Origin of the sequence: Ulvibacterium sp., assembly GCF_028285715.1 — a bacterium.
In the GTDB taxonomy this organism is placed as follows: Bacteria; Bacteroidota; Bacteroidia; order Flavobacteriales; family Flavobacteriaceae; genus Ulvibacterium.
In genome coordinates this window covers 749729-807399 of record NZ_JANQOO010000035.1, presented here as the reverse complement: position 1 = coordinate 807399, position 57671 = coordinate 749729, and the positions used below count along the sequence as shown (strand labels likewise).

The 57671-nt window shown below is 41.6% G+C and carries 51 protein-coding genes (2 of these 51 running past the window's edge); 36 read left to right on the top strand and 15 right to left on the bottom strand.

Features of this window, described 5'->3' with window-relative positions:
• Window positions 1-140, bottom strand: the beginning of a protein-coding gene (locus Q0993_RS21470; RefSeq protein ID WP_299537366.1) for a GntR family transcriptional regulator. The gene continues 490 nt to the left of window position 1, outside the view; the window shows 140 of its 630 coding nt (coding positions 1-140); it begins with the start codon at window positions 138-140; its stop codon lies off the left edge, out of view.
• Between the two features lie 323 nt (window positions 141-463).
• Between Q0993_RS21470 and Q0993_RS21465 the strand changes: the two genes are divergently transcribed.
• From Q0993_RS21465 to Q0993_RS21450, 4 genes are all read left to right on the top strand, one after another.
• Window positions 464-1702, top strand: a complete 1239-nt coding sequence (locus Q0993_RS21465) for a T9SS type B sorting domain-containing protein (RefSeq protein ID WP_299537364.1) — start codon at window positions 464-466, stop codon at window positions 1700-1702.
• Window positions 1703-1806: 104 nt separating this feature from the next.
• Window positions 1807-2598, top strand: a complete 792-nt coding sequence (locus Q0993_RS21460) for a hypothetical protein (protein WP_299537361.1) — start codon at window positions 1807-1809, stop codon at window positions 2596-2598.
• A gap of 146 nt (window positions 2599-2744) precedes the next feature.
• Window positions 2745-3242: a DUF4251 domain-containing protein gene (locus tag Q0993_RS21455; RefSeq protein ID WP_299537359.1), complete on the top strand. Its 498-nt coding sequence runs from the start codon at window positions 2745-2747 to the stop codon at window positions 3240-3242.
• Between the two features lie 88 nt (window positions 3243-3330).
• Window positions 3331-4029 carry a protein-L-isoaspartate(D-aspartate) O-methyltransferase gene (locus tag Q0993_RS21450; protein WP_299537357.1) on the top strand — a complete coding sequence of 233 codons (699 nt, stop codon included), beginning with the start codon at window positions 3331-3333 and terminating at the stop codon, window positions 4027-4029.
• Between the two features lie 719 nt (window positions 4030-4748).
• Here the strand turns inward: Q0993_RS21450 and Q0993_RS21445 are convergent.
• From Q0993_RS21445 to Q0993_RS21435, 3 genes are all read right to left on the bottom strand, one after another.
• Entirely contained in the window at window positions 4749-5357 is a 609-nt protein-coding gene (locus tag Q0993_RS21445; RefSeq protein ID WP_299537355.1) for a hypothetical protein, read from the bottom strand.
• Window positions 5358-5364: 7 nt separating this feature from the next.
• Window positions 5365-6831 (bottom strand): c-type cytochrome, encoded by a 1467-nt coding sequence (locus Q0993_RS21440; protein WP_299537352.1) that lies wholly within the window; start codon window positions 6829-6831, stop codon window positions 5365-5367.
• 373 nt (window positions 6832-7204) lie between these two features.
• Complete coding sequence (locus Q0993_RS21435; RefSeq protein ID WP_299537350.1) at window positions 7205-7459, bottom strand: hypothetical protein; 255 nt, start codon at window positions 7457-7459, stop codon at window positions 7205-7207.
• 47 nt (window positions 7460-7506) lie between these two features.
• On the opposite strand from Q0993_RS21435, the gene Q0993_RS21430 reads away from it, so the two are divergent.
• Window positions 7507-9609 carry a translation factor GTPase family protein gene (locus Q0993_RS21430; protein WP_299537348.1) on the top strand — a complete coding sequence of 701 codons (2103 nt, stop codon included), beginning with the start codon at window positions 7507-7509 and terminating at the stop codon, window positions 9607-9609.
• Between the two features lie 16 nt (window positions 9610-9625).
• On the opposite strand, the gene Q0993_RS21425 is transcribed toward Q0993_RS21430, so the two are convergent.
• Window positions 9626-11818: an amino acid permease gene (locus Q0993_RS21425; protein ID WP_299537346.1), complete on the bottom strand. Its 2193-nt coding sequence runs from the start codon at window positions 11816-11818 to the stop codon at window positions 9626-9628.
• A 160-nt stretch (window positions 11819-11978) separates the two neighbouring features.
• Between Q0993_RS21425 and Q0993_RS21420 the strand changes: the two genes are divergently transcribed.
• From Q0993_RS21420 to Q0993_RS21395, 6 genes are all read left to right on the top strand, one after another.
• Window positions 11979-12665 (top strand): DUF1080 domain-containing protein, encoded by a 687-nt coding sequence (locus Q0993_RS21420; RefSeq protein ID WP_299537344.1) that lies wholly within the window; start codon window positions 11979-11981, stop codon window positions 12663-12665.
• The gene (locus Q0993_RS21415) at window positions 12665-13996 is read left to right on the top strand and encodes a Gfo/Idh/MocA family oxidoreductase (RefSeq protein WP_299537341.1); all 1332 of its coding nucleotides are present in this window, start codon (window positions 12665-12667) and stop codon (window positions 13994-13996) included. Before Q0993_RS21420 ends, Q0993_RS21415 begins: the two co-directional genes overlap by 1 nt.
• Before the next feature lie 19 nt (window positions 13997-14015).
• Window positions 14016-14765, top strand: coding sequence for a DUF1080 domain-containing protein (locus tag Q0993_RS21410; protein ID WP_299537338.1), 750 nt, complete (start codon window positions 14016-14018; stop codon window positions 14763-14765).
• A 215-nt stretch (window positions 14766-14980) separates the two neighbouring features.
• Window positions 14981-16534, top strand: coding sequence for a vitamin K epoxide reductase family protein (locus Q0993_RS21405; protein ID WP_299537336.1), 1554 nt, complete (start codon window positions 14981-14983; stop codon window positions 16532-16534).
• Window positions 16531-17421, top strand: a complete 891-nt coding sequence (locus Q0993_RS21400) for a DUF6734 family protein (protein ID WP_299537334.1) — start codon at window positions 16531-16533, stop codon at window positions 17419-17421. The genes Q0993_RS21405 and Q0993_RS21400 overlap by 4 nt, the downstream gene beginning before the upstream one ends.
• Window positions 17418-18044, top strand: a complete 627-nt coding sequence (locus Q0993_RS21395) for a hypothetical protein (RefSeq protein ID WP_299537332.1) — start codon at window positions 17418-17420, stop codon at window positions 18042-18044. Before Q0993_RS21400 ends, Q0993_RS21395 begins: the two co-directional genes overlap by 4 nt.
• A 60-nt stretch (window positions 18045-18104) precedes the next feature.
• Here the strand turns inward: Q0993_RS21395 and Q0993_RS21390 are convergent, their stop codons facing one another.
• Window positions 18105-18260, bottom strand: a complete 156-nt coding sequence (locus tag Q0993_RS21390) for a hypothetical protein (RefSeq protein WP_299537329.1) — start codon at window positions 18258-18260, stop codon at window positions 18105-18107.
• 242 nt (window positions 18261-18502) lie between these two features.
• Here Q0993_RS21390 and Q0993_RS21385 point away from each other — a divergent pair, with 242 nt between their 5' ends.
• The 5 genes from Q0993_RS21385 (at window position 18503) to Q0993_RS21365 (ending at window position 23449) form a co-directional block, all read left to right on the top strand.
• Window positions 18503-19426 (top strand): EamA family transporter, encoded by a 924-nt coding sequence (locus tag Q0993_RS21385; RefSeq protein ID WP_299537327.1) that lies wholly within the window; start codon window positions 18503-18505, stop codon window positions 19424-19426.
• Between the two features lie 109 nt (window positions 19427-19535).
• Window positions 19536-20084 carry a DUF4251 domain-containing protein gene (locus tag Q0993_RS21380; protein WP_299537325.1) on the top strand — a complete coding sequence of 183 codons (549 nt, stop codon included), beginning with the start codon at window positions 19536-19538 and terminating at the stop codon, window positions 20082-20084.
• Window positions 20085-20472: 388 nt separating this feature from the next.
• The gene (locus tag Q0993_RS21375; protein ID WP_299537323.1) at window positions 20473-21291 is read left to right on the top strand and encodes an oxidoreductase; all 819 of its coding nucleotides are present in this window, start codon (window positions 20473-20475) and stop codon (window positions 21289-21291) included.
• A 51-nt stretch (window positions 21292-21342) separates the two neighbouring features.
• A complete protein-coding gene (locus tag Q0993_RS21370) occupies window positions 21343-22251 on the top strand; it encodes an AraC family transcriptional regulator (RefSeq protein WP_299537320.1) in 909 nt (302 codons plus the stop codon).
• Between the two features lie 88 nt (window positions 22252-22339).
• On the top strand, window positions 22340-23449 hold the full coding sequence (locus Q0993_RS21365; RefSeq protein WP_299537318.1) for an MBL fold metallo-hydrolase: 1110 nt from the start codon (window positions 22340-22342) through the stop codon (window positions 23447-23449).
• 24 nt (window positions 23450-23473) lie between these two features.
• Here Q0993_RS21365 and Q0993_RS21360 read toward each other — a convergent pair whose 3' ends face one another.
• Window positions 23474-24727, bottom strand: a complete 1254-nt coding sequence (locus Q0993_RS21360; RefSeq protein ID WP_299537316.1) for a hypothetical protein — start codon at window positions 24725-24727, stop codon at window positions 23474-23476.
• A 128-nt stretch (window positions 24728-24855) separates the two neighbouring features.
• On the opposite strand from Q0993_RS21360, the gene Q0993_RS21355 reads away from it, so the two are divergent.
• The 13 genes from Q0993_RS21355 (at window position 24856) to Q0993_RS21295 (ending at window position 41158) form a co-directional block, all read left to right on the top strand.
• Window positions 24856-25959, top strand: a complete 1104-nt coding sequence (locus Q0993_RS21355; protein ID WP_299537314.1) for a hypothetical protein — start codon at window positions 24856-24858, stop codon at window positions 25957-25959.
• Window positions 25960-26466: 507 nt separating this feature from the next.
• Complete coding sequence (locus tag Q0993_RS21350) at window positions 26467-27924, top strand: hypothetical protein (RefSeq protein ID WP_299537312.1); 1458 nt, start codon at window positions 26467-26469, stop codon at window positions 27922-27924.
• 68 nt (window positions 27925-27992) lie between these two features.
• Window positions 27993-29030 (top strand): sensor histidine kinase, encoded by a 1038-nt coding sequence (locus Q0993_RS21345; RefSeq protein ID WP_299537310.1) that lies wholly within the window; start codon window positions 27993-27995, stop codon window positions 29028-29030.
• A complete protein-coding gene (locus Q0993_RS21340) occupies window positions 29027-30061 on the top strand; it encodes a histidine kinase (RefSeq protein ID WP_299537308.1) in 1035 nt (344 codons plus the stop codon). The genes Q0993_RS21345 and Q0993_RS21340 overlap by 4 nt, the downstream gene beginning before the upstream one ends.
• Window positions 30042-30800 (top strand): LytTR family DNA-binding domain-containing protein, encoded by a 759-nt coding sequence (locus Q0993_RS21335; RefSeq protein WP_299537305.1) that lies wholly within the window; start codon window positions 30042-30044, stop codon window positions 30798-30800. Before Q0993_RS21340 ends, Q0993_RS21335 begins: the two co-directional genes overlap by 20 nt.
• 194 nt (window positions 30801-30994) lie before the next feature.
• Window positions 30995-31750, top strand: a complete 756-nt coding sequence (locus tag Q0993_RS21330) for a LytTR family DNA-binding domain-containing protein (RefSeq protein WP_299537304.1) — start codon at window positions 30995-30997, stop codon at window positions 31748-31750.
• A gap of 157 nt (window positions 31751-31907) precedes the next feature.
• Window positions 31908-32372 carry a (2Fe-2S)-binding protein gene (locus Q0993_RS21325; RefSeq protein ID WP_299537301.1) on the top strand — a complete coding sequence of 155 codons (465 nt, stop codon included), beginning with the start codon at window positions 31908-31910 and terminating at the stop codon, window positions 32370-32372.
• On the top strand, window positions 32372-33868 hold the full coding sequence (locus Q0993_RS21320; RefSeq protein WP_299537300.1) for a CRTAC1 family protein: 1497 nt from the start codon (window positions 32372-32374) through the stop codon (window positions 33866-33868). The genes Q0993_RS21325 and Q0993_RS21320 overlap by 1 nt, the downstream gene beginning before the upstream one ends.
• Window positions 33865-36045 carry a molybdopterin cofactor-binding domain-containing protein gene (locus Q0993_RS21315; RefSeq protein ID WP_299537299.1) on the top strand — a complete coding sequence of 727 codons (2181 nt, stop codon included), beginning with the start codon at window positions 33865-33867 and terminating at the stop codon, window positions 36043-36045. Before Q0993_RS21320 ends, Q0993_RS21315 begins: the two co-directional genes overlap by 4 nt.
• 312 nt (window positions 36046-36357) lie before the next feature.
• Entirely contained in the window at window positions 36358-38274 is a 1917-nt protein-coding gene (locus tag Q0993_RS21310) for a hypothetical protein (RefSeq protein ID WP_299537298.1), read from the top strand.
• A 3-nt stretch (window positions 38275-38277) separates the two neighbouring features.
• A complete protein-coding gene (locus Q0993_RS21305; RefSeq protein ID WP_299537295.1) occupies window positions 38278-39111 on the top strand; it encodes a DUF2490 domain-containing protein in 834 nt (277 codons plus the stop codon).
• 37 nt (window positions 39112-39148) lie between these two features.
• Window positions 39149-40027: a hypothetical protein gene (locus Q0993_RS21300; RefSeq protein WP_299537292.1), complete on the top strand. Its 879-nt coding sequence runs from the start codon at window positions 39149-39151 to the stop codon at window positions 40025-40027.
• Between the two features lie 297 nt (window positions 40028-40324).
• Entirely contained in the window at window positions 40325-41158 is an 834-nt protein-coding gene (locus Q0993_RS21295; RefSeq protein WP_299537289.1) for a DUF1080 domain-containing protein, read from the top strand.
• A 33-nt stretch (window positions 41159-41191) separates the two neighbouring features.
• Here the strand turns inward: Q0993_RS21295 and Q0993_RS21290 are convergent, their stop codons facing one another.
• The 4 genes from Q0993_RS21290 to Q0993_RS21275 form a co-directional block, all read right to left on the bottom strand.
• Entirely contained in the window at window positions 41192-42298 is a 1107-nt protein-coding gene (locus Q0993_RS21290) for a Gfo/Idh/MocA family oxidoreductase (RefSeq protein WP_299537287.1), read from the bottom strand.
• Window positions 42299-42429: 131 nt separating this feature from the next.
• Window positions 42430-43179 carry a hypothetical protein gene (locus Q0993_RS21285; RefSeq protein WP_299537285.1) on the bottom strand — a complete coding sequence of 250 codons (750 nt, stop codon included), beginning with the start codon at window positions 43177-43179 and terminating at the stop codon, window positions 42430-42432.
• 112 nt (window positions 43180-43291) lie between these two features.
• Window positions 43292-44425, bottom strand: coding sequence for a helix-turn-helix transcriptional regulator (locus Q0993_RS21280; RefSeq protein WP_299537283.1), 1134 nt, complete (start codon window positions 44423-44425; stop codon window positions 43292-43294).
• 129 nt (window positions 44426-44554) lie between these two features.
• Window positions 44555-45796 (bottom strand): mechanosensitive ion channel domain-containing protein, encoded by a 1242-nt coding sequence (locus Q0993_RS21275; RefSeq protein ID WP_299537280.1) that lies wholly within the window; start codon window positions 45794-45796, stop codon window positions 44555-44557.
• A gap of 272 nt (window positions 45797-46068) precedes the next feature.
• Between Q0993_RS21275 and Q0993_RS21270 the strand changes: the two genes are divergently transcribed.
• From Q0993_RS21270 to Q0993_RS21260, 3 genes are all read left to right on the top strand, one after another.
• Entirely contained in the window at window positions 46069-47157 is a 1089-nt protein-coding gene (locus tag Q0993_RS21270; RefSeq protein WP_299537277.1) for a sensor histidine kinase, read from the top strand.
• Complete coding sequence (locus Q0993_RS21265; protein ID WP_299537275.1) at window positions 47147-47887, top strand: LytTR family DNA-binding domain-containing protein; 741 nt, start codon at window positions 47147-47149, stop codon at window positions 47885-47887. Before Q0993_RS21270 ends, Q0993_RS21265 begins: the two co-directional genes overlap by 11 nt.
• Window positions 47888-48348: 461 nt before the next feature.
• A complete protein-coding gene (locus Q0993_RS21260; RefSeq protein WP_299537273.1) occupies window positions 48349-49206 on the top strand; it encodes a phosphatidylserine decarboxylase in 858 nt (285 codons plus the stop codon).
• Window positions 49207-49327: 121 nt separating this feature from the next.
• Here Q0993_RS21260 and Q0993_RS21255 read toward each other — a convergent pair whose 3' ends face one another.
• The gene (locus tag Q0993_RS21255) at window positions 49328-50398 is read right to left on the bottom strand and encodes an adenylate/guanylate cyclase domain-containing protein (protein WP_299537271.1); all 1071 of its coding nucleotides are present in this window, start codon (window positions 50396-50398) and stop codon (window positions 49328-49330) included.
• Window positions 50399-50808: 410 nt separating this feature from the next.
• Between Q0993_RS21255 and fabD the strand changes: the two genes are divergently transcribed.
• From fabD to Q0993_RS21240, 3 genes are all read left to right on the top strand, one after another.
• On the top strand, window positions 50809-51684 hold the full coding sequence (gene fabD / locus Q0993_RS21250; protein WP_299537269.1) for an ACP S-malonyltransferase: 876 nt from the start codon (window positions 50809-50811) through the stop codon (window positions 51682-51684).
• A 149-nt stretch (window positions 51685-51833) separates the two neighbouring features.
• The gene (locus Q0993_RS21245; protein WP_299537267.1) at window positions 51834-53411 is read left to right on the top strand and encodes a metallophosphoesterase; all 1578 of its coding nucleotides are present in this window, start codon (window positions 51834-51836) and stop codon (window positions 53409-53411) included.
• 234 nt (window positions 53412-53645) lie between these two features.
• Complete coding sequence (locus Q0993_RS21240; RefSeq protein ID WP_299537264.1) at window positions 53646-54215, top strand: 2'-5' RNA ligase family protein; 570 nt, start codon at window positions 53646-53648, stop codon at window positions 54213-54215.
• Window positions 54216-54269: 54 nt separating this feature from the next.
• Here the strand turns inward: Q0993_RS21240 and Q0993_RS21235 are convergent, their stop codons facing one another.
• Together Q0993_RS21235 and Q0993_RS21230 are read right to left on the bottom strand one after the other, a co-directional pair.
• Complete coding sequence (locus Q0993_RS21235) at window positions 54270-54665, bottom strand: DUF779 domain-containing protein (RefSeq protein ID WP_299537261.1); 396 nt, start codon at window positions 54663-54665, stop codon at window positions 54270-54272.
• On the bottom strand, window positions 54637-56160 hold the full coding sequence (locus Q0993_RS21230; RefSeq protein ID WP_299537258.1) for an aldehyde dehydrogenase family protein: 1524 nt from the start codon (window positions 56158-56160) through the stop codon (window positions 54637-54639). Before Q0993_RS21230 ends, Q0993_RS21235 begins: the two co-directional genes overlap by 29 nt.
• A 194-nt stretch (window positions 56161-56354) precedes the next feature.
• On the opposite strand from Q0993_RS21230, the gene Q0993_RS21225 reads away from it, so the two are divergent.
• On the top strand, window positions 56355-57257 hold the full coding sequence (locus Q0993_RS21225) for an AraC family transcriptional regulator (protein ID WP_299537255.1): 903 nt from the start codon (window positions 56355-56357) through the stop codon (window positions 57255-57257).
• Window positions 57258-57270: 13 nt separating this feature from the next.
• Here Q0993_RS21225 and Q0993_RS21220 read toward each other — a convergent pair whose 3' ends face one another.
• A protein-coding gene (locus Q0993_RS21220; RefSeq protein ID WP_299537252.1) for an FAD-dependent oxidoreductase crosses the window boundary here: on the bottom strand, window positions 57271-57671 show its final stretch. It continues 763 nt past the right edge of the window; the window shows 401 of its 1164 coding nt (coding positions 764-1164); the start codon falls outside the window, past its right edge — the gene reads right to left on this strand; it ends in the stop codon at window positions 57271-57273.

Sequence of the window (57671 nt, the reverse complement as noted above, 5' to 3'; positions counted from 1 at the left end):
TCGCGAATTGGGGTTACGCTTACCTGAAGTTCCCGTGCTACTGCCGCTAGGTTGATGGTTTTACCTATTTGCAACCGCCCTTCCCGCATTTTTTTAAGAAGATATTCCTTTACCGAATCCCTAACAATTTGCCTTTCCATGTCACTTCAAATATAATAAATCGTATACGATTTAACGCCTTTTTCCAGGTTTTGGTATCAATTATCCCGCCCTGATGCGTCAAAATGAAAGAGACTACCCGTATCAAAGTCGATTAAAAATCGGACATGAGTTAAAGAAAATAGAGATTAACAGCCTATAAAAAGACCGTAGGTCGTCTCATTTTAAGGAAACTCCTTTTTTTTCGCTATATTTAAGGTTAGGGTCGAAAAGACTATTTGATGGTTAATTGATAAGTTTCTATGGCCAAAGGGTTATACGTACTTACTTGGACGTTGGCTTTACGACCTTTACGAAAAGCGCTATGAAAATATCCGGAAAGGGTTACCACCCATTGCTTTGGGCATCTACGGTCTGCCTATTTTTTTGTCATATAGCAATTGGCCAAGTACCTACTTGCACCCAGTTGACTTTTCCGGCACCAGGCGAGATGGATGTTTCCGTGTTTACGGACTTGGAGTGGGATGCATCCCCAACAGCTACTGGTTATGTAATTTTGGCGGGAACTTCCCTCGGTGGCAGGGATATTATAGACAACCTTAATGTTGGTAACGTTACGGCTTACGGTTTGGATAACAATCTACCCCCTTTTCAGGATATTTATGTAGCCATAATACCCTATAACGACCAAGGGCTCAATGGAAGTTGTGCCACGGTAAGTTTCACTACCAGGCAGGTGGATCCACCTTTGTGTACGGAAATCATTAATCCAACAGATGGTGATGTGTTGGTATCCGTTACTGCCAATATTACGTGGATAAGGGAGTTTACTGCTTCCGGTTATCGTATGACAGTCTATGAGCGCGATCCGAATGGAATCTTGATATGGGATGAAGTGGACGTAGGAAATGGGACCAATGCCAAACCCCCTGATTTTAAACCGAGGACCCAATATTTTGTAACCATAATCCCCTACAACGAAGGAGGGGCCGCCATGGGATGTCAGCCTATTTCATTTACTACGGGCGATGGCCCGCCATTGCCGGATTGTACCCAATTAACCGTTCCTACCAACGGATCCAATACGGTTGCTACGGATACGGGCTTGGAGTGGGGAGCGGTAAATGGGGTAGACGGTTATACATTGTCCGTAGGTACGACTCCGCGCGGAACGGATATTGTTAATGCCTTAGATGTGGGGAACACCACCTCTTTTACATTTTCAGAAGAATTGCCGTTAGGGACTACTGTATATGTTCTCATAGTCCCCTACGTGGGAAATCTGGAAGCGGAAACTTGTAGTATAGATTCCTTTACAACTACCGGACCAGATCCCGAAACGGTCAATGAATTGATTCCCCGGTTCTTCACACCAAATAATGATGGGTTTAATGACACTTGGTCGGTAAGTTCTTCACAAGATATTTCCATTCAAAATATTTCAGTTTTCAATCGTTTTGGTAAACTAATAAAACAACTTGCCCCGGACCAGGGATGGGATGGAACCTTCAATGGCCGGAATCTACCTTCCGACTCCTATTGGTATTCCGTGAAGCTTACCAATGGACCCTCTCTTAAGGGGTATTTCGCCTTGAAAAGGTGATTTTCTTTGCTTGATCAGGTCCTCGCGTTTCATGGGCAAAGCTTAAATACATACTAAATAGCTTTCAATTACGTTTTAGGTGTTGTAACCCTAAATCTTTTTAAATGAACAAGTTGATGAATCTGAGCAACCGTTTCGCCTTATTATGTGCCGTAGCTTTATTTGCACTAAGCTGTAGTAACGATTCGGACGACAATAATCAAGATTTTGAATTTACGGAGGCAGAAGTAAAGACAATTTTGGAAACCGATGGTGTGTCCGGTGTCGCGGATAGCGTAATTTCCGAACTCTACATGGGCAATACCGCCAAATCCGCCAAGAATGAAGAGTGCTATTCCGCTTCATATAATGAAACAGGTTTCAATGTAACTTTTAACAATTGTGTGCTTAATGGCACAGAAAACGTTAATGGGACATTGAACGTAGTTTACGCCACCGAAAATGAATCGGCTTCATTTACTGCCACGTACACCGATTTTTACGTAGGAGACATAAAATTGAACGGGACGAGGAGTTTTACCGTGGGAGGAAATTCGGAAGGCAACAGTATTACTTTTTCAGTTACCAGTGACATGACCGTTACTTTGGCGGATGATTCGGTCATAGCTGAAAATGGAACCAAAACATTGGGATTCGTTTTTGACCAGAGTTTGGCCGAAAGTATATTCACCATCTCCGGGAACTGGACGCTTTTGTTGGATGGAAATACATACAAAGTGGCCGTAGGGACTACATTGGAAGGAAACCTTGGATGTGGGTATTTGAACAAGGGTACTATGACCGTGGATAAAAATGGTTTGGCCGTATCCGTAGATTTCGGTGACGGAACCTGTGATGACAAAGCAATAGTTACCTATCCTGATGGAACGAAAGAGGATATTTCCTTGAAGGATTAAATAGAGATTCTAAAGAACGCATCAATGCCCTGGTTCTATTAGGCCAGGGCATTTTGTTTTAATTGAAAAGATAATACCTTTAAAAAGCACAGGACGACCAAAGTTTGGAACGATTCGTGTGGATTTTAAAATCCAATAGAAGAGGAATGAAAATGAAAGTTTTGCTCATACTGGTCTTCCATATAGGATGCGACGTTATTTTTGCCCAAAAACAACCGCAAAATAGTCTTGACCTGGTTAAAAGTTTATTAGATTCAAAACATTTTGTTTTCGAGGCCACTCGGGCATCACCTTTGGGTCGACCTAGCATCAGTATTGTTGCCATAGATAATTATGTAAGAATCCAAAAGGATAGTGCCTTGGGGTTCCTTCCCTACTTTGGGGAAATGCGATTGGGAATTGGTTATGGTGAAGGAGGGGCCATTGAATTTGATTCTGCAATCAGGGATTACAGGGTAAAAAGAAAAAGAAGTGGCAAGAGTATTATTGTTACCTTTAACACCGGGAATTCTGATGAGCGGTTCAATTTTACATTGTTCATAACTAAGTCAAGATCGGCTACCGTAGTGGTAAAGAGCATACATCGGAACAGTATTACGTATTATGGCCAAATACGGGAATTGGACGAAGATTCGCTGGAATAGTCTTTTTACCCTTGTTTTAGTTTCGGGTTTCTTTTTTTTCTCGCCGTTTTAAAATAACTTCAAGGAGATAAATAGCATCTGTGCTAAAATGTATCGTGTAATTTTTGTGTACGCATTTTTGTTCTCTATGGGAACGGGTATGGGGCAAATTGATTTTGAGGCCCGAAGGGAAAACATGGTCAATACACAATTGAGGAATAGGGACATTTCTGATGCGGCAACATTGGAGGCCATGTTGAGCGTGCCAAGACACCAATTTGTTCCTAAAAACCTCTGGGAATTGGCCTATACGGATGGACCATTACCCATAGGTGAGGGACAGACCATTTCCCAACCCTACATTGTTGCGTATATGACCCAGATACTTCAGCTTCAGCCATATCATAAGGTGCTGGAAATCGGCACCGGTTCGGGCTATCAGGCCGCAGTGCTGGCAGAAATTGTAGACTCCGTGTACACCATTGAAATTGTTCAAAAGCTAGGTCGTCTCGCTGAGGAAAGATTAAAAAACCTACATTACACTACCATTCGGGTAAAAATAGGGGATGGCTATCACGGTTGGCCCAAGGAGGCTCCTTTTGATGCCATCATGGTCACCGCCGGCGCGGAACAAGTTCCGCCCAAATTAATTGAGCAATTGAAGGAAGGAGGTAGAATGGTTATTCCGTTGGGCCCTCACCGAGGGATACGTCAATTAGTTCTACTAACTAAAAAGAAAGGAAAAATAAAACGTAAGGATTTAATGGCTGTGCGCTTTGTTCCTTTTACGCGAAAAAAAGAGGAATAAAGTGAAAAGGCGCATCTTAAGTGCGCCTTTGTGCCATTACGTTGGTGTTCCCTTAATGGGTGTGATGCCGGTAAGCCACCCAACGTACGCGTTTGCTATCCTTGAAAGTCGAAAAGAATGAATTTTTTCTGGATTCCGTTGGCTTTTCTATGATAAATGAAGCTCTCATGATTTCTCGTTTTTAGATGATGAATGTAATGTTGTTTAATCGCTTTATCGCGTAAAGTTTCTGTTCTCCGCCCATTTTACTCTTTTACTGTTCCTGAAGGAAGAAAAATAATTATAGGTTTTGGATTCGGTTACCGTTCTACTTATTGATGCTTTCATAATGTTTAGTTTTTTGATTTTGTTGTTTCCTTTCTATTTTTTTGATGATATAACCGGTCGGTATTCCAACCGAATCCTACTGTGAAATATATCTTGGGCCGTACTAAATGTTGATGTAACCTTTTCATTGGATGATTGCTTTTAGATTGACTTACAACTAATAGACGATCTAAAATATATTTTGTTACAGTACTATGTTATAAAAGGTACCATTTTATGTAAAATTAACATTTCCTTAGGATTATTTCAATAACAAAAACTATTTAAAGTAATGAAGATCAATGACTTGGTAAATAGTTTTATACAGCAAGAAAAAATAAAGGTTCCTAAAAGAAGAACGGGATAAAATAAAAATATATAGAATTAAATGATGAGGAAATCCAAGTAGAGATCTATTCTTCTTCCAGTGCTTCAATAAGCTCGTCGTAAGTCTCGATTTTGGTATAGAGTCTACCTCCCAAGTTAACGATTGGGGTTTCCAAGGAATCCAGGACAATGCTATTGGCAAGAGACCGATTCAACTGTTCGGCAATTTCCGGTTGTTCTCCTAACTCATAAAAAGTAAACTTGTAAGGTCCCTCGTTTAACGGATTGATCAAGCTATCACAATTGAGACAGCTTTTGGGAACGTATACCACAATCTGTTTTTTGGGCTTAATTTTTATTTTTTCTGCAGATTTCCGTAAGGCCCTTTTGGAAAGGCTATCGTTTACTTCCAAATCGTACGTATAGTTAGGTTTTTTGCCACGCATTAGGATAATGGTCTTCATATGCACTTTGGATATGGCAGGTACCCTGGTAAATCTAGGAGTGGCCCGACTTTGTCTGAAATTGGTTCCCGAAATCGTCAGTTTAACATCAAAAGCTTGATCGTTTTCGTTAACCGCATAAAAAGCAAGACGATTAGGTATTTCCTCAACTACAATTTTTATTTGTTGTTCTTGTGCGTAAGCCTTAAAAAGGACAAACAAACAAATTAAGAAGTACGGTGATCTTTTCATCTTGGCCTTACAATGTTTTTAAATATTCCAGGAGCGCCGCTCTATCGATATCGGTAAGTTCGTCTCCAAAAATATGTCCTTGATTACCATATCCAGTTAATGTAGTATCATAGGTATTTTTATCCACTTTGGAACTTTCAGTTGTGTAGTTCCATCCGACTTTTAATTGATTATAATCGGTATTATCATATGACCTGCTCCAATATTTTGGTCTGTTCGAACTATTCAGCACGTCTTCTAAAGTGGGTACCGACCCATTATGAAAATACGGCGCCGTGGCCCAGATTCCATCCAGTGGTGGAGCAATATACCCGCCTGCGGAAATAATTTCCAGAGGATTCGGGCTTGTTCCGAACCATCCCGTATTGAACCAGTCCATAAAATAATCATTTGTTGGGGAAGATAAGCTATAATGATTAGAAAGTTCCGGATCGGTCCCTACGGAATTTAACGAAACCATATAATTGGGATAGGTAGGGTTGCTCCCATAATTTCCATGACAACTGGAGCACTTATTCTCAAAAATAACCTTTCCCTCTTCGGCAAAAGTGGCATCTATGGCAAAAGGATATTCCGGCGGTTCCAAACTATAGATATAGGCCAAGACATCAACCACCCTCCCGTCAACTTCTTCGGCTTTAGCCTTATCCGTCAAGGTCAACAAGCTTGAACCGATAAAGGACTTACAAAAATCTCCACGTCCAATACCATGGTAAAACATGGCATTCTTCTTTTTGAGCAACCACCAAGCGGGTACATCCGTCGGAATAACCGCATTGTCAATTTCCACATAAGGTTCATCGGACCATTCCAAAGTGTTTTTATCCCTATGGGCAATCAATACCTGGGTAATCTTATCAGCCGGATTAACACCTCGTGTTTCGGTCTTAGTCTTCGGTCCAATGGCAACGATACTTTTTCTAAATTGATCATATGCGGCCCACTCATCACTCGTCTGTCCTCCGTACAAGAACGAAATGGCAGAATTCAAAAGGGTGATGTCGTCACTTCTATCAATTGTAAAATCGGTATCATGACTGCCCAGACCAATGATGAACTCATTGTTAATCCTTGCCGCATGGCATTGCATACAATTGGGACCAACAATACGCACGCCATTTGGAGCGGTGACCGCAGTATAATCAGGGGGAATAACCGCATTATCACCGGCTCTTCCCAAAAGGTTTGCATTGTTTTCCCCAAAACCCGTAAGAAAGGCATCATATGGAATTCCAGAACTCATATAATCACCGGAGATAAGATATTGATAACCTATGCTGGCATCGCCATTCCTTTGGGTTTGGACAGGAATCGCATTAACCTCTAGCACCGGTTCAGGTGTAGGATTGGGAGTCGGCGTCGGATTTTCTGTAGTATCAGGTTCCGGATTTGGATCAAAGGGCTCAATATTGTCATTGGAACATGAGTATAGTACACATAAAAAAACTAACAATATCGTTATGTGGTTTCTCATCAAAACAATCAATTTTTTCAATTTTGCAACACTAAGTGCAACGAATAAAACTACAAAAATAACCTGCCAAGGACAGTTCCATACTCCTATATTGCCTATTTAATCGACAAACGGCGTCGAATAAAGTAAATTTTAGATGACTTTTTGCACTGTATTTGGTATATTAGAGGTATATCATAATCCTGTTTCCTGTGGTTTGTAGTGTTGCTCACTTAATGTTTAGGCGGATTATTTATGCCATGCCGCAGGAAAGACAGGTGGAATCTATGCGACAGATATGCCAAACCATGGGTTAGGGAATCCAATAAGCACCCTAAAATGGGAAAAGCTTTACACGCTAAGTGCCGTCCAAGGAGAAGAAACGATACTAAGATTACCCCAAAAAAATAGATTCGATGGTGGCCATACTATGGATTGGTACCGTAAAATGGAAAACTATGCCCAAGTGCTTTTCCATGTAAGCAAAGAACTTCCATACCGAGGAAAATCTATGTTTTAGGGATTGGAAGGAAGATAAGGATTGACCCATGTGGATACTGGTGGCATTTCCAGGGCTTTGGGCGAGGCCATATGTTTTTAAGCTCAAAAGGGCTACAAGTTGAAAGCTAACAAAAGTCATGTTTTCCATATCCATACATTTTTAGTTTTATCAATTAAACCCATAAACCATCCGATATGAAGGTATACGACGACAAGCACATTAAGAACATAGTACTGGTTGGGGCCCACCAAAGTGGAAAGACTACCTTGGCGGAGACCATGCTTTTTGAGGCCGGACTAATTAACCGGCGAGGTACCGTTGAAAATCGAAATACAGTATCCGATCATCATGAAATAGAACACGAAAGAGGAACTTCGGTCTTTGCAACACCTTTACATACAGAATGGCGCAACTACAAGATAAACATCATAGATACCCCCGGGCTGGATGATTTTATTGGTGAAATTATTTCTTCCATTCGTGTGGCTGATACCATTGTCACGGTATTGAATGGACAACATGGTGTAGAAATTGGAACTGAGATTATATGGAACTACATCTCGGATTATCATAAGCCCACGGTCTTTGTCATAAACCAAATAGATCATGCGGGTATTGATTTTGAAGATAGTTTTAGGAGTGTGGTCGAATTGGTGGGTAAAAATGCCATAAAGATTCAATATCCTCTCAGGATAGATGGGGCCCAGTGCATAATCGATGTGTTAAAAATGAAGCTGTACAAGTTTCCTGAAGGTGGCGGCAAGCCGGAAAAACATCCTATTCCGGAAGATCAAAAAGAGTTGGCCGATCAACTGCACAATGAATTGGTGGAGAAGGCAGCTGAAAATGATGAAGAATTGATGGAACTGTTTTTTGAAAAAGGCACCTTGAACGAAGATGAAATGAGACAGGGCATTAAAGCCGGTATGCTAAATCACGAGTTGTTTCCCGTTTTCTGTGTTTCGGCACTGGAGGATATGGGAAGTGGTCGCCTTATGGGCTTCATCGACAATGTGGCGCCGGCGGCGGCGGACCTAAAACCGGAACAGACCTTGGAAGGCCGTGCCGTGGAACGAACCAATGAAGCCCCTACTTCTTTGTTTGTATTCAAGACGGTCTATCAACCAAATTTGGGACAGATTACCTTTTTTAAGGTTAAATCTGGTAATATTAGCGTCAACGAAAAGTTGATGAATGCAAGAAATGGGGAAACGGAGGTTCTTCACCAACTTTTTATCATGGATGGCAAAAAACGGGAGCCCGTCTCCCGTCTGGTTGTAGGGGATATAGGGGCCACTTTGCGGTTAAAGTATACCGAGACAAACGACACATTACATGAAGTCGGAAACCCTATCACCATTCGGCCAATCGCCTATCCCGAATCCCGAACACGCAAGGCGGTTTCTGCAGTAAAGCGAAACGAGGAGGAGAAACTTACGGATGCCTTGCGGAAAATCAATAGCCAAGACCCAACAGCGATAATCTCCTATTCCCGAGAGCTAAAACAACAGATACTGGGATGTCAGGGCGAATTGCATTTGGCTACGATTGATTGGACCTTAAAAAACATTTATGATGTGGAGGCCATGTTTGAAAAGCCAAGAATAGCCTACAGGGAAACCATTCAACGGGCTGCCACAGCCAATTACAGGCATAAAAAGCAATCTGGTGGAGCCGGGCAATTTGCCCAAGTGCATTTAAAGATAGAACCTTATATCGAGGGAATGCCTGAGCCTCAAGGTTTCAATATTCGGGGCAAGGAAGAGGAAGAGCTCCCATGGGGAGGCAAGCTGATCTTCTACAATTGTATTGTGGGAGGAGTTATCGATTTGAGGTACCTACCTTCAATAAAAAAAGGGATACAGGAGACCATGGAATCCGGCCCATTGACCGGAAGCTATGTAACGGATATCCGAGTTATGGTGTACGATGGTAAGATGCACTCGGTAGATTCCAATGATATCTCTTTCAAAATTGCCGGGGCCCATGCCTTTAAAGAGGCTTTTTTGAATGCCAAACCCAAGTTGTTGGAACCTATTCGTGAATTGACCATTAAGGTCCCCGAAGATATGGTGGGCAATGTCATGACCGATTTACAATCACGAAGGGCCGTCATATTGGGAATTGACAGTGAAGATCGTTATCAAATCCTAAAATGTAATGCGCCGGAAGCCGAGCTCTATGGGTATTCAACAAGTTTACGTTCCCTAACCCAGGGCAAGGCAACTTTTACCTCTGTATTTTCGTCGTTTCAATCTGTTCCGACCAATGTGCAGAAACAATTGGTGAGTTCATAAGGCAAGTGAAAAAGTTTTAGGCCAAGATACTCTCATGCCCGGAATCCTTTACAAATAAACAGGAGCTCTCGGTTTTTTGGGTCATTTCCTTTACAAACTCAAAAGGAAGATCGGCATGCATACCGAAAATATTCAGGTCGGCGTTTGGTGCTTTTCCCACGACGTCCTTGAACTTTCCAACATGGATTTCGGTCAGTGTCTCAGGTAGCCGGGCCAAATTGATAAGGGAATTCAGAAACTCCTTGGCATTTTTATACTCATTTTGGTCTTTGACCACGGTTATTAAACGGATTTGAGCCTGCCAATTTCTTTTTAATTTATACGCTATGAGCGTGGAAAGATCCAAATTTCCGATATCCCAACCCAAGCTCCAATTTCCTTCGCGGTCACTGACCCATACATTGATCGTATTACGTTGGCCCAGCAGTGCCGTGGGATGCGCCTGGAATAGTAGCACACCTACTTCCAAGCGAATACATTCCTTGATTATCGGTCGCAACTCGGTTTCATAGTTGTCATGTTGCTGCAAATTCAAAAAAACGATATTAGGCCTAAAAAAAGCACCGCGTAGTGCTTGGTTCCCATAGTTTACGCCTTGGGCAAAATCATTGGCATGGATTACGGTCCAGGAGGAGAACACTCCTTTTTTATAAAATGCTTCGGACAATTGGGATATCTCATCCGTGAAATGATTATTGTCCGTAAAAGGTGCGACGCCCAAAAGTTTAATAGATCCCTTGGGTCGGGCAATATTTCGTAAGAACTGAAAATTGCCTTTGGCACCCTTAACATCGCGTATGGGAACCATTAAATTAGGCTTCCAAGCCCGTTGCTGCATACTTTTCATGCCCCAGGTATGTTTGGCCGCCCATTCCGCAAAGGAGACGAACAGTCCGGAACGCATGTCCTCAAATGGTGTTTCCAAATTCTGACGCGATAAGAACCAATAGACAACAAAGACAATACTAATGGATATAAGGCTTATGGTAGGGTTAATAATAAACATGGCCAATACCGAGGATGACAGTCCCAACCATGGAACCCATTTATGGATTTTGAAAATGGGACGATAACTGATCAATCCTAAGTTCTGTTCTATGATGACCACAATATTGATCATGGCGTAAGTAATCAAGAAAAACAGGGTAACCAAAGGCGCTACCGCATTTAAATCGCGCAACAACATGGTGGCGAAAATCATAATACCCGTTACGATCATGGCATTTCTAGGCTGCCCATTGGCACTTTGGCCCGCTAAAAATTTGGCATATGGCAATACACGGTGCTCACCCATGGCAAACAAAATACGCGACGAACCAACAATGGAGGCCAGAGCCGAAGAAAAAGTGGCCCCTAATATTCCCGCAATGACCAAAGGCCCTACATAAGCCTTCTCGATAATAATATTATAATTGGAAATGAGTTCCTCCTCCGATGCCGATCGTGCCAACCAAAATGCGAGGCCCATATAGATGACAAAACTTACCCCTATGGCCCATAAGGTACCCAGAGGAATACTTCTCTTTGGGTTTTTAAGCTCTCCGGACATGTTGGCCCCGGCCATAATTCCAGTAGAAGCCGGAAAGAAAACTGCGAATACGATCCAGAAATCACTGCCAGAAAATCCATTTTCCGGCGAACCTCTAAAAGTTCCCCAACGGATAGCCTCTTCCGTTGAAAGATACATGGAACCATAATAGGCCGCTATTACGATGGAAATCAATGACAGAACAATCACCAACATTATAAAAAATTGGGTTTTTATGGCAAGATCGGCACTGATGTAGGCGATGGCAATCAAGACCATAAAAACAATGATATCCACCAGGAAAGCACTGTGTCCAGGGAAAATACCCAACCAACCTTCCCGGAATCCAAAAATATACATGGTGACCGCCAACCCTTGGGAAATATACCTTGGAATACCCAGGCTACCACCGACTTCCAAACCCAGGGCCTGTGAGATAATCGCATAGGCGCCTCCTGCACCTATCCGTATATTCGTTGTAATGGCTGACATGGACAAGGCGGTGGTCAATGTAATGGTAAAGGATACCAAGATTATCAGCCATGCCCCCAATAGTCCAGCGTTCCCGACTACCCATCCCATTCTGAGGTACATAATTACTCCTAAAATGGTGAGCAGGGTAGGGGTGAAAACCCCTCCAAAAGTCCCAAATTTTTTAAGCTGTTGGTCTTGGTTTTTCATGTGGCCAACTAAAAATAGTTCTTATTTTGGAGAATACAAGCCGTTTTTTAAGCTTCATTTCTTTAGGATAACCCGGTTCGTAAAGAAAATTACATATAAAATGAAATAAATTTTCCAGAAAGTAATATCTTCAACAGAAAATCATTTTGAATCCAATGATATGAAAAACCTTCTTATCATTTGCTGGATTTTATGGAGTGTGCAACATATTGCCGCACAAAATTCAATATCCCTTTTTAACGGGAAGGATTTAGAGGGTTGGCACATTGATATTCCGGTTATGGATAGCGTCTCAGATGCAAAAAACCCATTTGTAATACGGGATGGACTGCTGGTAAGTCTTGGCAGCCCGGGAGGTCATCTAATAAGCGATGCGGAATATGAAAACTTTCGACTGGAGGTGGCGTACAGATTTGCCGCAGAACCTGGGAATTGTGGAGTATTGGTTTTTGCATCGACGCCACGAGCTCTGTACAAAATGTTCCCAAAATCCATAGAAGTTCAAATGATGCATGAGAATGCCGGGGATTTCTGGTGTATCGTGGAGGATATAAAGGTAGACAACATGCTTGCGCGGCGAGGACCCAAGGAGGAATGGGGCATAACGGAAGGAAAAAAGCGACGGATACTTAATCTTACCAATGGTTCCGAAAACCCTGTTGGAGAGTGGAACTCCATGCGGATAGAATGTTTGGAAAACAAGATAAAAGTTTGGGTCAATGGGGATTTGGTCAATTATGGCTATGGTGCCACTGCACGCAAAGGTCGGATTGCACTTCAGGCCGAAGGCTCTGAAGTTGAATTTAGAAAAGTTGAACTGACACCAATCAATAAATTGAGTGAATAATGGATGAGTACAAGAATACGAAGGGTACATTAAAAAAAACGGACCCAACTTCCGGGCGCAGAACTTTTTTGAAAACATCGGGATTGGCCGTTGTAGGAAGTTCGTTGACCTATCCCTCTAATGTTTTGGGGGCCATCGGGTCATTTGAGGAAAAAACCTTAAAAGTGGGGCTTATTGGTTGTGGGGGACGTGGTACAGGAGCCGCTGCACAGGCGTTGCAGGCCGATGAAAACGTAGTTCTTCATGCCATGGGCGATGTTTTTGAAGATCGTCTGGAAACTTCCCATACTGAACTGCTGAAGGTAGTAGGGGATAAGGTAAAAGTGGAAAAAGCGAATAGGTTTATCGGTTTTGATGCCTATCAAAAAGTAATCGACTCCAGTGTAGATGTGGTACTGCTGACTACACCTCCGGCATTTAGGCCGGGTCATTTAGCGGCCGCCATTGCTGCGGGCAAGCATGCTTTTTGTGAAAAACCGGTAGCCGTGGATGCACCGGGCGTACGGGAAGTGATTGCCGCTGCCGAAAAGGCCAAGGAAAAAAACCTATCCATCGTTTCGGGATTTACCTATCGCTTCGGTTTTGGTAATAGGGCTGCCTTTGACCAAATTCTAAACGGGGCCATAGGTGATATCAGAACGGTCACCACCTTCCGATTCGGGGGTGAACTGTGGTATAAGGAACGGCAACCAGATTGGACCGAAATGATGTATAATATGCGTAACTGGTACTATTACAATTGGTTATCCGGTGATTTTATTGTGGAGCAAGCTGTTCATAGCCTAGATTTAATGTCATGGGCCATGGGCGATGAAATGCCCTTAAAGGCCATTGGAACAGGAGGTAGGCAAGTAAGGACGGACAAACGTTATGGCAATATCTACGACCATTTTGCCGTAGAGTTTGAATATGCCAATGGAGCTAAGGGATACCATTTTACGAGGCAGCAATCGGACACGGCTACACGGAATACCATAGAGGTATTCGGTACCCAGGGCACCGCTATGATCCAACCCGGTAGAAAGTACCAAATTAATGCACCCGGAACTTGGCGTTTTGAGGGGGAGGAGAATAATATGTACCAGACACAACACAATGAGCTTTTTGAGGCCATACGCAAGGATAAACCCATAAACGATGGTAAACGTATGGCAAACAGTAGTCTTTTGGCCATTTGGGCACGAAACGCCGGGTATACCGGAAAGGAAATCTCATGGGAACAAACCTATAATTCTAATGAATCCCTAGGTCCCAAATTAGAGGAATACCATTGGGATTTGGTATGGCCCAGTCCATCAATTGCTGTTCCAGGAAAAACAAAGATTCTTTAAATCGACTAAATACACGTTAATGAAGCCTTCTTTTTTATTGGGCCTATTGCTCACGTTTATCTGCGTACCTCATACCCAAGGCCAGGAAAGTACTATACAATTTGGTTCCGAAATAGAATTTGATGTCCTCCTTACCGATACGAAAGCAAAGGAAAGTTCCCTAAACTGGATTAATGTAAATACGGATAAGGATACTTGGAGAACGGAGGATAACTTACTTATTTGCACTGGTAAACCCATAGGAGTTATGCGATCTGAAAAACAATACGAGAATTTTGTTCTTCAGATAGAATGGCGCCATATGGAACCCGGTGGGAACTCAGGCGTCTTCGTTTGGAGCGATGCCCTGCCTGATCCAAAATCCCGATTACCAGGCGGGGTAGAGGTACAGATGTTGGAACTGGATTGGGTAAATCTGAATACGCGTAACGGCAAAAAACCGCCTATTGCCTACGTACATGGGGAACTCTTTGGTGTGGGAGGCGTAAAGACCATACCGGACAATCCCAGAGGGGAACGCAGCAAATCCATAGAGAATAGGGCAAAAGGTAAGGAGGAGTGGAATTCCTATACCGTAGTTTGTGTAGATGGAACCATTAAACTATCGGTCAACGGAAAATTTGTAAACGGCATTAGCAAATCCACTATTAAAAAAGGATATCTATGTTTGGAGTCCGAAGGTGCCGAAATTCATTTTAAAAACCTAAGAATTGTTGAATTGCCAATTGGAGTGACTTCCCAGAATCAAATGGCAAAAATAGTAGAATAAGCTAGATCTAAATACCCTTCCTTTTTCCTGAACCTTCGTTAGTCTCTCTTCAAAAAAAGCGAAACCTGTTATTCACTTATATTCTTCGTTTTTTGTGAGTAAAATCTTATAATATTTATTATTTTTATCCTACTGTACAACAGTCCCAATAGCCCTTAAAATAGGGCCATTTTGTCGCAAGCATTTATTTAACAGAACTCTAACAAATTGAAATCATGGACAAAACACTTTTCCATGCTTTGGTTTCCTACTTCAAAGCAGAAAAAATAAAGGTTTCGCATAACGAATTGGAACTTCAACTTTTTAGTCACCCGCATACACCTTCGCTGTATGCCGTTTCTGAAACTTTAAACTTTCTTAATATAAACAACGTAGCCGCACAAATTGACCAAAATCAAATCAGCGAGCTTCCCGAAAACTTCTTGGCTTTCCTGGAGGATCCGGAAAAAGGGCCCTATTTCTCCCATGTACGGCAAAATGGGAGTAAAGTATATCTTAATTCAAGCAAGGTAGGTATAACGAAGGAGGAATTTGGGAAGAAATGGAACGGCATCATACTGCTGGCTGAGCAGGAAAAGAACACCACGACAGCCAAGAGCAAATGGCTGACCTGGTCGGTAATCCCGCTGGCCCTGTTATTCGCCCTAATTCTTTGGCCCAATATTTATGCGTTTGCTTTTTTTATGATAGGCCTGGTAGGACTTTTTATTTCCAATGAAATCTTTGAGACCTCCCAAGATAGAAGTTCAAACTTTGGAAAGAAAATATGCGGTCAGGAGGAGGAAAGCGGTTGCAACAAAATTCTTAAATCCCAAAATTATAACATAGGCCCATTTTCGCTTAACGATCTGTTGTTCGCTTTCCTATTATCAACGATGGGTCTTTTGCTTTTAAATGATGGTTTTGTCAATGCTCATCTTATAATTTATCTCGTTGCCCTGTTATTTGTCGTATCAACACTAGTAATTCAGGCTTTCATCCTAAAAACGTGGTGTAGGTTGTGTTTGCTATCAAGTAGTGTCATCATTGCTCAGGCACTACTAATTCTTGCCCGGTCTTTTCCCCTTAAAATAACAATTTCAGATAGCGTTGCCTTCCTATTAAAGGATGGAATGGTATTGGGACTTCTTTTTACGATTGCACTTTTGATTATCAATAATTTTAGAAAACTCAAATCCCAGAACTATACGTTAAGTCTTAAACACATAGAGCTACTTCAGTTTAAACGATCCCCGGAAACTATAAATAGAGCACTAATGGACACTAAGGAATTAGCCACCACTTCCGGGGCGGAACAATTGATTTTCGGAAATCCAAAGGTTTCTCCAATAATCGTTTTGGTACTTTCTACCTCATGTGGATATTGTAAGAAAGCATTCGAAAAGTTTCTTGACCTGTATCATAGGAATGGTGATGAAAACAGCTTCAAATTAGTCTTCAATCATTATGATGAAACATCCTCAAAACGTAATGATGTTGCGGCCACCATGGTCAATTGCTACCGAACGTATGGGCAAGATAAATTCCTAGAAATGATGAACGACTGGTTTCAACATAGAAACACCGACCAATTCTTAGCGGAACATGTCTCCGAATTTACCGATGAGGATTATCAAGTATTGGCGGAGCATAGGGAATGGTGTAAAAAGAATGAACTTTTCTATACACCAATTTTGATCGTTAGCAACAAGCTTATACCGCATTATTATGATGCCACTTTTCTGGATGACATTTTGGAGGCCGTTGATTCTGAGCAGGACCGGTTATGAAGTTTGTCCAATCCTTTTGGTCGAAACCCTTTTTTGATGATGACTTCAAAAACAATTGGAATTTTAGGCACCACGGAGGCTTTCCAAATGCGTTTTTATTTTATTGTGCATGGTCGTACAGTTGCCTTTCCATAAAAAAACACTATTCCAACCTTCACCTGGTTACGGACGATAGCGGTATTGAAGTTTTTAAAAACTTCCTAAAATTGCCATATGATTCTTTTTCCAATGCGCTCAACGATTTAAAAGATTATCATAAAGGTGCATGGGCCCTGGGGAAGCTATATACCTATAGGTTACAAAAAGAGCCTTTCTGTCATCTTGATGGGGACGTTTTTCTGTTTGGAAAAGTACTAGGTCCGGTACTTGAGGGTCCGTTGTTTTGTCAGAGCTATGATAATAACCAACATCAATATTCGGAGATTCATCCTTATGTACATCAACATTTTGAAAACGTTCCTACCGAATTCGAAGCCAAGCTTTCAGATACTATAAAATATGTCAATGTAGGCATAGTGGGAGGGAGCGCCCTAGATTTGTTCCAAGCGTACACATCCAAGGCCTTTGAACTTATTGATAATAATCAGGATAAGTTGGATGATATCAATACCGGGTTGTTCAACCTATACTATGAGCAATTTCTTTTGAGTAATATGATAAATGCACAAAAATTGACTTTTGCATCACTTTACCCCAAACCAAATGACAACAAAGCCTACAATTTTGCTGCTTTTCATCATATTCCCCATAAATCCCGATACGTTCATTTGATAAGCCATCTCAAAAAAACCTCCGAGTACTTAGAACAGGTTGTAATCCGTTTAAGGTTGGAATTTCCAGAGTATTACACACGTTTAAGGGATTACTGCCAAAAAACGGCGCCATGAAAACAAGAAAGAATTTTTTGGATTGGGTCAGTGCAAAGGAACTTATCATGGAAAACGAGATGGACCAACCTAAGTTTTATGCAATTCACGAGCAAAAATATGTATATGGGGTCTTGTCCGAAATCATCAAAAGTAATCCGGGGGTTAAGGCTTTTGTTGAAGATTTCGGGAGTTTAGAAAATCAACGTTATGACATAGTGAACAAACGGCCCATACAGGATGAGTATGTTATATCCCAAGCAGGGAGAGCTATTGATTTTTGTGCCCAATCGGATACTAAAAAGCGGAAAAGTTCTTTTCTGGTCAATCCAGAACTTACCAATTATCTAGTACATAGCACTTTTTTATGGAACAATATCGAAAATGAAGACCTCAAGGCCATACCTACGTATTACTTGATGATACCAACTATTCTAGATGTAGCCCCAAAAGAAATATGTTTAACCCAATTAAACGCATTACTTCTGGATATAAAGGATTATGGGGAAGTGTTTACGTACGGGGAGCTTTTGGAATCGGTAGCTGGAGCTATGGATTATGAAGAAAAGGAACTGGACAAGCTATTATTGGATTTTGTGACGGCCCAAGTCCTGTATTATCAAACACTTTTCCCCATCATATAAAAAGTTCAAAGCTGCAACAGCAGTCTTTGAACTTTAACCGATCTAAACTTCTAAACTATCTTACGGACAGCAACATGCACTTGGATTTACATTGGCACAATAATAGGCGCCACAATAGTACTCAGGATAACAGAACCAGGCTCCTCCCTTGACTTTCTTCATTTGGGATCCCTCCATTTCCTGATTTTTGAGATTTGTTAAACTCAACTTTTTCATGACATATAATATTTTGTTCCCCGCTATTTCAATCTTGAGGCTTTGGGGATGAGGCCTTTACAGTATAAATATAAAAATTTTATATGTATATTCCTACAATATATTAAGTAATTACTTATTTTAACAGTTTCCTGCGGGCTCTTAGGAAATTATAGAAATCCATTCTCATTTGGTCCTTACAGCGGTAGTAATTGAAAAGTAATCCGTACTATTGTACAGAATTAGACTATAGCTGTGTTCTTATGGCCCAGTCCAGACAAACTACCCTAATCCTTTTGTCCTTCTTTTCGATATATGTCATTTGGGGTTCCACCTATTTGCTCAATAAAATGGCCGTTGCGGAATTACCGCCATTTATGCTTGCTTCCGTACGGTTTACCCTAGCGGGAATACTGGTATTTATCATAGCCAAATCCATGGGTATCTCCTTGCGCATTACCAAAAGGCAACTAAAGAACGTGACCATTGCCGGTTTCCTGTTTCTTAGTTTCGGAAATGGAACAGTAGTTTGGGCCTTAAAATATGTGGATAGTGGGTTTGCTGCCCTGGAAATATCTGCACAGCCTTTGGTAATTTTATTGATGATGTGGCTACTTCAAGGGAAAAAAATTAAACCCATGTCCTTGGTAGGGGTTGTTCTGGGCATCATCGGCATATACTTGTTGGTAAGCCAAAAAACTATCATTCAAAAGGAGCATTCCCTTTTGGGTATTTGCATGATTTTCGCGGCGATGCTGTCCTGGGCCTATGGCAGCCTTTTTGTGGGCAAAGCGGAATTGCCTTCCAATTTCTTTGTGAACACGGGATATCAGATGTTTACGGGGGGGTTACTATTGGCTGTAATAAGCTTGGTTTTTGGGGAAACCTGGACATCGCCATTGAATTGGGGAACCCAGGTTCAATTGGCCATGATTTTGTTGATACTATTTGGGAGTATCATTGCCTTTACTTCCTTTAATTATTTGCTCAAAGTGGTTTCTCCGGAGAAGGTGGCTACCAATACCTATGTAAATCCAATCGTGGCACTGATTTTGGGATGGTATATTTTGGATGAACGAATTACGATTCAATCCATGATTGCCGCAGTTGTTCTGCTAACCGGCGTTTATTTCATCAATACCAGCAAACAGAAAGTAAGGAGCCCTAATTTTTTTAGAAAAGGCTGACCCAAAATCCATTTACCCATCTATCATATTCAAAGATTTTAAGAAAACTTTAGAATTGGATATCCCGGATTGTTAGTATCTTAAGTAGAACATTTCAAATACATAAATCATGAAACTTAAAATAGGAATTGGTCTTTTTCTTCTTATGATATGGGCGTGTGGAAGCTCGTCAAAAACTATGGAGCCCACCGTAGAAAGCAAGAAACTAGATGAGATGGTGGACCAAAAATCCTTTGAAATCGTTTCTGAATGGGCCATGCCCATGATGACCAATAGCATAAACAGCATTGGCAATGCTGGACTTTTCCCTCCAGGAAGTGCTGGCAGCCGTATTACGCTTATAGGGAATCCCAATTACTTGAGGGTTCTTGGGGATAGTGTTTCCGCCTATTTGCCATATTATGGGGAGCGGCAAATGGGAGGAGGTTATAATAACACCAATACGGCCATAAAATTTAATGGGATTCCGAAGGATTTTGAAATAACCAAAGATGGGAAAGATAATAGTTATGATGTAAGTTTTGAAATAAATGATAAGATGGAAAACTATAATGTAAATCTGAAATTATTTCGGAATTTAACGGGCAGTATAAACGTAAACAGTTCCCAGCGATTTCAAATTCGCTATAGTGGTGATATCGCTGCCATCGCAGAATAACGATCTTTTGTTTGTTCCAGAGCGGTAATGTGTTTCAATGGGTGTAAGTCCATAGAGTGAATGACGCTTCTTTCCGATAATTATGGGGTAGTATTTCTTTTGAGTTTTCAAAACTTTTTATACTGCTTTTGGCCTTTACATTTTGAAAGGCAATGGTGTATAGGTTTCAAAAGGGTTTAAAATGGTATCAGGGAGATAATGCTATACGCCGGATAACTTTGATAAAAAGCTTTAAATCCAAGGCCTAGTCCCTTCTCCATCCATAATACAGTATTCCGTATTTCAGAATCCGTAAAATGTATACGCCATTCTGTAAAATGTTTCATTTTTGATATACCCGCATTCTTACTTTTGACATCACAATCCAAAGGGAATAAAACCGAAAGTGATGAAAAAAGTAATTCTAATAACCGGAGCGTCTTCAGGGATAGGCAAAGATGCCGCATTACATTTAATTAAAGAAGGACATTTGGTCTACGGGGCGGCACGACGTATGGAACCCATGAAGGATATTGAAAATGCCGGTGGCCGGGCCATTCAAATGGATATAACCGACAGAACACAGGTAAAAGAGGCAGTGGCCCAAATTATCAAAAATGCAGGTAGGATAGATGTTCTGTTCAACAATGCAGGGTATGCCGTATATGGTGCCGTAGAAACCGTTTCCCTAGAGGATGCAAAAAGGCAATTTGATGTAAACTTATTTGGATTGGCTGGTATTACAAAGGAAGTATTGCCCTTTATGCGGAAGCAAAAAAGTGGGCTTATCATCAACACTTCCTCCATGGGCGGAAAAATGTATACCCCCTTGGGCGCTTGGTATCATGCCACTAAACATGCCTTGGAAGGCTGGAGCGATTGTCTCCGTCTGGAACTGGCCCAATTCAACATCAATGTGGTAATTATAGAACCGGGTGCTATCAATACAGAATTCGGCGACGTAATGTATCAACCCATGATGGAACGTGCTCAAAGCACTCCATACGAGACCATGAGCAACAAATTGGCCAAGGCCACTATGGATATGTATGAAAAAGGAGACGGCTCGTCACCTTCCGTAATTACCGCTTTGGTCTCTAGGGCCATTCGGGCCAAAAGGCCAAAAACACGATATAGAGCTGGAAAATTTGCAAAACCGATGGTTTGGATACGGACATATCTCGGTGATAGAATTTTTGACAAGGTAGTTCTAAGCCAAATAAAATAGGAGGGGAGTCTGGCTATATTTTTGCCAATAAAAATCTCTAATTTTAAGCCAATGAACAAAATCATTACCATTAGCTCCATCAGCCAGGCCCATCAATTGTTGGGTCTGCAACCCCCGAAACATCCATTGGTTTCCCTAATCAATATTAAGGACCTTCCCCTGGACACGGATTTTGGGGACGTACGATTTATGTTGGAGTTGTATATGGTATCCTTAAAGGACGGCGTCTCGGGCTCAATGGGTTATGGAAGGAATTCCTATGATTTTACCAACGGCACAATGATTTTTAGCAAACCGGATCAGGTCCTATTTACAGAATCCAAGGAGATTGAGGATGATGCCAAAGGCTGGATGCTTCTGTTCCATCCGGACCTAATCCGAAGATCCGAGCTTGGCAAACAAATGGATTCCTATTCCTATTTTTCGTACAACGTCCATGAAGCACTACACTTATCGGAAGATGAAAAATCGACCTTAACGGATTTGGTACGAAAAATTGACATGGAGTACAATCAAAATATCGATAAACACAGTCAGAAATTAATTGTCTCCAATATTAATTTGCTGCTTGATTATTGTACTAGATACTACGATCGTCAATTCTATGTGCGCGCAAATCTGAATCAAGACCTAATTTCCAATTTTGATCATCTTTTAAAGGACTATTTTAACAGCGAAAAACCGGTTGAATTGGGCCTCCCTACGGTACAGTACTGTGGAATGCAGTTGCATATGTCCCCTAATTATTTAGGCGACCTGTTAAAAAAGGAAACGGGCAAAACGGCTAAGGATCATATCCACTCCTATGTCATCAACCGGGCCAAAAACAAACTATTGGGGACTACCGAATCTATTAGTGAAATTGCCTTTGACCTAGGGTTCGATTATCCCCAGCACTTTAGTAAGCTGTTCAAAAAGAAAACGGGCATGAGTCCGGCAAAATATAGAACCTTGAACTGATCAATACGGCATCGCAGTCAAAAGCGCCATGTATTAAAAAACATAAAATATTGCACCACTGAAAACATTATTTAAACACTTGAAAAGAATGTTACTATTCCTAGGGACTTTAATTTTAACTGCAATTCTTGGCTATCTAGCCTTTGTCAAATTCTATCCAGCCTTTGGGGGAGACGTATCGGCATCCCTCAAAAAACAATATGAAAAATCAAAGAATTTCAAAAATGGGCAGTTTGTAAACAAAAAGGACGTCCCGGAGGATTTGAGTTTTACGGAAACGCTTAAATTAGCGCGAAAGTTTTTCTTTACCAAGGTTCCGAATGGTAGCCCGCAAGAGGATATCTCCGTACATAAAGTAGATTCTGTTGATGTCGCGGATTTTAAGGATGGTACACGTCTAATTTGGTTTGGGCATTCAGCATTTTTATTACAAATCGACAATAAGACTCTTTTAATCGATCCTATGTTCGGAAAAGTAGCTGCGCCCCACGATTTGTTGGGGGCGAATCGATTTAACTCGGAAATGCCCATTGAAATCGAAAAACTGCCCAAAATAGATGCAGTGCTCATTTCCCATGACCATTATGACCATTTGGATTACAAATCCATAAAAGGACTAAAAGATAAGGTAGGAATGTTTTATATGCCTTTAGGAGTAGGGGTTCATCTTGAGACCTGGGGTATAGAAAAAGAGCGAATTTCCGAACTGGATTGGTGGCAGGATGTAAAGTTTAAGGGACTGACCTTTACCTGTACCCCGGCACAACATTTTTCGGGTCGAAAATTCAACAACCGACAGAGTACGTTATGGAGTTCATGGGTAATCCAATCCCATTCCAAATCTATTTTTTTTAGTGGTGATAGTGGTTATGGACCACATTTCAAAGAGATTGGGGACACCTTTGGACCATTTGATTTTGCCATGGTAGAATGTGGCCAGTACAATAAAATGTGGCCGGACATCCATATGTTTCCCGAAGAAACGGCCCAAGTGGGTTTAGACCTTAATGCCAAATTGCTAATGCCCATCCACTGGGGTGCTTTTAAATTGGCCTTACACGATTGGACGGATCCCGTAGAGCGAGTAGTCAAAAAAGCAAAAGAGCTCAATGTCAATTTGGTGACTCCAGAAATTGGCGAATCCATTTTCCTCGAGCATTTGAATAGCTCACCGAAGTGGTGGAAGAATCAAATCTAAGTTATCCAGGAGAATCAAATGGATTTATTCGAAATCATCTTCAAGGGCCACCGTATTGCCGGACAAGTCGGTAAGTTTGGTATAGGACACGGCGCCGGCTCCCAAAAATCGATATCGAATACCTGCAATGGTCCCCATGGATTCATTGTATTCCCCGGTAAACAATTGTTCGTCTCCCAAGAAAACCCTCAGCCTTTTATTCCTTACTACAATTTTAAAATCCCGGGTGACGGACAGATCTACACCTAGGCCGGATAGATCATGTTCTTTTCCACCGACATACACATCGCTCATCATTACCCCAATTTCGGACACACAACCGGGAATGGAGAATTCAACGATTATGGCGCTCTTTGTTCCTAAAACAATAATGGAAGCATTTTGGCAAACGGCCCACTTCTCCCGATAGGTATTTCTCATAGAGGTGGTAAGCACAAAATTATCCCCGGAAATCGGGGTAAAATCATTTACCCTATGAAATGTAGTGGAAAAATGCCGTTCGCTTGATGCTATTTCCTCCAATATGGATGGAGAAAAGGAAAGTGAACCTTTTCGTATACTGTCTTCGGGGATATATTTAGGAATTGGGGTGTAATCTAAAGTCCCCAACCAACCCTCAGTTTTGATAAAAAGATCATGTTGTTTAAGAACTGTGCCATCTACCAAAAGTTTGGCTCGGAAATACCCTGGGAAATAATACTGCCCTGTGGCCTGTTTTTGTCCTGGTCTTAACCGTATGGTTTTTGTGGGATCCCAATATTGCTGTATATGGATACTATCCGATTGGATACCATTAAGATCTAGGTCAAAAACCACTGAATTAGGCAGACCACTCGTGATAGGTCGGCTGGTGAATCCTATTTTTGAAATATCGATAGTATCCACACCGTCTTTAGAACCTTTTAAGGAATACAATGAAATAAAGGCAAGGGTCATAATGGATGCACCTAACATGATAATTCCTAAATTGGGGCTCACTTTTTGGGAAAACCAGGAAGGCTTTTTCGCTGTCGTCGCATTTTTAAAATCCCTCCAATTATGGAAACCGGCAAATTGGGCCAGCGTATTCAAGGTGGTAATACTTGGGGCACTTTGATAATTCACCCTGCCCCATACACGCTTTAAGGTTGTTGGACTTAACAAAACCTGTGTGTGTTTTTGAATTTGTTCACTTAGCTCGGTGAACATATCATTATGCCACTCACTAGAGGCGCCCCAACCTAGATTATCCTCAATCCGTCGTAAACATCGCTGTATCAATTGGTATTCTGGAAACATTTGCTATGGCATATGCTACAAAGGTCATAAAAAAATAAGATCTGAATAGGAATGAACCAACTTGAACCAATTTGTTTTTCCCACATGGGCCGGGTTTTGGAATTTCGAGAAATCAAAATATGAATGCAATGATGAATAGGCTATTTAATATCGGTTTAGTGTTATTTACGATTAATCTTGGGTTATCCCAAAAAACAATTCCCTTGGATACCCTTCATTGGGATATCAATGCGAAATCTTATGTACTCGAGAACTTTAAAGGACAGGAAGCCATATATCTTAAAGAAGGGTCCATGATCTTAAAGGATGTCTCCTTTTTGAACGGAACTATCGAGTATGATATTTTTTTAAAGGATGCACCTGCATTTCCAGGGGTATATTTTAGGATAAACGATTCTGATTCGGAACACTTTTACTTACGCCCCCATCAATCAGGTAATCCTGATGCCAATCAAGCTATCCCTTCAACCAAGGGAATAACGCCATGGCAGCTTTATTTTGGCCCCAAATATTCCTTTCCCTATACCTATGCCTATGATGATTGGACCCACGTAAAAATAGTAGTAGATGGGGATAGGGCCCAGGTATACCTGAATCATAGCGAACAGCCCAATCTTTCTTGGCGATTATTTCATAAAGCAAAGGAAGGGGAAATCCAGTTTACCGGTGGAGGTGCCAAAGCCCTCCATATTGCGAATATCACCATTGACAGGGAAAACCATGAAATCACTGATTTTAAACCCATAGAAAGAAAGCCGATTGAGGGTTTGGTACCGCAATGGGAGATATCTGATAAGTTCGAGGAAAAACTGATTCAGGACCAAACAGCCTTTAAAACAGTAATCGATAGTCGAACCTGGGGCAAAAAAATTAATGTAGAGGAAGGTACCGCTGCCAATATATCAAGACAGGTACAATTGTACGATGACAATCCCGGAAACACCGTTTTTGCCAAAATCACCATTACATCGGACAAAGATCAAATCAAACTGTTTGAATTTGGATATAGCGATAGGGTAGTGGTCATTCTAAATGAAATACCCGTATACCGGGGAACCAATAGGTTTCGCTCCAGGGATTACCGCTATCTGGGTACCGTAGGTCTTTTCGATGCGGTATACTTAAACCTTAAAAAGGGAAAAAACACATTATTGTTGGCTGTGTCCGAGGACTTTGGCGGATGGTTGGTTACGGGAAGATTTTCAAATCCTTCTGGAATCAGAACAAAATAAATAAAATCTTAAACTGCACAGTGTAAATGGATTAAAAAATACATGTTGACACAAATCTTCCCCGCTTTGTTTCTAAAAATCCACACTGTGCGGTGCTTTGGATTCCAGAATTTGAAATATTGAAGTAGTCGGCTTCTGGAAAAATAAACACTAAAGAAAACTAATCCTCTGGGTTCATCCTTAAAGACTCTACATGTATTCTATGATTTTATGCTATTTGAGGGAAAATCCGGATGCGTTGAATTCGGTACAGCGCATTCCTAAAGTTTTGCGTAGTCCTTTTTTTTAAAAGTTGAGTGGAAACGCTTCAAAGAAACTAAAAACAAGGAAAGGATAAAGTCCACATCTAGGTTGGGCTGACCTAGAGCTTCATTTTCACTCTTTTTGAATCGAAAAACCCTGATCGTACAATTCACTACATAGATTGTCCAACTCATTACATTTCATTTTTCCGGAACAAGAATCTGCCCCATCTTTGATTCATCATCAATCAAAAAACGAACAATCATGATCAATTTATCCAAAATTTTCCTCGGCATGCTATTACAATTTTTAGCACTTCTTTTTTTCATAAATACCGGAGAGGTACATGCACAAAAGCATTATACTTCCGTCAACGTAAACAAGAACAAAGGAAAAACCACCGTTTCCATCAAAAATGGTAATAAAAAAAGTTTTTCCTTGGAATATGAAGGTGAGATTACCTTATCGGATGACGACAAAGACATCGTAGCCATTTCAAGAGGTGGCTATATGGAAGTGAAAAAATCGGCATTCGGTAATCGGCGGCGTATTTTTATGGAACCCGACACCAATGGAAAACTCATAAAAAAGTATTATGTGGGCAGCTCCGAGAAAAACTTCGAATCCGAAGGAAAAAAATGGCTGGCCGAAATACTTCCGGAAATAGTTCGTTCGTCCACATTGGGCGCAAAACAACGGGTAGAGCGGTTCTATGAAAAGGGCGGCACCGGTGCCGTACTCCAAGAAGTGGGATATATGCATAGCGACCATGTTAAATCCAAATACATTAGGCTTTTATTGGACAAAAACCCAAATAGCGGTGATTTAATTGCCATACTCAAGGTGGTTGGAAATGATATAAGCTCTGATCATCACAAGGCCGAAATTCTTAAACGCAAAACAAAGGCGTTTTTGTCAACGGACGCTACAAGCGCTGCTTATATCAATGCAACCGGTAAAATTAGTTCCGATCACCATAAGGCGGAAGTACTCAAAAAATCGATTCGCGATGGTTCTATTTCCGAAGCTAGGATGAAATCCCTTTTTGCGATTACCGAAGATATCAGTTCCGACCATCATAAGGCACAGGTACTATTAACGGTATTGAAGAACCGGTCCCTTAATACGGACAATATCAACATACTGATCAATACTTCAAGAAGTATCAATTCCGACCATCATAAAGAACAGGTTTTAAAAGCCGCGCTTAAAACCCCTGGACTTTCCAAGAGTGGTTATAGAACGCTTCTTGAATCCATATCCGGTATTAGTTCCGATCATCACAGCGCAAATGTTTTTTCGACCTTATTGGATAAAAAACTGGACGACACATCTTTGGCGGAAGTATTCCGATTGACCGATCGAACTATGAGTTCCGACCATCACAAGGCCCAGGTCTTGAAAAAGGCAGTTCAAAGACAGAACATTGAAGATGGCAATTTGGAGGCGCTACTTTCGGCTTTAAAGGGGATGAGTTCTGATATGCATCAAGGGGTGGTGTTCAAAGAGTTGTCAAAGAAAAGTTTTAGCTCCGATCAATTAATACATATTCTCACCGCTACCAAAAGTATGGGCTCTGACCATCATCAATCCGCAGCCTTGGTAGCGTATGCTCCTGCAGTACGGGACAAGGGAGATGCCGCTAAGGAAGCCTATAGAGCTGCCTGTGCAAGTATCTCATCAGAGTTGCATTATGGAAAAGCTATTCGTGCCATTCAATAATTTGAGCCTTTACTTCTACTACCTGAATACTCCTATTACAAAACCGTAATATTGAGTATTTTGGTAGGATGAAGTGGATTTCCAAAGACTTTTTATACCAACCTACAGTGAGGATACACCTTAGTCTTGCTTTTACGGGTTTTCTACTTGGGATGCTCATCTATGGCTTTGTGAATTTTAGTGGTATTCAAAGCATAACGGAATTTGTTTTAAGTGGATTTTTGGGAATGTTCCTATTGTATGCCGCCCATTTTAGCAATCCGCTGATCGACAAACTGATTCCTTGGAAAAAGGAACCGGGGCAACGACTTTTGGTCGGTATTGTATTACATTCCATAGTAGGTGCAATTCTGGTTTTTGGAATTCTTTGGATATATGGGCAGCTTTTAGGTACATCGGCCCTTTTTCTATCCGATGAAAGCGATATCCTAATAAAAACCGGCATCCTATTATTTTGTACAGCATTGATTTATAATATCATCTATTTTGCCTTTCATTCCTATTATATCTATTCAAAAGGACAGGTAATGGAAGCACGATTGAAAAGGAAACAAATTCAGCTACAGCTTTATGCCCTAAAATCACAATTGAGTCCACATTTTCTCTTTAACAGTATAAATACATTTTCTTCCTTATTTCAAAAGGATACCCAAAAAGCGGAATCATTTATTCGCTCCCTTGCCGGCTCTTATGAATATGTATTGGATACATACGAATCTCCCCTGGTGACCGTAGCAGAGGAATTGTCCTTTGTAGAATCCTATTATTTCCTGATAAAAACACGTTTTGGAGAGCACTTTAACCTTGATATAAAATTTCCCGATTATGTGCTCGAGAGTAAAATACCTCCCTTGACCTTGCAAATGTTAGTTGAAAATGCGGTGAAACATAATGTTATGGGACCCTCAAAGCACTTGGAAGTAAAAATGAGGGTCAAGGATAAAAAAATAAGGGTGTCCAACGTTAAGACCAATCAACGTCCTAAACTGAATTCCTTAAAAATTGGATTGCGGAATATTGCCTCGCGCTATGAATTGTTGACCGACAAACCCATAGAAGTAGTTGACCACCATAGTTTTACCGTTACTTTACCCTTGATATCGTGAGAAAATTATTTGTACATCATCCATTGTTCAGGTTGTTAAGTCCCTTATTCTGCGGCACTTTGGTATACCTACTTATTTTACTGATCAATAATAATGTGGGGCAATTACAGGAAACTTTTTTGGGAGAGGAATTATATGTATGTATCGGTTTGGCCTACCTGATACAGGAGTATTCAAGACTCTCCCTTCTCTGGTACGGACGTCCATCGGCCCCCAAAAATTTCCTGGTAAAGTTGGTGTTATACCTTGTTGGTTCGGTCTTCATTGGAATAGTGCTGGTCTCGGTAGCTATGTATCTTTATTTTTCTACTGTTTTGGGTTATACCCCAAATAGTAGGGAGTTGTTTATTTTCAACAGTATATTCTCATTAACCACATTAATTTATTTGGTGTTATACTTAAGCCATCAGTTTTTATACAAGATAAACACCGACCGCATTACTAAGGAAATTGAGGCGAAGGAAGAAATTGAAGCTGATTTTCAACAGTTTAAGAAAGGTATCAATCCCGAACTCCTATTTGAAAGTCTGGAATCCTTACTTGTCTTAATGAAGAAGGATGTAAATCGGGCGGAACGTTTGTCAGATCATTTTTCCAGCGTATATCGTTATGTGCTGGCCAAGAAAAAAAGGGAATTGGTACCGTTTTCGGAGGAATGGGAAGCACTAGAAGAACTATTGGGACTATTGGCTTATCTACCTTTTAGGAAAATAACCTTGGGAAAGGTCGAGGTATCCAAAACTTGGGTAGTCCCTGGTAGCATTTTAATGGTAGTAGAACGAATACTGCGAAGCACCATTGTTTCTGTCGAAACAGATTTGAAATTTGATATTCTGGAAGACTTGGACCGGATCTTAATTCGATATCGGCCGGAGGAAGTATTAAGGGGTGGGTTTCATTCGGAACAACTCCGTGATATTGCCGGAAATTATCAGTTTTATACAGATAAGGTGGTGCAGGTCGTTACCCAAGGATCTTACAAAATAATCGAAATTCCAAAACTTCAACTGGATGAAAGTAGTCATTATTGAGGACGAACCTTTGGCGGCCGAAAAGCTTGAGCGTTATCTTTCGAAGTATAATAGGGATATTGAGGTACTGGCAAAGCTGACCTCCCTTGATACGGCAATCCCTTGGATTGCCACACACCAGAAGGCTGTGGACCTTTTCTTTATGGACGTACAACTAACCGATGGTTTAAGTTTTGAGATTTTTTCGGTCATTCCCATAAAAAAACCGGTAATATTTACCACGGCCTTCGATGAGTTTGCCATTGATGCCTTTAAGGTAAACAGCATAGATTACCTCTTAAAACCCATTACCTTTACCGATCTATCCAAGGCACTGAAAAAATTGGAATCCTTACGAGAGCAATTTTCCAACGCTGCGGAACTTGGTGGTAGGGTACAACAATTGGGCAAAAAATCGTACAAAGATCGTTTTCTGGTCCGCATGGGCAACCACATCCATTCCATTCCCACTGAATCTATCGGTTATTTTTATGCAGAGGGACGGGACGTATATTTAAAACGGAACAATGGCAAAAAATATCTTATTGAATATACCTTAGAATCTTTGGAAGAGTTGTTGGATCCAAAACTGTTCTTACGGCCAAATCGTAGTTTTATAGTCCATATCAATGCTATAGAGGACGTGGTGGTGTATGCCAACAGACGTTTAAAACTGACCCTTAACCCTAAAGCAGAAAACGAACTTATTGTAAGCAGGGAAAAAGTAGCGCAGTTTAAGCAATGGTTCGAAGGAATTTGAGAATACCTTGTACAACAACCATCCAATCAGTTAAACTTCGAATATCTTCAATAGAATCATCTAATCAAGAATTTGAAAATCTCAGAATGGCGCAAAGTCGATTCCCCGGCCTATTTTATATTCATGGGTACATTGATTAACTTTATGAAATAGTTTAAGGAAATCAAGGCATTGTACTTCTCTACCCGAATAGAATGAAAACCAGAAACTTTGCAGTAGTTACGATATCCATAGCAGTAGTTCTGGGCCTATTGATTTATTGGAGGGAATACAGCGCTCGCAGTCAGGTTGCCCTTTTTCAGGTGTTGCTATGGCAAATTGGAATTTGGGGACCCTGGGTTTTGGGTTTCGAATTGATAAAACAGTTTATTGGAAAAACTGCGAAAACTAAGTTTGGGATTTTATTCCTGGCAGGAACGTGTATAATTTGGATAGGGCTTCATTTCGGATGGTTCTTTTTTATAAGTTCAAATTTCAGTCCCTATCTCGGGCTACCTGGTTCCCGGTTTGGGGTATATCGTTATTTCTTCATTTTTTGGACGCTAATCGATATTGGGCTGCTTTGGTTTATTATCGATAAATTAAAATCGACTAAAGACGAGGAAGTATCTCCTCCCTTATTGTTGGAACTAACGAGGGGAAATAACAAATACTTCTGTGAACCTTCACAAATTCAATGGTTGGCCGCCGAAAACTACTATACCAAATTATGTACCACAGAGGGGGTTTTTGTAATGCGGAAACCTTTAAAATCGTTTCATGATCTGCTTCCCCAGGACATGTTTAAACGGATTCATAGGTCTACTATAATCAATGTGAACTACGTGTCCGAGTTGGAAAGAGGTAATGGTCAAAGCCTCAAAGTGGTTATGAGGGACGGAACACGACGCAGGGTCAGTAGAAATTTCGTTAAGGAAACCACCCTTTTTTTTAAGGACAGGACATATTGACCCCATTCACTACCAAAACCTTGTCCATTCACTGCACAAGCCATTTTTCATCTCCCAATTTGGCTAAGTTTAGACCGGTAACTTAGTTGCTGAATCGCGATAATCGCTCTTTTTATTTAAATCGATTTTAATCAATTGCAAACCAAAATAGTGATTTATGCCCTCCTATACTTTGACCGTAAATGCCGAAAAAAGAACCGTTTCTGTCGATTCGGATACACCTTTACTTTGGGTTCTTCGTGATCACTTAGGTCTTACAGGTACCAAATACGGATGTGGGAGAGGAATTTGTGGTAACTGTACAGTTCATTATCAGGGCAATGCCATTCGGTCCTGCGTTTTACCCATCACTTCTGTTTTAGAAGGAAATATTGTTACCATTGAGGGACTATCCGAAAATGAGAATCACCCCGTTCAACAGGCCTGGATGGAGTTGGATGTCCCGCAATGCGGATACTGCCAATCCGGCCAAATCATGGCAACGGTGGATCTACTCTCCAAAATTAAAAATCCTACGGATGCGGATATCAACACTGCTATGCAAGGGGTATTATGTAGATGTGGCACCTATTCCAGAATACGTAAGGCTATACATCGGGCAGCAAGTATACAAGACAAATAATGCGACATGTAGTATTCTTCTTATTGATTTGTACTTCCATAAAATCCCGTGGACAAGATCTTCTATTTCACCGTGCCCAACAGGATGATAATCATCTAGGGTCTAGAGGTGTTGCCATTGCTGATCTAGATGGCAACGGATGGAACGATATTGTAGTGGCCAATCAAGTAGATTCTGTTCGACTTTTGGGAAATACCATTTATTTTAATCAAGGTACTGGTTTTATGAGGTCGGCGATTGCGGAGAACAATATAAATGCCTGGAGTGAGTCGGTCCATACAGTAGATGTGGACAATGACCATGATTTGGATATCTTTTTCACCACCCAATTCGGAACGTTCAATCTCTTATACTTGAACGACGGTAAAGGAGAATTCTCCTTGGGTAAGGCAGGAGATCTGACAGAGGACCGAACCAACTCACCAGGTGCTTGTTGGTGCGACTATGATAGAGATGGGGATTTGGATGTTTTTGTGGTCAATCGGGACGGGGAGGATGATAATCTCTATATCAACAACGGTAAAGGAATGTTTAGGAGATCTGTAACGGGACCCTGGAAAGACCATAAGGGTGATGGTAGGTCCTGTGCCTGGGGGGACCTTAACGGTGATGGGCACCCTGATTTATACGTCGCTAATTTTGTAAGAAAGGAAGGGGGGCAAATAAAGGCAAAACACCGCAACTACCTATATTTAGCCTCTGGTAATGGAAATTTTGTAGAGCAAAAAAAGGGCATTGCTGTAACGGAAGAGAATGCATCCTACGGAGTGGCCCTTATTGATTATGATTATGACCATGACCTGGATATCTATGTGACCAACGTATCCATTTCAGATGAAAATGCGCTATACAGAAACTCGGGAAATGGTTTTTTCAAGAAGTTGACAGAAAGTGAAGTCACCTATGAAATACATCGCCCTTCCAAGGGACAGACCTGGGGCGACTTCAATAACGATGGGCATTTAGATCTCTATATAGCCAATGGTACCGAACACTATCCTGAAATTCAGAACTTTTTCTTTTTGGGGGCACCGAATCATTCTTTTAGAAGGGTATACAACACCCTTCCTGCCATAGAGGGCCATATATCCGCCGGCACCGCCTCCGGGGATTTTAACAACGACGGATTTCTGGATTTGTATGTATGCAACTGGGGCGGTGAGGCCGAGGCCAATGATTGTTACATTAACCAAAGCCGAGCCAACCACTGGGTTAAATTTCAGCTAAAGGGCACTACATCCAATAGTTATGGTATAGGTAGTTGGGCTACCCTGACATCGAATAATGGTCAGGTCCAGACCAGGTATGTTAGTAGGGAAACCGGGTACGGAAGTGAAAACTCCACTGAAATCCATTTTGGTATGGCTACCGCAACAAAAATTGATTCCGTTACTATTGAATGGCCCTCTGGAATAAGTCAATCAGCTAAGAACTTACAACCTAATACCGTCTATGAGGTCATTGAAGGAAAAGAAATTAAACCAATCGGGATATGAAAAGTACATGGGATAGAAGAACCTTTATAAAGTTGACCGCTTCGGCAAGCGGTGCACTAGTTGCGGGAGTTTGTCTACAATCCTGTACATCCGGGACCGTACCGGCAACCGCCCATGAATTCTCCCCATTGATAAAAATAGACACGAAAGGGTGGGTTACCCTCATTGCCAAAAACCCCGAGATTGGTCAAGGTATCAAAACTTCACTACCAATGATTCTGGCAGAGGAGCTCGGAGCGGATTGGGACAAAGTAAAGGTGATACAAGGCGATTTTGATAAAGCTTATGAGGAACAGTGGGCTGGAGGGAGTTATGCCATTATCCTCAACTGGGACATGATGCGAACTGCGGCCGCTAAAGTGAGGCATGTACTATTACAGGCCGCCTCAAAGAAAATGAATATAAGGGTAAGCGAACTCACCACAAGTAAGGGCAAAGTATTGCATTCCGAATCGGGTGAATCCTTACCATTTGAAAAACTACTGCTCGAGGCCTCAAAACTACCCTTGCCCGAGACGGTAGAATTCAAGCCCACGGATTCCTTTGAGATAATCGGCAAGAATACACCACAAGTAGATTTGGATCAATTAGTGAGCGGAGGAACCAAATTCAGTATCGATATAAAACTTCCGGGAATGCTTTATGCCACAGTACTAAAAAATCCTGTTTTTGATGGTGGGGCAGGTGATTATGACGATACCCGGACTCGGTCGGTCAATGGTGTTGTGGATGTTATTGAACTTAATAATTCGGATTATGGAGGCAGGCTTATAGCTCCAAACAGTCCCAATTTTGTAAACGGTATTGCGGTATTGGCCAAATCTACCTGGGCAGCATTCAAGGGTGCCCAAGTGTTGGATGTGGTTTGGGACAACGCCGATGCAAGAAAAGAGAACACAGCCGAGATTTTCGAACGATTCCAATTACAATTAAACGATACAACCATAGAAAGAAAAGATGGCGATCTATCTAGGGCAAAAAGAAATGCAGACTCAAATTTTGAAGCGATGTATCAGGTTCCATTTCTGGCCCATATTCCCATGGAACCTATGAATTGTACTGTGGATTTCAGGGATGATCTCTGTGAAGTTTGGGCACCTACACAAAACCCAAAGGCACTTCAAGAGGGATTGATAAAACTGTTTGGATTACAACCGGAGCAAATCAAGATTCATCTTCCTCGAATAGGAGGCGCATTTGGAAGACGCTATTATGTGGATTATGCCATGGATGCCGCCATTTTATCCAAGAAAGTGCAGAAGCCTGTAAAATTAATATGGACTCGGGAAGAAGATATTAGACACGATTGGTATAGACCCGCCAGTATTCAGAAAATGGCGGCCTCATTGGATAAAGAGGGTAGGGTTACCGGTTGGCAACACGTCTTGGCCAATGCATCGCGTAAGACCTGTCTGGGGCGGGAAGGAAGGCCGGCCGGTACGGAAATTGATAAGTACGAGTTTCCGGCCGGGTTTGTCCCGGATCTACAATTTGAATATGGGCATGTTTTGAGTGATGTCCCATTGGGGCAATGGCGTTCAGTAGGGCATTCCGCAGTCGCCTTTGCGGTTCATAGCTTTTTGGATGAGTTGGCCATTTTAAGCAAGATGGATCCGATGGATTACTTTTTGGAATTTCTAGGTCCTGCAAGAATGGTCCCAGTGGTAGACGATTATGCCTTTGATGCAAAGCGTTTGATTTCAGTAGTGGAACAGGTAAGACGCAACAGCAATTGGGACGTTCCTTTACCGAAAGGGCAGGGTAGGGGTTTTGCGGCAAGCAAACATTCCGGCTCCTTTGTTGCCGAAGTAGTTACCGTGTCCGTAGACGCTAATGAAAATATTACCATTTTACGGGTAGACGCCGTGGTAGATTGTGGAATAGTGATCAATCCCACCGGGGCCAAGGCTCAGGTGGAGGGAGGTATCCTTGAGGGGCTAAGTGCAGCACTTTATGGAGAAATAACCGTTAAAAACGGTGTTGCGGAGCAATCCAATTTTCATGACTACAAATGGATACGAATGGATGAAGCCCCGGAGATACACGTAGAATTTATTACAAACAACTTGCCTCCAAGAGGTCTTGGTGAACCCCCGTTGCCCCCAGCGGCACCGGCCTTGACCAATGCCATATTTGCTGCAACTGGGAAGCGCATTCGAAAATTGCCGATACTATAAGATTTCGTAGCTGTTGAATCCGGGAATACGCATTCGAAAATTCTCACAATTACCGGGGAATCGGGCATTTGATGGAACTATTTTCTGGTTTTAATCAATTTGGTAATAAGTGCGGTTCATGGGATACCAAGTAGTCATCTGAATCTACTTTGGTAAAAGTCATTTTCAGCACCACTTTTATGCAACTTTTACAATTGTACCGGGCATAAAATCCAAAAGCTTTAATTTTTCGTACTATCCGTATTACTTGTGAATTAATTTTAGTTTTTTTGCCGGATGATCGGATGCAAAACAAAATATCTTTTTAGTTCCATGCTATTTGCACTGTGTGTGTGCCTTCCTCTAGCTCTGCAAGGACAGGAAACGCTACATTATGCAGGTGCGCTACAAGTAGGCAAGTATAAAGGAGAGGCTGGATATGATTACAAAGTTGTGGGTCAGGATACTTTGCTCAATGGTCCCTTTATCATGGAACGATCCAATTTGGAGGCGCTTCTGGAGAACGAGGACTCCTCGTTTTTGTTTTCCGGGACCTTTAAGGATAACTTTCCCGAAGGTTTTTGGAGATTCCAGTTCGGGGAATTCCAATCCAACAGCGAAACACAAGTCATAGATTATCAATATAGGGTGCTGATTAGTGGAACCCAGGAGGAAACCAGTGGTACCTTAAAAATGGGGAAACCGGACGGCCCATGGACTTATACGGTACAACAAATCAAAGATTCAGAGGTAGAAAAGACCCTATTTAAGAGTAGCATTGTATTCGAGGATGGCATCCCCCAGCGTAGTTTTCGAGTCGAAAACGAAAACAGCACCCTGGTAGGTAGGTTTCTTCGGAATGGATTGGCCCACGATGAATGGTCCTTATATGCCACCGATGAAGTGGAAGCGGTAGAAAGTTGGTTTTTCAACAATGGTCTGTTACAGAAGATCCAGAACCGCGATGACAATGGAACCAAAGTGGTGCAGTTATCCATTGATTCTACCAAACGGAAGAAAACAATTAATTTGGATACCCGTTTCCTGAGTGTTCTACAATTACAACTCCCGGCAAACGATACCTTAAACATTTTTGAAAGTGGGATGCCCAAATTGTTGGCCGAAAATACCCTGTACTATCAGAAGATAGACGATATTTTGTCGGAGTTGGGGGAATCCGCCTTTTTACCTGAATTTAAAGTGGAAGTGGCCTATTTTCCGTTGGACTCCGAGGAAATTATGCAATTGGATTCCATAAAGGTACATTTTGAAAAATCCAAAATAATAAGCGAATCCTTATTGGACAACACACAACTGAATATTCTAAAACTATCGGATGAAGAGGCGCTTTTTCTATATTCCGTGGTAAACTCCATTTCAGAAAAATTTCTGGGACCTATTAAAAAAGTGGTGGATTATCATGAGCAGGACATCCTTGAGTTTGTGACACGCGATCAACTGATCGGCAAATTATGGCCCCTAGGAAAACCTTCCAAGGAAATTGAGGTTACGGATATAAAATTGCCTAAATCATTTGTATTGCCCAATGCAGAACAGTTTGAATTTGATGGAAATACCTTGACATCCATAAGGCAACTCGCCCAATACGCCGCTTATAGCCTGGATTCGGTGCAACAGTTATTAAACGACAAATTGACCCAAGACCAACGGCAACAGGAACTCATTGCCCTAGAGGAGGAACTCATCGCCCAAAGCAAGGGACTGAACAGTTTAATAGACTCAATTGGCAACAATGTTCCAGGAATAGATAAAGATGCGTTGCTCCAAATCAAGGCCTTGGCCGAAACAAGCTTAAGTACATACTCTGCGATGGAAGAAGTAGCATCCAAATTCAGTTATGCCGGGGAATTGGTGGATTGCTATACACAACTGAACCTTTTGACCAAAGTGATTGCCGAGTTACCGGCCCAATGGGAAGAAATACAACAAAATTATCAAGACGGTGTCTGGAATCCCTTTACGGCCACAGTGATGAACGAAGAGGTAAAAAGACGCATTACAGCAGCCTACAGCAGAGTGCTTGTTCCATATTTTTTGAATTGGGCACAATCCGATCTGAGCTGCGATAATGTTGATGAGTTAGTCGTTCTGATGCAAAATACTTACCAGCGAATGAACGAACTTAGAAATGAAGACACCTCAAAGTTGGAACGCAAGTTACGGAAAGAGCAGGACCCAAAAATGGTCATGCAATTGTTCAACATCCAAAACCAGGTTAAAGAGAATTAACGGATGAAGCATCATTGCAAAAATCCCTTTTGGGTATTGATCTTGTTCCTGATTTGTAGTGCATTGCCCCTATCCGCGCAGGAGGAAGGGCAGGAAGTACTCCCTTTGGAATCCAAATTTAAGGAGCCGGTTACCAAGGTATGGTTTAACACCTATGGCAACATTCGTATTTCAAAGCGTTTATTTTGGGTAGCCCAAACCCACTTTAGGCTTCAGGAAACAGAAAGCACACCATTTGTAGGGCAAATGGCACAGATTTATAACCGACACGCCATAGGTTACATTTATTCCAAGAAATTCAATGTTAGTTTGGGAGGGGTATTGCGCCTTAATTTTAACACCGATGAAGATTCTATGGATCGTAATTTAGTACCTGAATGGCGTATTTGGCATCAGTATCTTTTCGCTATGCCTTTGTCCAGTGTTATGACCTATCATCGCATTCGTATTGAACACCGCTGGAGCCAAGGTTTTGAAGAAAATAGCGAATACATTTTTAGGAATCGATGGCGGTATATGTTCCGATTAAAAGTACCCTTGAACAGTAATAAATTAGAACCGAGAACATTCTATGTAGCTCCAGAGGCCGAGTTGATCATGCAGAGCGGGAAGGAAGTGGTTGCTAGCCCTATGGAAGATCTACGTTTAACGACTACTCTTGGATATATCGTAACCCCCAGACTTACCTTTGCTGCGGGATTGATGTATTCACACGGCCAAGAGTTGAGCAATGGGGGGATTTATAAGCAAAGCTGGACTATGAGATTCCACATGTACTTCTCACCTGATTTCAGAAAAGTAAAAAATAAGCTGCCCGAAATCCACTTTACCGATTAAATACGTATATCAATGCGTTGACCGAACTTTCTGCAGCATGAAAAAGCAAAATCGCAAGATTATATCCTATCTCCTAGTACTTATTACAGTTGGTATTCTGGTGTTCTATCAGTTGAAGACCAATAAGCTTCAAAACGAACTTCAGGCCAATAGGGCATTCCAAGAACAAATTGATACTCGGCTGGCCGTTTATAATAGTCTTTTACAAATAGATTCTACCCTGGTGAAAGGCAATTATAAAGCTGCCCTCAGTGCTTATCAAGAACAGTTAAACGTCAATGAAAAAAATGATAGTACCGGAATCCGACTCCGTATCGCTCTCGCAAAAAAAATAATAAAAATGCAGGATGCACTCCGTTCGGATGCCTCCTTAATTGCACAATTGCGAGCTCTTGACTCCAGTCAGATAGAACAATCGGCCACCCCAAAAGAAATTCGGCAATTCGATTCGTTGAGTTTTGCCCTTGAAAAGACCAAGGTACGATTGGCACGAATGGAAAACCAATTGCAAAAAAAATCCTTTGGTCAATATCTGACCTTTACCAGTAGCAAAGGGAGTCTAATGCATTATGTCGGGGAGGTAAAGAACAAAAAGGCAAACGGTCATGGGTTGGCACTTTTGGATACTGGGAGCCGTTACGAGGGGGAATGGAAGAATAACCAGCGCCATGGCAGGGGTACCTTTTATTGGCCAGACGGAGAATACTATGTCGGAGATTACGTGAACGATAAACGTAACGGACAAGGTACCTACTATTGGCCCAATGGGGAAAAATATACCGGGGCATGGAAAGATGACCGACGTAGCGGCGAAGGTATCTTCTATGGAAAGGATGGTAAGATTATTGCCAACGGTGTATGGCAGGAGGATGAACTGGTACAAGCGGCTAAAAAGCAAAAAAAGGAAAGCCGCTAAAGGAACTCTAGCACACCGCCCATACTTTATAAGCTTATCCATCCTGTGATATGGAATCCTTGGCTTATCTTAATACCAAATTGATTATACTGCTTGTTTAGCCTAGAGGATTTTCTAGGAAACTGGGAAAAGAACTCCATGACGAGCGGAATTAAATCTGTAGGGCAAAGACAAAGTATTTCTGAAGCAACTTTACCTTTTTGAACTTTACCTACTTTAACTATACGTCGTATAATTTCCTTTAGCAGATGGTTTTTTATCCCTACTTTTAAAGGAAATGACTTAGAATCAATTCCAATGCGTTCAATTTCCTATACCTTCATAAAATTAACTTGGTTATTCTTTATAGTGGTGTTCGCTTCTTGTGGTGAAAAGAAAACGGACCCCGTAAACAAAAGCGAGGTTTCAGATGCGACGGCAACCACAAAAAGTGGGTGGGTATCCATTTTCAACGGAAGGAACCTGGACGGTTGGACCATGAAAATTAAAGGGTACCCCCTTGGTGAAAACTTTGGCAATACTTTTCGTGTGGCCGATAGCATCCTAAGTATCCGTTATGATGGCTACGGCCCTGAATTGAACGGTCGTTTCGGTACCCTGTATTATCAAAAAAAACTAACCGACTATCGCCTTAAGGTAGAATACCGATTTGTGGGCGAAACAGCTCCAGGGGCACCTGATTGGGGCTATCGCGATAGTGGTATTCAATTTCATGGTCAACCACCAAATACACAAAAATTGGACCAACCGTTTCCCATTTGTCTGGAATACAATTTCCATGGAGGAAACGGTAAGGACGATCGCCCGCTCGGGGCCCTTTGTGTCAATGGGATTTTTGTGGAATTTGATGGGGTGCAAAATACGACCACCTGCACGCCAGCTACGGTACCGCGAACCTTTCACGGAGACCAATGGGTAATCGCGGAAATAGATATCAAAGATGGAAGAATCGTCCACTTTGTGAATGGGGAAGAGATTTTAAGATATGCCAATCCCACTTTTGACCCCAATAATGAAACCGCAAAGACATTGATGGTGGATGGTGATACTTCCGTAAAAGGAGGATATGTCTCTTTTCAATCCAATAGCCACCCCATCGACTTTCGAAAAATAGAGTTGATGGAATACTAGTTTTTGGTCTACGTTCTTAGTGGGGCAGGTACATTACAGGTCTACCCGTTTTCCAGTTTTTACAGCCAAGTATATGGCGTCTATAATCTTCATGTCCTTAACACCTTCTTCACCATCAAGGGGAACAATGGGTTCCACACCCTCAAAAATAAGTTGGGCCATCCCGTCCATTTGCAAGGTCTGGTGGGTTATATGGGGTTGTTCCAGTGCTCCTTTATGTGTACGTCCTTTGATAGGACCATAACCCGTAGAAGGTTGCATTTCGGCAAAACCTTCCTCTCCGTTCAGGAAAAAACGATCTAAATGGCTCATGGCATAGGTAGATAGGCATGAGGCTACGGCGCCACTAGGAAAACCCATTTGGAATTGTATGGTTTCGTCCACCCCTTCCTTGAACTTTACGGGATCGGTCTTTGTTTCCTGTGCAGTGACCCAAATGGGTTCTTCGCCCAACATATAGCGTGCACCATTAATGGAATAAATTCCTATATCCATCATGGCTCCGCCTCCGGCCAACTCCTTGTTCAAACGCCATTGGGTAGGGTCACCAATGGTAAATCCTGATTGTCCCTGGAAAAATTTGAGCTTCCCAAATTCCCCTGCCATTCGCATTCGAATAACTTCTACGGTCTTTGGCTCATAGTGCATCCGATAGCCAATCAATAGTTTTACGTTGGCCGCCTTACAGGCATCTACCATTTCCTGACCTTCCTTTGCCGTAACGGCCATGGGCTTTTCACAGATTACATGTTTTCCGGCCCTGGCTGCACGTATCGTATGGTCTTTGTGCAGCGCATTGGGGGTTATAACATAAACAATATCGATATCGGGGTTGTCCTTTATTTGATCAAAGTTTTCGTAATTGTAACAATTCTTCTCCGGAATACCGTATTTAGCGCGCCACTCGACTATTTTGGAAGGAGTGCCACTAATGATCCCGGTTAGTTTGGCGCGTTTACAGGATTCCATGGCTTTAGCTACCCTTCGTGCGTAACTACCCAATCCCATAAGGGCGACCCGCAGCATGGGACCGTCATAGGAATCCTCCGAAGCGGCGAACAGGTTGGTCGGATTGTATAAAAGCGGTAAACTAATTGTAGAAACGGTCAGTTTTTCTAAAAAATCTCTTCTTGAACCCATATGTTACGTTTTGCTCACTAAAAATAAATAAACGAAAATAGATTGTCCATTTAAAAAGAAAATTCTTTTAAAGGTTTTTTAATAAAATTTCTTTCAAGAAGGATTTAGGTCCAATACCCATAAAAATGGTATTACCGAATATATTGGGCAACTTTACCGTTTTGAATAGCCTCAAGATTTCTGTCGTTATCCTCTAGAACCACGATTTTATAGTCCACTTCTCGGTTTTTCAATGCTCGATCTATTTTTTCCAGATGCGTAAAGGCTTCGGAATCCCTTTGTCCGCAAATTATGGTTATAGGGATAGCCAGACGTTGCAACTTATCAAATGCCTTGGAATCATAATGGTCCCAATAGTGGCTGGAACAGACTATTAGGCTCTTAAAATAATCACTGGACATTTCTATATAGGTCTGCGCCGCTACTGATCCGTCCTTGTAACCAAAGGCCACGAAAGTCCCATTTTTTATGAAGTAGCTCTTCTTTACATGTTTTAATAAGTCGTTCAGAGCATGATGGGTGGGATGATTTATCCAGCCATTCCTTCCATTTTTTGGGGCTATAGGTATAACCACAATATGGTCTCCCTTTTTATAATCCGACCAGATGTTGGAAATTGTCCATTGCGCAATGTCCTTATCATATTTCATTGAACCAAAGGAAACAAGACCCGGGCTTCCCTTTTGATCATCGTAATTATCAGGTACCAAAACGGTATACTCCATTTCAATCCCATTGAACGCACTAAACTTTTTAAATTCAAATTCTCTTGTGGCGGCTTCATTTTTCTCTTGCGCCTGACATAAAGCACATGTAATTCCCAAAAACATGGTTCCTAGTGTGGAAAGTAGGGCTACCTTAAATTGATTTGTTTTTTTCATGATATTAATTTTTAAGTTTCTCCCAAAGATTGTGGGCATGCGAAGATTTACAAAAATATTGGGCTTGTATTTCGGCCTAATTAGTATTTTGGAACAAACTTGGTACAATGGGTTAGGGACGCTTCCTGCTGTCCTGAAGATCCTTTGGATGGCCTTGTGCATGTTTGCCAAAAGCACGGTAAAATGCAGATCGGGAATTGAATCCGACACTCTGGGCAATGGCTTCAATGGTAAACCTTTTACTTTCACCTTTGGCCAATAATTGTCTCGCTTTCTCGATTCTATAACTATTGATGAAATCGGTAAAGTTTGTACCCGTTACCTGGCTGAAAGATTGGGAAAGATAACTACTATTCACTTCAAGTCTGGAAGCGAGGTCTTCGAGCCTAAAATTTTTAATGGTAAATAGTTCTTCCTCCACCATGAGAGCCTGTGCCCTGCTGACGTAGACCTTGGCTTTTGTGGGAGTCAATCCTGAATTTTTATACTTTATACGATGTAATAGATTGATTCCACCATACTTTTTCACATAATCTCGAAGTAATAGAATAATGATCAAAAGCATGGTCAAGGTCCAGAATAAAATGTCTATGGTCCATTCCCTATTTGAAATGCTAAAAAGTTCAAGACTTTGGAAAGAGATTCCTTTAAGGGCAATGGAAAAGACCAATCCACCAATAAGCAAATACGTAATATAGGTGGGTAATAGCCACCCTATTTTCCGGTTCTTTACAAGGATAAAAATTGCAATGATTAAAATGCACAAGGGATACAGTACATTGAGGAACCAAAACTCCCAGGTAATCCGGATTAATGGATTTGTCTCATTCAAGGCATAGAATGCCCTTAACATGTATTCCTTCTCTTCAATGCTGACAGCAAAATACCCCTTGAGCCAAAAAAAACTTGTTACGATAAAAGGTACATAAAGAGGTGTTAGAAATACTATCCACTTATTTTTACCTTTAATGACTAAGAGGTACATAATTATTGTTGGGTATAGGGCCAACTTGAAAAAACCGCCTAATCCGTGAAAAAAAAGAACATACAAAATCAATCCGGAATGGACCAATAGGTCATGGGTAATCTCAAACGTTAGCATAAGAAGTATAAGTCCTAAAAAGAAATGGTCCAGGTGTTTTTTCCAGAATTGCGCCAGCAAAAGATAAATTCCAAAAAACAGTCCTTGGCCAAGGGCAACACCTGCAATTAAAAAAATGAAGTCAATACGCGGTTCTAGTTCCATTTCCTAGAAAAGCAAAATAGGGTACATTTGAAAAACTCTAAATTACCCAAAACCTAACAATAACCCTTCCTAATGGGGATACCCCTGTCTACAAAAATAAATTAGGTCATTTTTGGAGCACTTCCTTTCTCAAGACTGCAAAGATGTGGGCAGTTCAAAAATTTCCAGTTCAAAATAGGGTAGGGCCGCCAACAAATGATCGAATATATCCGCCATGATGTACTCGTAATTTTCCCATCGTTTATCACTACTAAACGTATAGATTTCCAAGGGAATTCCCTGGGGCGTAGGGCTCAACTGACGTATCATCAAGGTCATGTCCTTATTGATAGCGGAATGATTTTCCAAATAGCTTTCAATGTATTTACGGAAGACACCCAGATTGGTCAAGTTCCTTCCGTTTATGGGCAAATCCTTGTTAATTTCACGCTCTTGATTGAACTTGGCGATTTTTTCGCTTCTGGTTTCCAAGTATTGGGCAATAAGCTGTATCCGTTTTAAGGATTCAACATCTTCAGGGCTTAAAAACCTAACACTTTTTTGTCGCACTATCAAGGCCCGTTTTATACGCCTACCTCCTGATTTTTGCATACCCCTCCAATTTTTGAAGGAATCCGAAATCAATGCATAGGTTGGGATAGTTGTTATCGTCTTATCAAAATTCTGGACCTTTACCGTAGCCAATGTAATTTCAATAACATCGCCATCAGCACCGTATTTATCGAAGGTAATCCAATCGCCGATACGCACCATATCGTTTATGCTCACCTGAATACTGGCCACAAGGCCCAAGATGGAATCTTTGAAAATCAAAAGGATAACAGCAGATGCCGCACCAAGGGCAGTGAAGAATTTCCAAATGGTGGTATCCGTAATGATGGCGAAAATGGTCAAAAGTCCCCCGGCCCAGGCAAATATCATAAAGACCTGAATATAACTGTCCAAGGGTTTGTCCCGCAAATGAGGTAATGTCCTTAAGTAGTCCTTGGTGCTTGAAAGCAAACTTTTTACCAGCATCAAAGCTAAGAGTACCCCCAATATCATCAATACCTTAAGTGCCAAGGTACCACCATATTCAAAATCCACGAATACTATTGGAAAGAGCTCAAAAAGCAACAATAAAGGAAATACATGGGCAATATATCTGGGTACTTTGTGGGCTACCAGGAAGTTGTCAAAATTGGTTGCGGTACGTCTCGCCAAACGTACCGAAAGGGTGCGGAGAATCTTCCAGATTACAAAATCCAGAAGTCCGGAAATGAGAATACTTCCCACCAATAGCACAAATAGATTGGCATAAGCCGCCGCGGTTTCCTCCAGTCCTATTTTCAGAAGGTAGTCATAGAGAATATGACCCTGTTTTATGTCCATAATCGTGCACTGTTGAATTTGGTGATCGCAAAAATACGGCTTCCTTGCAACTGTTGCGATAGACTAAGGAAAAGCCTATGAAAAATTTAACAAAATAAGGTTCTGATTCAAACCTCCAAAAAAAGTAATGGGAAAACCAAACGGAAAAGTAGAAAACGTTCACCGAGGTAAAAACGGCTTTAACGGGCAAAATACTGCTGTTTGGTTTGGTTATTTCATAAGCTACTGGGTAATTAGTAATTTCACCCTCAATTGCAGGCAAATAGCTCCGAATGATCGACAAGATTTCAAATCGAAAAAATAGGGTGTACTATCATATCCTTTTCTGGATGTCATACGTGGCGTTGTATACCTTAATGTGGGGGAGTTATGATGATGAATACTGGGAGCAATTCCAACAGCTGCTGTTTCTTTTGCCCTGGAAAATGATTCCCACCTACATCACCCTTTATTATTTGATGCCCAAGTTCCTGTATCCCAAGAAAACGGTTCAGTACATAGTTCTGTCCATAATTTTGGCCTTGGCCATGGGGGTAATAGATCGCTATATGATATGGACCTATCTATATCGCTGGTACAGCCCGGAGAAGGAGTATTGGAAGACACCTATGTTATATCTGCCCAAGCTACTCAACTCCCTTGTCGCCGTGTATACCCCGGTATTCGTGGCCATGGCCATTAAACTGCAGTTATTTTACTATCAGAAGGATAAAATCAATAAGGAACTGGAGAAGGAGAAGGTGGCCACGGAACTTAAATTCCTGAAAGCCCAGATTCATCCCCATTTTTTGTTCAACACCCTAAACAGTATATATTCCTTATCCTTGTCCCGATCCAAAAAAACTCCTGACGTGGTCTTGGGCCTATCCAAGTTTTTGGATTATATGTTGTATGAATGTAACGAGCGTTTTATCTCCATTGGAAGGGAGTGGGAGCAGTTGATGAACTTGGTGGCCTTGGAACGCATACGGTACGAAGAGGGTTTAAGCATCAATGTTTCCGAATCCATTGATAATACCGAAACACGTATACCCCCGTTATTGTTATTGCCCTTTGTGGAAAACGCCTTCAAACACGGGGCCGATAATGAAATCAGTGATGCCTGGATTACCATTGATCTTAAGTTAATTAAGGAAAATCTGGTATTTATGGTAGAAAATAGCAAGAGTTCAGAATCTTCCAAAGAAGGTCTGGACACGGATAAGAACATAGGACTTACCAATGTAAAAAGGCGATTGGAACTATTTTTCCCAGACAAATATGAACTGAAGATTTTGGAAGAGGAAGATAGTTTTTTGGTGAAATTGAATATCGACTTAAGCAGTATTTCCACCCTAACACAAGAAGAGAATGTCCCATAAGATCAAATGCATTATTGTAGACGATGAACCGCTGGCCCGGGATGTATTGGTGAAATATGCCCAACAAATTGATCAGTTGGAGGTCGTAGCAAGCTGCAGTAATGCCCTGGAAGCCTTTGAGCATATTCAGCAAGGGCATATACAGTTGGTTTTTCTGGACATTAAAATGCCTAAATTAAACGGCTTGGAATTGATTGAATCGATCAAGAATCCACCACTTATCGTTTTCACCACGGCATATAGGGATTTTGCCATAAAGGCTTTTGAACTAGACGCTATAGATTACCTCTTAAAACCAATTTCCCTAACGCGTTTTTTGAAAACAATCTCAAAAGTGAACAAATATCTCCAAGGACAGCACCTAGAACTTAACGGTTCGGAATCCGAAACCGCCAAAGAGGAGGGGACCACCACTTCTGAACCGGATTTCCTCTATATCAAAGCGGACCGGAAAGTGGTTAAACTGGATTTGGGTTGTATCCACTATCTGGAAAGTTTAAATGATAAGGTCATCATTCACTTAACGGATAGGGAGGTAATTACAACCCAGCGCATTAGTTATTTGGCCGAGAAACTCCCTAAACAGCGCTTTATCCGAATCCATCGTTCTTACATCATTTCCCTCGCACACATTACCGCCTACAATAATATTATGGTAGAAGTGAAGGGGCGTGAACTGCCAATTGGTCGTAATTACCGTTCCCAAGCGTTAGAAGCTTTACGTCAATAGCTATCCTTTCCTAATTTTTTTTAGACAACAGAACAGCTTTTTCCTTATAGGTTCATAGTGGCACTGACGGCTAAAAGGAAAGCATTTTATACTGTTTACTGTTAATCATTCCTTAAATGGGAGCCCAATGCCTTTTTATTCGGCCCAACTACCTTTTTAGACCTGTTTTCGTCGTCAAACGACCCTTAAAAGTCATATCCCAAGAGAACCAGGTCATTCACAAAAATGTCTTGATAATGCAGAAGAGGCAGCCTTACTTTGAATCATCATCAAAAAGCGGACAGTCTTTGTATACAACATTCATCAGGTTTTGAAAGACTACCAAACAAGAGTTCTTCCCGATATCGGTTTCTTGATATCGGGAAATTTAGTACGGATTTGGCAAGGTGCTCATGCTATTTGGGCCTTGAGGAGGGAAAACTGGATAGTAGGGCACTTGCCATTTAAAATAAATCAAACGTATGCCATCTGTTTCCTATCCTACCCCAGAATCGGACATCCATTTTAAGGTCTTTAAAGTACCGCAGTGGAGAGCTGCCATTTATCAATTCCTTTCCGTAAGGCTTTGGGGAAGTTTACCGAGCACCCTACAACGAAGAATATCCGCATGGTATTCATCCCTTTACACCAAATCGTATTCCAAAAAAATCATCGGTCCGTACCTGAGGGTCAACTATTCGGATAAAAACTACTTGCAAAAATTTAAACCACCCGATGGGAAAAAAGAATTTACCAACTTTCAGGACTTTTTTACCCGAGAATTCAAGGAACTCCCTCAAAACAAGAGTGCTTATGTTTGGCCATGTGAAGGTCTGCTATGTGATATGGGATCTGTTATGGATACCACAATCTCCAATGTGAAAGGAGACAAACGCCATATCGAATCGATTTTCCAAGTACATAAAACCTCAATCCCTGGGGATTACCACTTTATAAACGTGTTTTTGCATAATAAGAACTACCACCGTATCCATGCCCCAGTATCGGGTACCATAAGACGAATTCAACACGTTCCGGGTGATTTGGTCGTATTGAGGCCGTGGATATACAAACAGAACCCTTCTTTACCGGCGTTGCGAAACGAAAGGTATAACATGGATATTGTCGATATCTGGGGACGTACCTGGTACTTGTCCATTGTTGGTGGACCAGCAGTGGGTACCATTGCCCTCCCTAAGCATATCACCGTTGGATCCAAGGTGGAAAAACTGGAGGAAATCGCTTTATTCTATTTGGGATCTACGTGTTGTATGGCCGCTCCCGAAGCACCAAAACATCACTTCAAGAATAGTTTTGTTCAGGTAGGCGCTACGTATTAAAGGACATAGTTAGTTAAGATCGTAGACTATGTTGAGCTACACTATATGTTACGTAGCGCTCTACCTAAGACTTTTTAGTGCACCCCAATACAAGGAATACCAAAGATCGGATAAGTTGGTGTTACCCCTGAAAAATGGTAAAAACACTCAATTCGGCATTTTTCCCCTTGAGCAGCACATTACCAATGGACTTCGCGGAATAGTTTGAGTCTATATTCAAATCTTCCTTAAGTTTTTTGGATATTAATAGGGCAACATTATGTTTATTGCATTCTGCCTGTATTCTTGCAGAGGTATTGATGACATCCCCGTGAAAGGCCAATTCTTTTTTTACCACTCCTACTTCAGCGACCATTAACTCTCCACCGTGGAGACCAGCCTTAAATTCTGGGACCAAACCATATTTGTCCATATAATAGGAATGCCGCAACTTCAAAACATTCTGAAATGCAAAGAATAAAGCCACGCAATTATTGTTGGCCAAACCCCTATGGTACGGCCAACTAAGTACCGCCTCATCGCCTACATACTGATAGATTTCAGCGGCATACTTTGGAACAATATCATTCAAGTCATAAAAACAATCCTGAATAAGTTGACTGTATTTAAAATGTCCCAAGGCCTCGGCAATAGCGGTCGAGGATTTTAAATCGAGAAACATAAAAATCCGCTTTTCTTCCTTTGGATTTTTATACCTACCCAACAACATTTTCAAAAATACCCCTTTTCCAAATTTTTCGTTGGCAATCCTAATAAGGGAAAACATCAAGGAGCTAAATAAAAAATATAGGGTGGTTATCCAAAAACCTTTGTCATGCCGCCACCAGCCCGGGTCGTTATTCTTTTTAAGTCCAAACAAGTTTGCTCCCAGTTCGATCATAAAAGTCGCTATCACTATGATCAAAAACAAATAGACAATGGTCTTTATAAAAATAGTTAACCCTATAGAACGTCTTTTGGAGTTGAACTTGTCAAAGGCGAACTCCACCGCTGCGTAGAAAATACCCATGAGAAAACCGGCAAGCGCAAATAATGGAAGTATATTCTTCATTTTCAGATCTTCACGAAAGTCCGCACTAATGGTAACGCCATCTTCTGACTCAAGGCCATAGAACCGAAACAATCCCCAGAGCACCATGGCAAAAGTCCAAAAAAGTATGGATAGCCATAAGAGGTTCAAAAATACTCGCATTGTTTTGTTCATCCTTTCCACTTTAGTAGGGTCAAGATAAATGATTTAGAGCTAAGGTTTTCTCCTATCAACCAGTTGTTCCTCTGTAAAGGTGGTAAATTCCAACCATAATCGAAACCATTAAAACAAATGTTGTTGAAATAACATATCCGAATTTGTATAGGAAAACTGATTGGTAAAGGCGAAATTAGAAACTAGAAGTAGTATTGAGGACTTCGCCCCATTATCTTCAAATCCCTTAATACAAATCTTAAACACCACCTAACGTGGGACTTGGGAACAGGTCTAACGTACTTTACCGAATATATAGGTTCTTAATAGGAATACTAGTGCCTTACTTGTAAATAATGTGTTTCTTTTGGTACCTATTCTTTTTCTGATCAAATAAAGTCATTCACAATCTGTTATCTATGCAAGCCTATTTATTCCCTGGACAAGGTGCCCAATTTCCAGGTATGGGAAAAGATCTGTTTGAAAAATCTGAATTGGCTCGGACCTACTTTAAAAGAGCTAATGCTATTTTGGGTTTTCCTATTACCGATGTAATGTTTGATGGATCTCCAAAGGATTTAAAGCAGACCAAATATGCCCAGCCAGCAATTTTTTTACATTCCTACGTGCTCACAAAGACCATGGGCAAAGCGTTTAAACCTGATATGGTCGCCGGGCATTCCTTGGGCGAAATATCGGCTTTGGCAGCTATTGGCGCGATAGATTTTGAATCGGCCCTAAAACTTATTTCCAAGCGTGCTTCGGCCATGCAAAAAGTTTGTGAAATCAAAAATACGGGTATGGCCGTCGTGGTCGGATTGTATGATATTATTGTTAAGGACATTTGCAATCACGTCAATGGTGTAGTAGTGCCAGCTAACTATAATGCACTATATCAGGTTGTTATATCCGGCGAAAAGGAAGCGTTAAAAGAAGCTTGTGACAAGTTACGGCCAGGTGCCAAGGGCGTGGTGGATTTGCCGGTAAGTGGTGCATTTCACTCCCCCTTTATGGAGCCCATAGTCGAAGAGTTCGGTATAGCCATCAAGGAGTTCGAATTCAAAACGCCCATTTGCCCTATTTATCAAAATGTTGCAGGTCGCCCAAGTGAGGACGTGGAATCCATCAAGAAAAATTTGATCGATCAATTGACACATCCGGTTATGTGGAGACATACCATTCTACACATGGTAGAAGATGGAGCTACCAAGTTTACTGAAATTGGTCCCGGGAATTTTCTGAGGGGACTCGTTCGTCAAATCGACAAAAATGTGGCTATTTCCGGAATATCGTAAGCGAACAAAAACTTTTCTGATTATTTTTACCGTAGTATAATTTTCCCAGAGATAACGGTTTAAGAAAGTACAATCAAATACTATAGGCCATACTTTGGCCTCTTTTCCTTTTTTCTAGGTTGATTAGGTTTTACGAAACTAAAGATTACATGAAGAGAATTTCTTTTTTAGCCCTATTTCTTTGGGGAATATTGGCCGGATTGGGCCTAGCCCAAGAACCTCGAGTATATAAGGTACCTGAATTTGACGTGGAGTGGAGCAAACCTTCCCAATACCCAGATAGGATTGTATTGAATCTTGGCGAAGACCCCGCAACATCTGCGAGCGTTACTTGGCGTACAATTCCGGAAATCGAAACGGCTTTTGCCGAAATCGCCGAGGCTACCGGTGCCCCAAAGTTTTGGCGCAATGCCAAGACCTTGAAAGCCATCACCACTAACTTTGATGGATCTAAAGTACTTACCGCAGGGTTCATATCACATTACCATTCGGCCACGTTTTCGAATTTGCTGCCGGATACCGTGTATGCGTATCGCGTCGGTGATGGAAAGCGATGGAGCGAATGGATACAGTTCAGAACGGCCAGCAGGTCCACAACAGAACCTTTTTCGTTCCTCTACGTTGGGGATACCCAAAACTTTATCCTCGAACTTTGGTCAAGACTCATTAGGGAAGGATATAAAAAAGCCCCCAACGCCAGTTTTATTATTCATGCAGGAGATTTGGTAAACAATGCACATCGCGAGCAGGAGTGGCAGGAATGGTTCGATGCTGGTGGTTGGATACACAGCTCCCTACCTTCTTTTCCCGTGCCCGGGAACCACGAATATAGACCATTGAATGCCGAAGAGGAAAAAAAGGGAACAAGAAGCCTTTCCGCACAATGGAATCATCAGTTTACGCTTCCGGAAAACGGCCCTGAAGGTCTGGAGGAGACCGCCTATTATATGGATTATCAAGATACCCGTATTATAGGCCTCAACACCAATGTAGAACATGAAAAGCAGGCTACTTGGCTAGAGGAAATCTTGTCCAAAACCACTCAGAAATGGAAAGTGGTCACCTTTCACCATCCCTTGTTCTCGGCCTCTTCCAATAGGGATAACACCGAGTTACGGGAACTCTTAAAACCAATTTTTGACAAATATCATGTGGACCTGGTCCTACAGGGACATGACCATAGCTATGCCAGAGGCAGGGTTTCTCCCGGGGAGAATACTCTGGATGGTGTCAATCTACGGGACAGGACGGGAACGGTTTATGTGGTATCCGTGAGTGGTGGAAAAATGTATGGGCTGCGTCCCAACGCATGGGAAGGCTGGGAAGCGGAACGGGATAGGGCTGCCGAAAACACTCAACTCTTCCAGGTAATCACCATTGAGGATAACAAGCTATCGTTCGAATCCTACACGGCCATCGGTGAACTATATGATGCCTTCGATTTGATAAAGAACGGTAAGGGACCCAACACCTTCGTGGAACGAAAACAGGAAGCCATTGCTTCAAGACGGTTCAACAATACCATTCCCTATCAGGATACGTTACCGGACGCCATCAAAAATAGGTTACAAAAAAAGTACCCTGGTTTTGAGTTTGATGGTGTTTCCTATTCGAAGGAAAATGGTGTTTTTCAATACCAGGTCAAAATGGAGAAGGGCAATGAAGAGGTGAAACTGCTCTTAGATGTGGATGGAGACATCTTGAAAGAGGTTAGGGAGAATGACTAAATTCAGGTCCCAACGGAATGTGACGACATTGTTCAACCGGGAAAATAGGGCAGGTAATTGAAATAGTTATTCCAAGTTTGCTATATTTATAAAGATTTGGTTCTAAATGGAGGCCTAGGGTTTGCGATTTTTAAAATTGCCATGGGCCATCGCTTTGACCGCCATTTTGCTGATGTTCTATTACATTCTTTGTAATTCATCAAAACCTAAATTCGGTTTGTAGGTATCCATGCCATGAAGCAATTACGATTACCCATTTTTACATCTAAAATTAAGTACTATAATCTAAGAATAGTACCTCCGGACGGGGTGTTCGAAAGTGTAATGGAATTGAAAAGGGAATTTGCACGTACGTATGGGAAGCAACCACTCTCTCAATCCAAACCCCATATTACCCTGGCGAGTTTCAAAATGAATTCAAAACATCAAGACCTTCTTTTGGGGGTCTTTGACCAATTGTCGGAAAGAGCGGCCTTTAAATTACATATTGATGGATTCGGCGTGTTTGAAGGTTCACGCACATTGTACCTTAAAGTTCCAAAGAATGAGGCCATTTCCGAAATACATAAAAATGTGCAATACCTGTACGATCGACATCTTAAGGGAAAGCTGCGATCTTTCGTGATTTCGGATTATCCGCATATGACCATTTCCAAGACTACAGGCAAGAAAATGCTCTATGAAAGTCTATTGCATTTTCAGAAAGCCGGATATTCCAGGCATATCGAGGTTGAACATCTTACCTTGGTTTCTCGTTCAAAATACAGAACATGGGATTGGCAGCAACAAATTGAGCTATTCTGATCAAAGAACTCTTTTGAACCTATTGGAATAGGCGAAGTGTTTTGGTACTCTTATCTATCTTTCCTCCAAATCAAGAACCGACAACTCTTGCTCCGTAAATATTCGGGATTTTATCACAAACCTAAGGCCCATCGGAATCTCCAGGGAGAAACTGGAACCACGGCCTTTTACCACGTCGACCGTTAATTGCGTATGTTTCCAATACTCAAATTGATCTCTGGACATATGGAATTCGCAACCGTGAATATCCCCTAAATGGATGTCCGTATCGTTGAGCATAAGTTCTCCTTTAGGAAAGCACATGGGTGAGGAACCATCGCAACAGCCTCCACTTTGGTGAAACATTAGCGGGCCGTGTTGCTCCCGAAGGGAATCGATCACCCGCTCTGCTTCAGACGTTATCAGTACACGCTCTACCATTTTAAAAGAAGCCCATGGCCTTTTTATCATGCGAGATCAGCATGTTCTTCGTTTGTCTATAATGATTCAGCATCATTTTATGGGTTTCCCTACCAATACCGGACTTTTTATAGCCTCCAAATGGTGCATGGGCCGGATAGAGATGGTAACAGTTCACCCAGACACGCCCTGCCTGCACCTGTCGCGAAATTTGATACACTTGATGGGTATCGCGTGTCCATACCCCGGCACCTAGGCCATAAAGCGTATCGTTTGCAATTTGCAATGCTTCCGCCTCATCCTTAAACGTAGTGACGCAGGCCACCGGACCAAATATCTCTTCTTGGAATACTCGCATCTTATTGGATCCCTTAAGCAAGGTAGGCTTAATGTAATACCCTCCTTCCAAACCTTCATTATAGGCGGCGGCGCCTCCCGTAAGCACTTCACAGCCTTCGTCCTTACCTATGTCGATGTAGTTGAGGATTTTTTGGTACTGATCATTCGAGGCTTGGGCCCCCATCATGGTCGACGGGTCCAAGGGGTGCCCCAACTTTATGGCCTCCACACGTTCAATGACGCGTTCAATAAATGAATCATAGATACTTTCTTGGATAAGGATTCTTGAAGGGCAGGTACAGACCTCTCCTTGGTTTAAGGCAAACATTGCGGCCCCCTCCAAGCACTTATCAAAGAACTCATCATCAGCATCCATAATACTTTCAAAGAAGATATTGGGGCTCTTTCCGCCCAATTCCAAAGTAACCGGTATTATGTTCTTAGAGGCATATTGCATAATCAATTGCCCTGTGGTAGTCTCTCCCGTAAAGGCAATCTTATTGATGCGTGGACTTGATGCAAGGGGTTTGCCTGCCTCAATACCAAATCCATTTACGACGTTCAATACGCCGGCAGGAAGAATACTTTCGATCAACTCCATTAAAATCATGATACCGACAGGTGTCTGTTCAGCGGGTTTCAGAACTACACAATTGCCAGCGGCCAAGGCGGGGGCCACCTTCCATGCGGCCATTAATAATGGGAAATTCCAAGGAATAATCTGTCCAACCACGCCTAGGGGTTCCTTAACGTTCATGGAAAGGGTATGGGCATCCAATTCGCTCACTGTTCCTTCCTCGGCACGTATAACACCGGCAAAATATCTAAAATGGTCAATGGCCAGAGGCAAGTCCGCCGCCATGGTCTCCCGCAATGCTTTTCCATTGTCCCAGGTTTCGGCCCTTGCCAATGCTTCTAGGTTACGCTCCATAATATCGGCAATTTTTAAAAGCAGATTGCTGCGCTCGGTGGCCGAACTATTGTTCCAGGCCGGAGCGGCCGACCATGCAGCCTCGATGGCCAGATCAATGTCCTCGGCGGTAGAACGGGCCACCTTTGTAAAACTATTGCCATCTACCGGCGAAATGTTCTCAAAATATTGACCCTTAACAGGTGCGGTCCATTTTCCACCAATATAATTGTCGTACTGGTTTTTAAACTTCGGTTTTACATGGGCCGTTTTTTCGATTGCACTTACATCACTCATAATTTCTATTTTTTTGATTATTGTCTAAATAACTGATTGACAATTTACTATGGACAAGACCCAAAATCCCTGAACAATTCTATTAATCTTGTGAACAATTCTATCAAATTTTACATTTTTGATAAAAAATATGTATCTTTTATTCAAAAATGTTTGATATTGTTTTGAAATTTTGAAAAATCCTTAAACAATCTATGCGATTATCAAATTCTTTTTATCAATCTAGAAAACTGGTGGATTTGGTGGAAAACCAAACTTCCTATGAGTTGGATGACTCTGCGATGCATATTTTTGAAACGCATTTACGTGCAGAACGGGTACAACTACAATTCGGTACCCCTGTATTGGCCAGTATGTTCCAAGGGAAAAAGATTATGCATTTGAGGGATAAACCTTCTTTTGAATTTTTACCAGGAGAATCGCTGATCTTACCGGCTGATGAATTGATGAGTATTGATTTTCCGGAGGCCCGAGAGGACAATCCAACACGTTGTTTGGCCATGGAAATCGGAAAAAATCAATTGGCCCATGTGATTGCCATCATGAATGATAGTATGACACGATCCGATGGTCAAGAGTGGAATCTTATGGACTATAATTTTCACTTTACCAACGACCCCAGCATTTATCAGATTTTACAACGCTTGGTATATTTGTATACCGAGAATCACCCCTCCAAGGATTTTTTCGTTTCCAACATGCTCCAAGAGTTGGTCATACGTATATTACAGGCCAATGCTCGAAAAGCCTATCAAAACGATACTAGAGAACTCTCGGGCAGTAAACGCTTGGCCTATATTGTGCAATATATACGAGAAAACCTCCGAAACCCATTATCCATAAAGGAACTTAGCGAAAAAGCCTGTATGAGCGAAAGCCATTTCTACAAGGTATTTAAACAGGAAATGGGGATTTCCCCGACTGACCTTATCAATGAAGAGCGCATCAACAGGGCGACACAGCTTTTAAAAGATCCCTACTGTGATTTAACCGAGGTTTTTCTAGCCTGTGGGTTTACCAACCGCTCGTATTTTAACCGGATGTTCAAACGGTTAAAAGGAATAAGCCCAAACAGCTACCGGAATCGTTTTATGTAAGCTGGCAGTACATTTAACCAAGCAATGCTTCGACCACCCTTTTGGCGGAGCGTGCGGCCGCATGTACGCTGCTCCAGTCCTCACCTGTAGTATAGGCATCACCGGCAAAAAACAATTGATTCCCCACGGATTCCCCAAGGGTACGGACTCTTCGCCAATCTTCGTGGTCAACAAGATATGCACCATTGGCAAAAGGAGCTTCATTCCAGTTTTGGAAAAGGTGTTTCACATAGTTGGCCGAAGCTTGGCCATCGAACAGCGCATCCAATTCCGTCAGCATATAGTCAAGTAAATTGTCATCCGATAAGTTTACATAAGGCAGGGTACCCGTCCCAACTGCAAATAGACCTAATATGTTTTGGGCGGTATTTTGACCATAAGCGGCATCATAATACAATTTTTGTCCATCGGTTT

What these genes read in the sequence shown, in the direction of transcription:
- Q0993_RS21320 (WP_299537300.1), top strand. Translation starts at nt 32,372, where the DNA reads ATGCGACATGTAGTATTCTTCTTATTGATTTGTACTTCCATAAAATCC.
- Q0993_RS21440 (WP_299537352.1), bottom strand. Translation starts at nt 6,831, where the DNA reads ATGAGAAACCACATAACGATATTGTTAGTTTTTTTATGTGTACTATAC.
- Q0993_RS21275 (WP_299537280.1), bottom strand. Translation starts at nt 45,796, where the DNA reads ATGGACATAAAACAGGGTCATATTCTCTATGACTACCTTCTGAAAATA.
- Q0993_RS21300 (WP_299537292.1), top strand. Translation starts at nt 39,149, where the DNA reads ATGAAAAAGCAAAATCGCAAGATTATATCCTATCTCCTAGTACTTATT.
- Q0993_RS21285 (WP_299537285.1), bottom strand. Translation starts at nt 43,179, where the DNA reads ATGAAAAAAACAAATCAATTTAAGGTAGCCCTACTTTCCACACTAGGA.
- fabD (WP_299537269.1), top strand. Translation starts at nt 50,809, where the DNA reads ATGCAAGCCTATTTATTCCCTGGACAAGGTGCCCAATTTCCAGGTATG.
- Q0993_RS21375 (WP_299537323.1), top strand. Translation starts at nt 20,473, where the DNA reads ATGAAAAAAGTAATTCTAATAACCGGAGCGTCTTCAGGGATAGGCAAA.
- Q0993_RS21230 (WP_299537258.1), bottom strand. Translation starts at nt 56,160, where the DNA reads ATGAGTGATGTAAGTGCAATCGAAAAAACGGCCCATGTAAAACCGAAG.
- Q0993_RS21350 (WP_299537312.1), top strand. Translation starts at nt 26,467, where the DNA reads ATGATCAATTTATCCAAAATTTTCCTCGGCATGCTATTACAATTTTTA.
- Q0993_RS21365 (WP_299537318.1), top strand. Translation starts at nt 22,340, where the DNA reads ATGTTACTATTCCTAGGGACTTTAATTTTAACTGCAATTCTTGGCTAT.
- Q0993_RS21295 (WP_299537289.1), top strand. Translation starts at nt 40,325, where the DNA reads ATGCGTTCAATTTCCTATACCTTCATAAAATTAACTTGGTTATTCTTT.
- Q0993_RS21260 (WP_299537273.1), top strand. Translation starts at nt 48,349, where the DNA reads ATGCCATCTGTTTCCTATCCTACCCCAGAATCGGACATCCATTTTAAG.
- Q0993_RS21370 (WP_299537320.1), top strand. Translation starts at nt 21,343, where the DNA reads ATGAACAAAATCATTACCATTAGCTCCATCAGCCAGGCCCATCAATTG.
- Q0993_RS21360 (WP_299537316.1), bottom strand. Translation starts at nt 24,727, where the DNA reads ATGTTTCCAGAATACCAATTGATACAGCGATGTTTACGACGGATTGAG.
- Q0993_RS21325 (WP_299537301.1), top strand. Translation starts at nt 31,908, where the DNA reads ATGCCCTCCTATACTTTGACCGTAAATGCCGAAAAAAGAACCGTTTCT.
- Q0993_RS21380 (WP_299537325.1), top strand. Translation starts at nt 19,536, where the DNA reads ATGAAACTTAAAATAGGAATTGGTCTTTTTCTTCTTATGATATGGGCG.
- Q0993_RS21420 (WP_299537344.1), top strand. Translation starts at nt 11,979, where the DNA reads ATGAAAAACCTTCTTATCATTTGCTGGATTTTATGGAGTGTGCAACAT.
- Q0993_RS21390 (WP_299537329.1), bottom strand. Translation starts at nt 18,260, where the DNA reads ATGAAAAAGTTGAGTTTAACAAATCTCAAAAATCAGGAAATGGAGGGA.
- Q0993_RS21450 (WP_299537357.1), top strand. Translation starts at nt 3,331, where the DNA reads ATGTATCGTGTAATTTTTGTGTACGCATTTTTGTTCTCTATGGGAACG.
- Q0993_RS21335 (WP_299537305.1), top strand. Translation starts at nt 30,042, where the DNA reads ATGAAAGTAGTCATTATTGAGGACGAACCTTTGGCGGCCGAAAAGCTT.
- Q0993_RS21225 (WP_299537255.1), top strand. Translation starts at nt 56,355, where the DNA reads ATGCGATTATCAAATTCTTTTTATCAATCTAGAAAACTGGTGGATTTG.
- Q0993_RS21435 (WP_299537350.1), bottom strand. Translation starts at nt 7,459, where the DNA reads ATGGAAAACATGACTTTTGTTAGCTTTCAACTTGTAGCCCTTTTGAGC.
- Q0993_RS21270 (WP_299537277.1), top strand. Translation starts at nt 46,069, where the DNA reads ATGATCGACAAGATTTCAAATCGAAAAAATAGGGTGTACTATCATATC.
- Q0993_RS21315 (WP_299537299.1), top strand. Translation starts at nt 33,865, where the DNA reads ATGAAAAGTACATGGGATAGAAGAACCTTTATAAAGTTGACCGCTTCG.
- Q0993_RS21345 (WP_299537310.1), top strand. Translation starts at nt 27,993, where the DNA reads ATGAAGTGGATTTCCAAAGACTTTTTATACCAACCTACAGTGAGGATA.
- Q0993_RS21290 (WP_299537287.1), bottom strand. Translation starts at nt 42,298, where the DNA reads ATGGGTTCAAGAAGAGATTTTTTAGAAAAACTGACCGTTTCTACAATT.
- Q0993_RS21430 (WP_299537348.1), top strand. Translation starts at nt 7,507, where the DNA reads ATGAAGGTATACGACGACAAGCACATTAAGAACATAGTACTGGTTGGG.
- Q0993_RS21305 (WP_299537295.1), top strand. Translation starts at nt 38,278, where the DNA reads ATGAAGCATCATTGCAAAAATCCCTTTTGGGTATTGATCTTGTTCCTG.
- Q0993_RS21245 (WP_299537267.1), top strand. Translation starts at nt 51,834, where the DNA reads ATGAAGAGAATTTCTTTTTTAGCCCTATTTCTTTGGGGAATATTGGCC.
- Q0993_RS21240 (WP_299537264.1), top strand. Translation starts at nt 53,646, where the DNA reads ATGAAGCAATTACGATTACCCATTTTTACATCTAAAATTAAGTACTAT.
- Q0993_RS21425 (WP_299537346.1), bottom strand. Translation starts at nt 11,818, where the DNA reads ATGAAAAACCAAGACCAACAGCTTAAAAAATTTGGGACTTTTGGAGGG.
- Q0993_RS21465 (WP_299537364.1), top strand. Translation starts at nt 464, where the DNA reads ATGAAAATATCCGGAAAGGGTTACCACCCATTGCTTTGGGCATCTACG.
- Q0993_RS21255 (WP_299537271.1), bottom strand. Translation starts at nt 50,398, where the DNA reads ATGCGAGTATTTTTGAACCTCTTATGGCTATCCATACTTTTTTGGACT.
- Q0993_RS21455 (WP_299537359.1), top strand. Translation starts at nt 2,745, where the DNA reads ATGAAAATGAAAGTTTTGCTCATACTGGTCTTCCATATAGGATGCGAC.
- Q0993_RS21235 (WP_299537261.1), bottom strand. Translation starts at nt 54,665, where the DNA reads ATGATAAAAAGGCCATGGGCTTCTTTTAAAATGGTAGAGCGTGTACTG.
- Q0993_RS21405 (WP_299537336.1), top strand. Translation starts at nt 14,981, where the DNA reads ATGGACAAAACACTTTTCCATGCTTTGGTTTCCTACTTCAAAGCAGAA.
- Q0993_RS21460 (WP_299537361.1), top strand. Translation starts at nt 1,807, where the DNA reads ATGAACAAGTTGATGAATCTGAGCAACCGTTTCGCCTTATTATGTGCC.
- Q0993_RS21310 (WP_299537298.1), top strand. Translation starts at nt 36,358, where the DNA reads ATGCTATTTGCACTGTGTGTGTGCCTTCCTCTAGCTCTGCAAGGACAG.
- Q0993_RS21280 (WP_299537283.1), bottom strand. Translation starts at nt 44,425, where the DNA reads ATGGAACTAGAACCGCGTATTGACTTCATTTTTTTAATTGCAGGTGTT.
- Q0993_RS21265 (WP_299537275.1), top strand. Translation starts at nt 47,147, where the DNA reads ATGTCCCATAAGATCAAATGCATTATTGTAGACGATGAACCGCTGGCC.
- Q0993_RS21385 (WP_299537327.1), top strand. Translation starts at nt 18,503, where the DNA reads ATGGCCCAGTCCAGACAAACTACCCTAATCCTTTTGTCCTTCTTTTCG.
- Q0993_RS21355 (WP_299537314.1), top strand. Translation starts at nt 24,856, where the DNA reads ATGATGAATAGGCTATTTAATATCGGTTTAGTGTTATTTACGATTAAT.
- Q0993_RS21410 (WP_299537338.1), top strand. Translation starts at nt 14,016, where the DNA reads ATGAAGCCTTCTTTTTTATTGGGCCTATTGCTCACGTTTATCTGCGTA.
- Q0993_RS21395 (WP_299537332.1), top strand. Translation starts at nt 17,418, where the DNA reads ATGAAAACAAGAAAGAATTTTTTGGATTGGGTCAGTGCAAAGGAACTT.
- Q0993_RS21330 (WP_299537304.1), top strand. Translation starts at nt 30,995, where the DNA reads ATGAAAACCAGAAACTTTGCAGTAGTTACGATATCCATAGCAGTAGTT.
- Q0993_RS21415 (WP_299537341.1), top strand. Translation starts at nt 12,665, where the DNA reads ATGGATGAGTACAAGAATACGAAGGGTACATTAAAAAAAACGGACCCA.
- Q0993_RS21445 (WP_299537355.1), bottom strand. Translation starts at nt 5,357, where the DNA reads ATGAAAAGATCACCGTACTTCTTAATTTGTTTGTTTGTCCTTTTTAAG.
- Q0993_RS21400 (WP_299537334.1), top strand. Translation starts at nt 16,531, where the DNA reads ATGAAGTTTGTCCAATCCTTTTGGTCGAAACCCTTTTTTGATGATGAC.